Origin of the sequence: Desulfobacula phenolica, from assembly GCF_900105645.1 — a bacterium.
Classification (GTDB): domain Bacteria; phylum Desulfobacterota; class Desulfobacteria; order Desulfobacterales; family Desulfobacteraceae; genus Desulfobacula; species Desulfobacula toluolica.
The window spans coordinates 1-57,102 of sequence record NZ_FNLL01000018.1; the positions used below are offsets into that span (position 1 = coordinate 1).

The 57,102-nt window shown below is 38.7% G+C and carries 52 protein-coding genes and 1 rRNA gene; 20 read left to right on the plus strand and 33 right to left on the minus strand.

The window, feature by feature from the left end; all coding sequences use genetic code 11:
• Positions 1-141: ribosomal RNA gene (locus BLT94_RS19850) — 16S ribosomal RNA — on the minus strand; the annotation flags it as partial.
• Between the two features lie 308 nt (positions 142-449).
• On the opposite strand from BLT94_RS19850, the gene BLT94_RS19855 reads away from it, so the two are divergent.
• Both BLT94_RS19855 and BLT94_RS19860 read left to right on the plus strand, forming a co-directional pair.
• A complete protein-coding gene (locus BLT94_RS19855; protein ID WP_139169086.1) occupies positions 450-1,478 on the plus strand; it encodes a sodium:calcium symporter in 1,029 nt (342 codons plus the stop codon).
• A 60-nt stretch (positions 1,479-1,538) separates the two neighbouring features.
• Entirely contained in the window at positions 1,539-2,198 is a 660-nt protein-coding gene (locus BLT94_RS19860) for a hypothetical protein (RefSeq protein ID WP_092238056.1), read from the plus strand.
• On the opposite strand, the gene BLT94_RS19865 is transcribed toward BLT94_RS19860, so the two are convergent.
• A complete protein-coding gene (locus BLT94_RS19865; protein WP_092238059.1) occupies positions 2,187-3,089 on the minus strand; it encodes a DMT family transporter in 903 nt (300 codons plus the stop codon). The genes BLT94_RS19860 and BLT94_RS19865 overlap by 12 nt on opposite strands.
• Before the next feature lie 21 nt (positions 3,090-3,110).
• On the minus strand, positions 3,111-3,476 hold the full coding sequence (locus BLT94_RS19870) for a PadR family transcriptional regulator (protein ID WP_014955541.1): 366 nt from the start codon (positions 3,474-3,476) through the stop codon (positions 3,111-3,113).
• 117 nt (positions 3,477-3,593) lie between these two features.
• Here BLT94_RS19870 and BLT94_RS19875 point away from each other — a divergent pair, with 117 nt between their 5' ends.
• Positions 3,594-3,806: a hypothetical protein gene (locus BLT94_RS19875; protein WP_014955540.1), complete on the plus strand. Its 213-nt coding sequence runs from the start codon at positions 3,594-3,596 to the stop codon at positions 3,804-3,806.
• A gap of 56 nt (positions 3,807-3,862) precedes the next feature.
• Here BLT94_RS19875 and BLT94_RS19880 read toward each other — a convergent pair whose 3' ends face one another.
• The 4 genes from BLT94_RS19880 to cbiD all read right to left on the minus strand — a co-directional run bounded on the left by BLT94_RS19880 (position 3,863) and on the right by cbiD (position 7,557).
• Positions 3,863-4,711 (minus strand): amino acid kinase family protein, encoded by an 849-nt coding sequence (locus BLT94_RS19880; protein ID WP_014955539.1) that lies wholly within the window; start codon positions 4,709-4,711, stop codon positions 3,863-3,865.
• Between the two features lie 133 nt (positions 4,712-4,844).
• A complete protein-coding gene (tsaA, locus tag BLT94_RS19885; RefSeq protein WP_092238062.1) occupies positions 4,845-5,324 on the minus strand; it encodes a tRNA (N6-threonylcarbamoyladenosine(37)-N6)-methyltransferase TrmO in 480 nt (159 codons plus the stop codon).
• Between the two features lie 3 nt (positions 5,325-5,327).
• Complete coding sequence (locus BLT94_RS19890) at positions 5,328-6,389, minus strand: GGDEF domain-containing protein (RefSeq protein WP_092238065.1); 1,062 nt, start codon at positions 6,387-6,389, stop codon at positions 5,328-5,330.
• 82 nt (positions 6,390-6,471) lie between these two features.
• Positions 6,472-7,557 (minus strand): cobalt-precorrin-5B (C(1))-methyltransferase CbiD, encoded by a 1,086-nt coding sequence (cbiD, locus tag BLT94_RS19895; protein WP_092238068.1) that lies wholly within the window; start codon positions 7,555-7,557, stop codon positions 6,472-6,474.
• Positions 7,558-8,402: 845 nt separating this feature from the next.
• Here cbiD and BLT94_RS19900 point away from each other — a divergent pair.
• Both BLT94_RS19900 and BLT94_RS19905 read left to right on the plus strand, forming a co-directional pair.
• Complete coding sequence (locus BLT94_RS19900) at positions 8,403-9,581, plus strand: response regulator (protein ID WP_092238071.1); 1,179 nt, start codon at positions 8,403-8,405, stop codon at positions 9,579-9,581.
• A 9-nt stretch (positions 9,582-9,590) separates the two neighbouring features.
• Positions 9,591-9,989 (plus strand): roadblock/LC7 domain-containing protein, encoded by a 399-nt coding sequence (locus BLT94_RS19905; protein ID WP_092238074.1) that lies wholly within the window; start codon positions 9,591-9,593, stop codon positions 9,987-9,989.
• Between the two features lie 26 nt (positions 9,990-10,015).
• Here BLT94_RS19905 and BLT94_RS19910 read toward each other — a convergent pair whose 3' ends face one another.
• Together BLT94_RS19910 and BLT94_RS19915 are read right to left on the minus strand one after the other, a co-directional pair.
• The gene (locus tag BLT94_RS19910) at positions 10,016-11,413 is read right to left on the minus strand and encodes a cobyrinate a,c-diamide synthase (RefSeq protein WP_322787308.1); all 1,398 of its coding nucleotides are present in this window, start codon (positions 11,411-11,413) and stop codon (positions 10,016-10,018) included.
• 17 nt (positions 11,414-11,430) lie between these two features.
• Entirely contained in the window at positions 11,431-12,048 is a 618-nt protein-coding gene (locus BLT94_RS19915; RefSeq protein ID WP_092238079.1) for a precorrin-8X methylmutase, read from the minus strand.
• A 457-nt stretch (positions 12,049-12,505) separates the two neighbouring features.
• Between BLT94_RS19915 and BLT94_RS19925 the strand changes: the two genes are divergently transcribed.
• Positions 12,506-14,383, plus strand: a complete 1,878-nt coding sequence (locus BLT94_RS19925) for a methyl-accepting chemotaxis protein (protein ID WP_092238085.1) — start codon at positions 12,506-12,508, stop codon at positions 14,381-14,383.
• A gap of 73 nt (positions 14,384-14,456) precedes the next feature.
• Entirely contained in the window at positions 14,457-17,039 is a 2,583-nt protein-coding gene (locus BLT94_RS19930; protein ID WP_092238092.1) for a hybrid sensor histidine kinase/response regulator, read from the plus strand.
• Positions 17,040-17,190: 151 nt separating this feature from the next.
• Here BLT94_RS19930 and BLT94_RS19935 read toward each other — a convergent pair whose 3' ends face one another.
• The 7 genes from BLT94_RS19935 to BLT94_RS19965 form a co-directional block, all read right to left on the minus strand.
• The gene (locus BLT94_RS19935) at positions 17,191-17,850 is read right to left on the minus strand and encodes a cytidylate kinase-like family protein (RefSeq protein ID WP_092238094.1); all 660 of its coding nucleotides are present in this window, start codon (positions 17,848-17,850) and stop codon (positions 17,191-17,193) included.
• Between the two features lie 179 nt (positions 17,851-18,029).
• The gene (gene gyrB / locus BLT94_RS19940) at positions 18,030-20,453 is read right to left on the minus strand and encodes a DNA topoisomerase (ATP-hydrolyzing) subunit B (RefSeq protein ID WP_092238097.1); all 2,424 of its coding nucleotides are present in this window, start codon (positions 20,451-20,453) and stop codon (positions 18,030-18,032) included.
• Between the two features lie 13 nt (positions 20,454-20,466).
• Positions 20,467-21,588, minus strand: a complete 1,122-nt coding sequence (gene dnaN / locus BLT94_RS19945; protein WP_092238099.1) for a DNA polymerase III subunit beta — start codon at positions 21,586-21,588, stop codon at positions 20,467-20,469.
• Positions 21,589-22,157: 569 nt separating this feature from the next.
• Entirely contained in the window at positions 22,158-24,215 is a 2,058-nt protein-coding gene (locus BLT94_RS19950; protein WP_175530434.1) for a tetrathionate reductase family octaheme c-type cytochrome, read from the minus strand.
• A complete protein-coding gene (nrfD, locus tag BLT94_RS19955) occupies positions 24,212-25,411 on the minus strand; it encodes an NrfD/PsrC family molybdoenzyme membrane anchor subunit (protein WP_092238101.1) in 1,200 nt (399 codons plus the stop codon). The genes BLT94_RS19950 and nrfD overlap by 4 nt, the downstream gene beginning before the upstream one ends.
• Complete coding sequence (hybA, locus tag BLT94_RS19960; RefSeq protein ID WP_092238104.1) at positions 25,386-26,327, minus strand: hydrogenase 2 operon protein HybA; 942 nt, start codon at positions 26,325-26,327, stop codon at positions 25,386-25,388. Before hybA ends, nrfD begins: the two co-directional genes overlap by 26 nt.
• A gap of 193 nt (positions 26,328-26,520) precedes the next feature.
• Positions 26,521-26,766: a sulfurtransferase TusA family protein gene (locus tag BLT94_RS19965; RefSeq protein WP_092238106.1), complete on the minus strand. Its 246-nt coding sequence runs from the start codon at positions 26,764-26,766 to the stop codon at positions 26,521-26,523.
• A gap of 270 nt (positions 26,767-27,036) precedes the next feature.
• Here BLT94_RS19965 and BLT94_RS19970 point away from each other — a divergent pair, with 270 nt between their 5' ends.
• Positions 27,037-28,434: a sigma-54 interaction domain-containing protein gene (locus BLT94_RS19970; protein ID WP_092238109.1), complete on the plus strand. Its 1,398-nt coding sequence runs from the start codon at positions 27,037-27,039 to the stop codon at positions 28,432-28,434.
• A 231-nt stretch (positions 28,435-28,665) separates the two neighbouring features.
• Here BLT94_RS19970 and BLT94_RS19975 read toward each other — a convergent pair whose 3' ends face one another.
• Together BLT94_RS19975 and rdgC are read right to left on the minus strand one after the other, a co-directional pair.
• Positions 28,666-29,199, minus strand: a complete 534-nt coding sequence (locus BLT94_RS19975; RefSeq protein ID WP_092238110.1) for a hypothetical protein — start codon at positions 29,197-29,199, stop codon at positions 28,666-28,668.
• A gap of 5 nt (positions 29,200-29,204) precedes the next feature.
• Positions 29,205-29,819, minus strand: coding sequence for a recombination-associated protein RdgC (rdgC, locus tag BLT94_RS19980; protein WP_014959711.1), 615 nt, complete (start codon positions 29,817-29,819; stop codon positions 29,205-29,207).
• Positions 29,820-30,219: 400 nt separating this feature from the next.
• On the opposite strand from rdgC, the gene panC reads away from it, so the two are divergent.
• Entirely contained in the window at positions 30,220-31,071 is an 852-nt protein-coding gene (gene panC / locus BLT94_RS19985; protein WP_092238117.1) for a pantoate--beta-alanine ligase, read from the plus strand.
• Here the strand turns inward: panC and BLT94_RS19990 are convergent.
• Together BLT94_RS19990 and mobB (BLT94_RS19995) are read right to left on the minus strand one after the other, a co-directional pair.
• Complete coding sequence (locus BLT94_RS19990) at positions 31,052-31,858, minus strand: hypothetical protein (RefSeq protein ID WP_245743197.1); 807 nt, start codon at positions 31,856-31,858, stop codon at positions 31,052-31,054. The two genes, panC and BLT94_RS19990, sit on opposite strands and share 20 nt — an antisense overlap.
• A 79-nt stretch (positions 31,859-31,937) precedes the next feature.
• On the minus strand, positions 31,938-32,432 hold the full coding sequence (gene mobB, locus BLT94_RS19995; RefSeq protein ID WP_092238122.1) for a molybdopterin-guanine dinucleotide biosynthesis protein B: 495 nt from the start codon (positions 32,430-32,432) through the stop codon (positions 31,938-31,940).
• 221 nt (positions 32,433-32,653) lie between these two features.
• Between mobB (BLT94_RS19995) and BLT94_RS20000 the strand changes: the two genes are divergently transcribed.
• Positions 32,654-33,571, plus strand: coding sequence for a helix-turn-helix transcriptional regulator (locus tag BLT94_RS20000; RefSeq protein ID WP_092238125.1), 918 nt, complete (start codon positions 32,654-32,656; stop codon positions 33,569-33,571).
• Here the strand turns inward: BLT94_RS20000 and alr are convergent.
• From alr to BLT94_RS20015, 3 genes are read right to left on the minus strand one after another with little or no spacing between them, the layout of a single operon-like run.
• A complete protein-coding gene (gene alr / locus BLT94_RS20005; protein ID WP_092238128.1) occupies positions 33,541-34,749 on the minus strand; it encodes an alanine racemase in 1,209 nt (402 codons plus the stop codon). The two genes, BLT94_RS20000 and alr, sit on opposite strands and share 31 nt — an antisense overlap.
• 30 nt (positions 34,750-34,779) lie before the next feature.
• Complete coding sequence (locus tag BLT94_RS20010; protein ID WP_092238131.1) at positions 34,780-35,484, minus strand: anaerobic ribonucleoside-triphosphate reductase activating protein; 705 nt, start codon at positions 35,482-35,484, stop codon at positions 34,780-34,782.
• Positions 35,485-35,504: 20 nt separating this feature from the next.
• Complete coding sequence (locus tag BLT94_RS20015) at positions 35,505-37,595, minus strand: ribonucleoside triphosphate reductase (protein WP_092238134.1); 2,091 nt, start codon at positions 37,593-37,595, stop codon at positions 35,505-35,507.
• Between the two features lie 176 nt (positions 37,596-37,771).
• Here BLT94_RS20015 and BLT94_RS20020 point away from each other — a divergent pair, with 176 nt between their 5' ends.
• The gene (locus BLT94_RS20020) at positions 37,772-38,020 is read left to right on the plus strand and encodes a hypothetical protein (protein ID WP_014959703.1); all 249 of its coding nucleotides are present in this window, start codon (positions 37,772-37,774) and stop codon (positions 38,018-38,020) included.
• Here BLT94_RS20020 and BLT94_RS20025 read toward each other — a convergent pair.
• From BLT94_RS20025 to rsmA, 4 genes are all read right to left on the minus strand, one after another.
• Positions 38,017-38,589: an NUDIX hydrolase gene (locus BLT94_RS20025; RefSeq protein WP_092238174.1), complete on the minus strand. Its 573-nt coding sequence runs from the start codon at positions 38,587-38,589 to the stop codon at positions 38,017-38,019. The genes BLT94_RS20020 and BLT94_RS20025 overlap by 4 nt on opposite strands.
• A 260-nt stretch (positions 38,590-38,849) precedes the next feature.
• A complete protein-coding gene (locus BLT94_RS20030) occupies positions 38,850-39,365 on the minus strand; it encodes a chemotaxis protein CheW (protein ID WP_014959701.1) in 516 nt (171 codons plus the stop codon).
• Positions 39,366-39,535: 170 nt separating this feature from the next.
• Positions 39,536-39,868 (minus strand): hypothetical protein, encoded by a 333-nt coding sequence (locus BLT94_RS20035; RefSeq protein WP_014959700.1) that lies wholly within the window; start codon positions 39,866-39,868, stop codon positions 39,536-39,538.
• A 13-nt stretch (positions 39,869-39,881) separates the two neighbouring features.
• The gene (gene rsmA, locus BLT94_RS20040; protein ID WP_092238140.1) at positions 39,882-40,721 is read right to left on the minus strand and encodes a 16S rRNA (adenine(1518)-N(6)/adenine(1519)-N(6))-dimethyltransferase RsmA; all 840 of its coding nucleotides are present in this window, start codon (positions 40,719-40,721) and stop codon (positions 39,882-39,884) included.
• A 507-nt stretch (positions 40,722-41,228) separates the two neighbouring features.
• Here rsmA and BLT94_RS20045 point away from each other — a divergent pair.
• Together BLT94_RS20045 and BLT94_RS20050 are read left to right on the plus strand one after the other, a co-directional pair.
• Positions 41,229-41,591, plus strand: a complete 363-nt coding sequence (locus BLT94_RS20045) for a hypothetical protein (protein ID WP_092238143.1) — start codon at positions 41,229-41,231, stop codon at positions 41,589-41,591.
• 16 nt (positions 41,592-41,607) lie between these two features.
• Positions 41,608-44,589: an insulinase family protein gene (locus tag BLT94_RS20050; protein WP_092238146.1), complete on the plus strand. Its 2,982-nt coding sequence runs from the start codon at positions 41,608-41,610 to the stop codon at positions 44,587-44,589.
• Here BLT94_RS20050 and BLT94_RS20055 read toward each other — a convergent pair.
• Together BLT94_RS20055 and panB are read right to left on the minus strand one after the other, a co-directional pair.
• Positions 44,579-45,469, minus strand: a complete 891-nt coding sequence (locus BLT94_RS20055; RefSeq protein WP_092238149.1) for a Rossmann-like and DUF2520 domain-containing protein — start codon at positions 45,467-45,469, stop codon at positions 44,579-44,581. The two genes, BLT94_RS20050 and BLT94_RS20055, sit on opposite strands and share 11 nt — an antisense overlap.
• Entirely contained in the window at positions 45,456-46,247 is a 792-nt protein-coding gene (gene panB, locus BLT94_RS20060; protein WP_014959695.1) for a 3-methyl-2-oxobutanoate hydroxymethyltransferase, read from the minus strand. Before panB ends, BLT94_RS20055 begins: the two co-directional genes overlap by 14 nt.
• A gap of 454 nt (positions 46,248-46,701) precedes the next feature.
• On the opposite strand from panB, the gene BLT94_RS20065 reads away from it, so the two are divergent.
• Both BLT94_RS20065 and BLT94_RS20070 read left to right on the plus strand, forming a co-directional pair.
• Complete coding sequence (locus BLT94_RS20065; RefSeq protein WP_014959694.1) at positions 46,702-47,136, plus strand: MOSC domain-containing protein; 435 nt, start codon at positions 46,702-46,704, stop codon at positions 47,134-47,136.
• 68 nt (positions 47,137-47,204) lie between these two features.
• The gene (locus BLT94_RS20070; protein WP_092238152.1) at positions 47,205-48,935 is read left to right on the plus strand and encodes a YcaO-like family protein; all 1,731 of its coding nucleotides are present in this window, start codon (positions 47,205-47,207) and stop codon (positions 48,933-48,935) included.
• Between the two features lie 38 nt (positions 48,936-48,973).
• On the opposite strand, the gene mobB (BLT94_RS20075) is transcribed toward BLT94_RS20070, so the two are convergent.
• The 3 genes from mobB (BLT94_RS20075) to BLT94_RS20085 are packed head-to-tail and all read right to left on the minus strand — an operon-like array spanning position 48,974 to position 51,170.
• Positions 48,974-49,489 carry a molybdopterin-guanine dinucleotide biosynthesis protein B gene (gene mobB / locus BLT94_RS20075; protein WP_092238155.1) on the minus strand — a complete coding sequence of 172 codons (516 nt, stop codon included), beginning with the start codon at positions 49,487-49,489 and terminating at the stop codon, positions 48,974-48,976.
• Complete coding sequence (locus BLT94_RS20080; protein ID WP_092238158.1) at positions 49,490-50,545, minus strand: molybdopterin-binding protein; 1,056 nt, start codon at positions 50,543-50,545, stop codon at positions 49,490-49,492.
• 34 nt (positions 50,546-50,579) lie between these two features.
• Complete coding sequence (locus BLT94_RS20085) at positions 50,580-51,170, minus strand: FmdE family protein (RefSeq protein ID WP_092238161.1); 591 nt, start codon at positions 51,168-51,170, stop codon at positions 50,580-50,582.
• 167 nt (positions 51,171-51,337) lie between these two features.
• On the opposite strand from BLT94_RS20085, the gene BLT94_RS20090 reads away from it, so the two are divergent.
• On the plus strand, positions 51,338-51,769 hold the full coding sequence (locus BLT94_RS20090; RefSeq protein WP_092238164.1) for a winged helix-turn-helix domain-containing protein: 432 nt from the start codon (positions 51,338-51,340) through the stop codon (positions 51,767-51,769).
• Between the two features lie 119 nt (positions 51,770-51,888).
• Here BLT94_RS20090 and BLT94_RS20095 read toward each other — a convergent pair whose 3' ends face one another.
• A complete protein-coding gene (locus tag BLT94_RS20095; protein ID WP_245743198.1) occupies positions 51,889-52,341 on the minus strand; it encodes a winged helix-turn-helix domain-containing protein in 453 nt (150 codons plus the stop codon).
• A 511-nt stretch (positions 52,342-52,852) separates the two neighbouring features.
• Between BLT94_RS20095 and BLT94_RS20100 the strand changes: the two genes are divergently transcribed.
• The 4 genes from BLT94_RS20100 to BLT94_RS20115 all read left to right on the plus strand — a co-directional run.
• Positions 52,853-54,823, plus strand: coding sequence for an aldehyde ferredoxin oxidoreductase C-terminal domain-containing protein (locus BLT94_RS20100; protein ID WP_092238167.1), 1,971 nt, complete (start codon positions 52,853-52,855; stop codon positions 54,821-54,823).
• Positions 54,810-55,343 carry a 4Fe-4S dicluster domain-containing protein gene (locus BLT94_RS20105; protein WP_014959686.1) on the plus strand — a complete coding sequence of 178 codons (534 nt, stop codon included), beginning with the start codon at positions 54,810-54,812 and terminating at the stop codon, positions 55,341-55,343. Before BLT94_RS20100 ends, BLT94_RS20105 begins: the two co-directional genes overlap by 14 nt.
• A 44-nt stretch (positions 55,344-55,387) precedes the next feature.
• Positions 55,388-56,608: a molybdopterin molybdotransferase MoeA gene (locus tag BLT94_RS20110; RefSeq protein ID WP_092238170.1), complete on the plus strand. Its 1,221-nt coding sequence runs from the start codon at positions 55,388-55,390 to the stop codon at positions 56,606-56,608.
• A 117-nt stretch (positions 56,609-56,725) separates the two neighbouring features.
• Positions 56,726-57,102 (plus strand): 4Fe-4S dicluster domain-containing protein (locus BLT94_RS20115; protein ID WP_139168982.1); only part of this gene is annotated, 377 nt, incomplete at its 3' end.

Consider the following 57,102-nt stretch of genomic DNA (forward strand, 5'->3'; position numbering starts at 1 on the left):
GCTTGAAGGTAGATTATCTACGTGTTACTCACCCGTGCGCCACTCTACTCAGGATTGCAAGCAATCCCTTTCTCGTTCGACTTGCATGTGTTAAGCACGCCGCCAGCGTTCATTCTGAGCCAGGATCAAACTCTCCAGTTATAATCCTTGATACTTCTAAACTCTTTAAGGTCTTGTTTTAAGACCCGCTTTAAAATTTCTCACTGACCAATTTTCAAAGATCAAAAAAAATCTCCCCGAGAAAACTCAATCCGTCTCTCGTGAAGACCGGCAGATAATGCATTAATTCTTATTCAATGTCAAACACTTTTTTAATAAAAAATTAATAAAAAACCTATCTTACTTAATTAATAGATAATTTATTATTAGATGATGATAAATCCTTGATTTACATCTTGCAATCCTTTATTCATTCAACACCTTTTAATCTTAATTTTGGAAATCAGGGATTGAATGATTTAATATCACACGCAGTATCATTTCTTACCAGCATTAAAAACATTAAAGGTCTTCAGGCTTGCGTGGAGCTGTTGCTAACCCCTGGATGGTGGCAACTGCTGCTATGTTTTATCTCCTGTTCCTTTTTAATGATTTTCAGGCTCAATGCCGTTGAAAAAAATGGCTTTGAAGGCACCCTTATCGGCACCCTTGTCATGCCCTATTTCAGCGGTTTTCCAAACCTGTGCTTTGCTTATCTGATTGCCAGACAAGGATCAAACGGAGCCGTGGTGCTTGAAAACTGCCTGGTGAACAATGTGACTACCCTGACTATTGTCCTTGCTCTTCCTTCCATACTGTGGGGTTTGAATTTATTCCATGGCAACGAGCAGCCCCGTGGCGAAATGAAAATAAACCACCTGTCATTATTATTCAGCATTCTTGCCATGATCTTTTTTTGTGCGGCAGTCTTTCTTGTATCAAGAGATGGAAAAATCAGTTCTGCCGATGGAATAATGCTGATGGGAATCTTTTTTTTCTGGCAATTGTACCATATGTTTGATGTATTAAAAAATAACACTCGAAAAGCAAAAACCATTAAAAAAAGAATTTTCTTGGATTTTATTCTTATTGCCATTTTTGCCTGGGGAATTTTTTCAAGTATTGATAATCTCATTCAATGGATTTTACTTCATGGCACCGGATTTTTCTCCAAAACAAACCTGGGACTTTTAAGCGGCATTCTAATGGTGCTTCCCAATGCTTTTTTAGCTGTATATTATGCTGCGATTCAACGCGCTGACATTGCCTATTCTTCCCAGATCGGTGACTGCCATATCTGCATTCCCCTTTGCATTGGACTTTTTGCCCTGTTTTCACCCATCACAGTGCCTCCATCGTTTGAAATGGCACTTTTCATTATTATGGGAGCTTCGGCTGGACACTTTTTATTTACTGCTGTTTCAGGAAAACTGCCACGGTTTGCCGGAATAATCCTGACCTGCTTGTATCTTTTTTTTATCTATAAAGAGATCATTTAAACAATATGATACCTGTTTTTACAAATGTCTCATCAGCTATCATTTTCAGGGAGAAAAAAAATGTCATATAACCGCTTTTTTAATAGAGCCGTGTGGAAACAAAAAGCCATGGCGTTTGTGGTCCGGTCCCACCGTCATCTTTGGGGAAAAAACAATGAAGACCCCCAGGCATTTTTGTTTACCCGGGGTCTTAACAATCAATTTATAAAAGATGCTCTGATAGGCTGGAACAAATTCGGACAGACCAGATCCATTAAAAACTGGGGTATTGAAACAAATTTAAAAAAAGATGAAAAATTATTTCTTGCCTCGGGGATAGTTATTCCGTTTATTGTTAAAAAAGAACTAAAATCCATTTTTATCCATCCATATGATGAAAGCCAAGATAACAAAACAACCATTATTCCTGGAAGCGTTACCCCAACAATGGTTCTGGGAGAAAAAAAAGAAAAAGTTGCCGTTATTCAAAATATTTTTGACGGCCTGTTTCTTTTCCAGGAACTAAAAGACACCTGCTGTATCATAATTCATCCAGATCCAAAGTTTGTATTGGATTTGCATCTTAACGCCATGCTTAAAAATGCTGATACTGTCTTGATATTATCTTCTGAAAAAAAAGAGTTCACTGAAAAAAAGAGCTTATTTCCAGATGTACAGGATCATTGTTTTTATGCCTATCAATCACAAGATGAAGCAAAAGAACACTGTTTAAAGAACTGATACGACCGTTTTTTTTCTTCTTAAATTAACAATAATCACCCCTGTGACAATAAAAACAATGGATGCGGTGAGATGAGGTGTAACAGCTTCGCCCAAAAGCAGGACACCAAAAACAACCCCGGCCAGGGGCATGATAAAGATAAAGGAATGCAAGGATGTGGCCCCGAATTTTTGCAGCAGGCTGTTCCAGGCAATAAACCCGAAAGCTGCCGTTACAATGGATTGATACAGCAGTGCGGTAATAATTGTAGGGTTCATCATTTGTATCATGTGTTCATCCCATAAAAAACCAAAGAGAAAAAAGAAAGGGTTACTGAAAATCATGGGATATATGGTAATTTGAAACACATTATATTGGGAAATGATACGTTTTACAAAAATGGCATTTGAACTCCACAGCAAGATTGCCATCAAAACGATCAGATCTCCTCTCTTAAAATCACCGGTCAGGTCCTGTTCATCAAAAAACAGAAACAAAACACCGATAAATCCAAAAGTTATACCAATCCCTTTTTTTAAGGTAATAGTATCGCCCGGTATAAAAATATGGGCAAGAACCAATACTACAAAAGGTAAAATATTAGATATCAATGCCCCGTGGGAGGCTGTTGTTTTATCAATACCATTATAAAAGCAGGAGAGCTGTACCACAAAAATGGCAGACAATATAAGCATCTGCCCCACTTGCTTATGATTTATTTTTAAAGGTATCTGGTTAACTCTCGCCCAGATAAAAATCACGACAGCCGCAATAGCAAACCTTATGCCTGCTGCAGTAAACGCACCTAAACCGGTCAGACAAAATTTGATGGCCACGGGATTGGCACCAAAAAGAATGCAGATAAAAATAGTCAGGGCAGCAGCCTTAAGGGTCATGTCATTGTTTTGCAACTCACACTCCAGATTGAAGAGTTATTTTTGTTGGGCATCATGATACATTTGAACAAAATCATTCAGTTGTTGGGCTTTTTTTACCATAAATTTTATCCAATAGGATAACACTTCTTTGCCTTCTTGTGTAATCGTATAAATTCTTTTTGCAGCACCGGCTTGTTTTGTTTCCCATTCAGACTGCAGCAGATTATCTTCTTCCATTTGCCGCAAATGCCGGTATACCATTCCCGGTGGAGCGTCTCCCTGAATAAACCCATAGGACTGAATAGTGCTGATCAATTCATATCCATAAGAAGGCTTTAAACTTAATCCCAATAAAATTGATGCTTGAATATATCTTTCCTGCCGCCCGGAACCAGGCTTAAGACTTTTTTCATCTCGCATATATACTACTCCTTGACATATATCCTTAAAGGATATATTCTATTATTATATGATATTAATTAATATCATATAATATATAGCCATTCAACAATTAGGATTTAACAAAAGGAGGGGGTCATGAGTAAAATATTTGTAAGAGAACGACGAAAAATCGAAAAAGGAGAGAAAAAACCACGGCTGAGGGTTGTCGGCGTAAGTGGAAATGACATTAAACTCTATTCAAAGCATATCAGAAAAGTCGAACTTGAAGCCATTGCCACTGAAACCGGCGCACAGATCGTCTATCTGCCGGGTCATGGCATGGGTAAAAAGGATGGTTCCGGTAAATAATCAAGATCCGGCACGATGTTAAAAAAAGCTGTAATATCGTGCCGGATTTGAATTTATTATTTATAGATAATCGTACCTACTTGTTTTCCATCCAGTGCATCTCGAATAAACTCCGGATGGTTAAGGGCATCAATAATCTGGAGTTCTTTCAAACACTTTGAGTGTTTAAGCATTGTTAAGATAGGACGTTCAATTATCAGATCATCCAGATCCAGTTCTATCAGTTCATCCACAGAAATTTTACCATAAAATTTTAAATCCTTGGCGTTCTTTCCCGCCTTTTTCGGATCATTCTCAAAAAGACCTTTTTCATCTTTCAAATAAATAAGAGACCGGGCACCGATATTCTCTGCCAGCAAAAATGCACCGCAGTCAGTTCGATGTGGAGGAATGGAACCAAATTCAGCCGGATGTTCAAAAAAACCATAGGGCGGTATTCCTGTTGTGATGGGAAGGTATCCCTCCTTGCAGAACATGGTCAATTGTTCCAGATGATCGCCATGACCGATTTTCACACCCCCGTGTTTTGCCAGAAGAACAGAGAGCATTTCCGCATTCTGCCAGGAAACCTTATCACCCAGTTTTGATAAAACCCCTGTAGGCATTCCCAGGTCCACACCGATATTGTACACATGTCTGGCCCGGGTCCCGCCACCGGTCATCAGCAGAAGCTTATATTCTTCCTTTAATTTTATCAATTCGTCAACAATAGGTAACATGGCTCTACCCCTGTCCATGATACTTTGACCACCAATCTTCAGAATATTGATGTCCGGGTGCATCCTGAAATAATCCTTGGATTCGGTTGTTTTTAAAAATTGCTTGCTCACAAGTGATTCTCCCATAAGGGGGGTATCAATATGCAATCTGCCCTTATTGTCATCTTCTTTTATCAATTTTCCCATTATTGACTCCTTTATAAATAATTGATTAACCGTCAACTTGTATACTTTAACAGATTTGTCAACCTGAGGTCTACCGGCATTTTTTACTAACGGCCACGTCAGATCAAGCTGCCACAACAAAAGGCATCAGGTTTTAAACAAACCGGTCATCGGATTTTAAAAAAGTGGCATTTTTCTGAGTTTTTTCAAGCCAGCCAACGGCTGTCACAGCTTTTGAATCAAATTCCGGGACATAGGGTTTGATATCAATTAACGGGGTGCCGTCAAGCACATCAATTCCTTTAATAGTTAATCTATTGCCTTCTATTTTAAGCAAATTGACAATTGACAACCCGATGGGATTAGGCCGCCTAGGAGCCCGTGTGGAAAAAACCCCTCGTTTTTGATCATCCAGAAAAGGGGTTAATATCAAATCATACCCTTTTGACTGATGAAAATTATACAAAAGAATAAGATGGGAAAATCCTTCCAGATCTTTTAACCCCAGTTCATATTCTTTGTTAATAACAATGGTTCCCGTTACTTTATCTGCACCGGACGGCTGTATGGGCATGCCCTTCAGGCTGTCAAAAGGGGTATGAATAATTCCAATGGAGGAAATGTTAATGTTCATTGTTTATATATCCCTATATACGCTTGTTTTGTTTCTTCCGTTTTGCTTGGATTCATACAGGGCAATATCTGCCCGGCTGATCCAGTCGGTTACTATTTTTATACCCGAATCTTTGGAAAGTTGAGATATCCCAAAAGACATTGTAATATTTAAATATTCATTATTCAGAATTTTTCCTGTTCTATCCATTTTTTCAAACTTGGTGTCTGAAATGATTTTCCGAAGCCGTTCTATAATCTGAAACGTTTTTTTTTCATCGGCTTCATCAAAAATCAATAAAAATTCCTCCCCTCCATAACGCCCGGCAACATCAAAAACCCCTCTCATGGAATTTGACAGCAGATCACCGACCTTTTTTAAGACCAGATCACCCTGAATATGCCCATAAGTATCATTGATTTTTTTGAAAAAATCAATGTCCCCCATGGCGATACAGGCAATTGAAGCGGATTTTCTTTCAAACCGTTTTAATATGATTTCAACTTTTTGTTTAATTTTAGCACTATTGAAAAGCCCGGTGAGATTGTCATATTCAGCCTGATATTTAAACTGAATTTTCAACAGAATCGCACTTAAAAGATTACACATGATTTCAACACATGCAACTTCATAATCTTTTACAGAAGACTCGTTTCCACAAAAATCTCCGCCAACAAGATAGGCACCTCCACAACTTTCCGGAAAATGGACATAGCCAATAATATCACACCCCACTCCAGCTACATTGATATGTGAAACCCTTTTGTTTAAAAAGGCTTTCACCTCATTGATATGTATCATATCCGGATCATCCAGAAAAAGTCTCAATTTTCTGCCTTCCTCCAGATCAGGCCGCAGACCGTCAGGATCCAGAATTTTTACAATTTCCAGAATCAGACGATTTTCAATAACATTGGAGACCTTGTACAGTACACTGACATCAAACATCATAGTTTGCCGGATAATTTCCAAAGGGAACTCAAACCCATCGTTTTTGTTGGCATTGGCATCCAGATCGGTTAAAAAACCGGATAATTTACCCAGCCGGTTCAGAACTGTTTTTGCATCGGATTTATATTTTTTCATGGAAGTTTTCCTTAAATTTTTTTCTTATGCACCATTGTATTGGATTATGAGAAACTCCATATAGAGGGTTGCCTGACTTGTTTTATCTTGAATCAAAGGCAATGGTTCCGTCAAAATCAAGGATCATGATCCTGATCTTAAGTTTATGGTCTGAAAACCGGGTTGCCGTCTGTATTATTTTTTTACCCACATAAACCATAAGTTCCGGGTATTCAGGATAGATGTACGAAAACGCATGACGGGCTGTATTAGCTCTGCAAATAAGACTTTTCAGCTTCCGGTTCCCTGTTATATCCAGTGCCCATGTTGACAATTTTTTCAAGGTCAGTTCCGATTTGGCCGCATGTGTATGTTCAAACCCCAGGGCCATTTTAACCGCCTTGCCGAAAAACACTGTGTATATAATGGAATGAATCCCTGAATTGAGCCGTGCCATATCAAGGGATGCCTTAAAAAAATCCCCGGTCTGGATAAAAGCCTCTTCGCCAAATGATTTAAAAATTTCCATGGCAAAGCGTTCGCTTCGTCTGCCCGTGGTAAAAACAAGCGTGTCAATACCCATAGCAGCCGCAACACAAATGCTTGATTTGATCGTTGCAATATAAGCATCATGGGACATGGGGGTGACAAGACCTGTGGTTCCCAGAATAGAAATCCCCCCTAAAATGCCCAGCCGGGCATTAAGGGTTTTTTGGGCAAGAACCTCCCCTTGTGGAACAAAAATTTCTACGTCCACCTTTTTTTGGCGAACATTAAACCGGTCAAACACATCTGCTACTGAATTTTGGATCATGGTCCGGGGTCCGGGATTTATTGCAGATTCTCCTACCGGTAATTCAAGACCTGGTTTGGTTACGGTTCCAACCCCTTTTCCGCCGATGATCTGTATGGCAAATTCATTTGAATCAGAAACGGTTACACGAGCCCCGATTTCAGCCTTGTGGGTGATATCAGGATCATCGCCTGCATCTTTTATAACAAGGGCTTCTACCGTGTTTTCCGATATTTTTTTTATGGATTTAATATCAATTTTTTTTTTTTCACCGGTCAGAAAAAAAATTTCGACGAAATCAGGGTCTTGAAAAAAAAAAGAGAGCAAGGCGGCTTTTACGGCAGCTGCTGCAGCAGCACCGGTTGTAAACCCTTTTTTAAGTGTTTTGGATGACATTTTTATTTTTGTTCTTTTCTGTTTCAGTAAAATAACTAACCTTTTTATTGAGTATTCGCATTATAATTCACTATGCTTAAATTAAAATCACCAATTTAAAAAAATCTAATACTTCTTAATTTTCAATTCTAAATATGACATTATTCAATAATAATTGTATCTGTTATCCATTATAGAGTTCACTCCAGTTGATTAGTTCTACTATATTTCACCAAATAAATTATTTTATCATTTTCAGGATTAAAATCCAAGATTATAGGGTTACAAAACTATTGTAAAGTAAATAGCGTAACTTTTTTAACTCGTCAGTCACAAGTTTTTTAGAGTGCGCATGAGCGCACCTCTCACTGATTTTTATAATTCAGTTGATATTTTATTCTTTTGCCACGGTGTTAAAAGGTTTTGATATCAGCCTTTCCGATTCCATTCGCAGATATGCTTTTTGAAACATCCTTTTTTCTTGTAACGGTGTTTCATAATTTCACGCATTTCCGCGCCAGGAGCGAGATTGAAAAAATCCCTGACAAGTAAATTCCCGACAACTGATTTGACGGTCCGCTCTGATGGCGCAGCGGATCTTTATGCCTGACAGACCATAAAGATTGAAAGTCACTGTTTAAATTTTTGAAAACTTTAATATAAAAAATAATATTTTTTTTTAGACAGTAGTAAAAAGTCATGATATAAGATATCAGCTAAGTAATAAAATTCAAAATTATCAAAAAAAATTTTTAAAAGTCTGATGTTTTAAATATAAAAGATATTGAATTTATAAACACAACTAAATAGTTTGTTTTTAATATCTACAGTAATTCAATTAACAATAAAAAAGTAATAATTATATTATGAAAAATGTATTGATAGTTGATAGTGAAGAAGACTTTGTTAAACATCTTACTGAAGTTCTAAGAGATTATCAGAAAATTTTCTCGGTAGTCAGAACAAAAAATAATAAAAATGCCATAGACATTTTAAATGAGATACCAATTGATCTTATAGTTCTCGATTTTAAAATACCTAAAACAGATGAACTTGAGCTATTGAGCTATATTGATTTAAAATTTCCAGCCATTACCATAATTTTAACGAGTAGATATGGTATATCAAAAGTTAAAAAATCGCTTGATTCAATAGGTGTATATAAAATTTTTAAAAAACCTATAGTCTTTGAAAAAATGGCAAAGTCAATAATTGAGGGCTTGAAAATTATTGAAGATCAGGGGTCTGCAACCGGAATTTCAATAGAAACATTTCTTCAAATCCTATCGTTAGACCAGAAAACATGTCTTCTTGAAGTTATAAGCAACGGTAATAAACCAGGTTATTATTTTATAAAAAATGGAATTTTATACGATGCAATTTTTGGAAATAGAGTAGGCATAAAAGCCGCTATCAAAATGCTTAATTTGGAAAAAGTAACTCTTAATCTAAAAAAATTACCTTCTAAAAAAATAAAGAATAAAATAAATACCAGTATAATGGCTCTACTTTTAGAAAATTCAAAAGATAAAGATGAAAAGAACTCTGATGAAATAGAACAAACCAATGAGATAACCGATTCTATATTAAAACCGGTTAATATAAAAGAAAATCCAATAAATAATAACAACAAGGAGCCCGATATGTCTAAATCAAAATTAGATTTAATTCTATTAAAATTCCGTGATGAGATACCTGAATATATATCAACAAGTATTGTGGAAATTTCAACGGGCATGTCTGTTGCGGGAGATTCCATACTTACTGAATTTGATACCGCTGCAGCTTCTGCGGCTTTTGCAGATGTTATTAAGTCAACTGAAATAGGGCTTAATGCACTTGGTGGTTCTGATAATGCTGGTTCTACCGAGGAAATTTTAATATCTACTGACAAAGTTATCCTATTAGTATCGATATTAGGTAATACAGGTTACTATCATGGCCTTGCAATAACAAAAAAAGGTAATCTGGGATTTGCCCGGGTAATTATGAAAAAATATTTATCCAAAATAGTTGCATTATTAAAAGAGGTGGTTGGAGTCTAATCTATTTTTATGAATAGTTTAAAAAAAATATTACAAGAAATTTCACAAAAATTAGATGGCAGCTTGATTATAAATATTATTGGGATGGATGGAATTAGTATAGCTGAATACAATACTAATGAGACAAACAGTGATGCTTTTTCGGCAAAATTTGCAGTAATTATGAGTATGATAGAAAGATGGACCGGAGAATTAGATGAATGGGGTGAATTTGAAGAAGATTTGATTGTTGTCAAGACAAGCAAGGTTTGGATAATTGCTCTTTTATTAGATTCAAATTATTTTCTTGGTTTTATGATAAATAGACAAAAGGGGGTTCTCCGTAACATACAATTAATAATAAAAAAATATAGAACTTTAATAAAAAAAGAGCTTTATAAAACAACAGAATTTCCAGTTAAGATATAAAATCATATAAACTGAAAAAAAAAGCTTTATGTTTTTTTATTCTTAAACTTTTTGCAGCAGTCCACAAATTGTTTTGCACAACCTTTGCTGCTTCCAAAATGAATATGAAGATAACTGCCCAGGGTGTTTGATACCTGATAACCGTGCAGGGAAATATCCTGCCCTGCACGGGAGGTCACATGATATACATTTGCAGTATCGCTGTCGGGATTTTCCAGGGATGAATAATGAAATTCATGCCCCCGCAAAACATCCCCTTTTTTTCCGATAATTGTATCTTGCTTTAACGTTATTTCCCTGTACCCAAGCGAACGAAGACGCTTTGACATTTGAACGTTCAAATTAAAACAGCCGGACATAAAATATGATTGAGTTTCATCCATGCCTGACACTTTATTGCAAAGAAACATAAATCCACCGCATTCACCGTAAATGGGCATGCCGGATATGCTTTTTTCCTTGATTTCCTTTAACAGCAGGTTTTTTTCAGACAATTTTTCAGCAAACACTTCCGGGTATCCGCCGCCAAAATAAATCCCGTCAATATTCTGTGGCAGCCTGTCATCATTCAAGGGTGAAAATTCAACAATTCTTGCCCCGGCCTTTTTCAAAAGGTCTAAATTATCCGGGTAGTAAAAACAAAAAGCCTTATCCCTGGCAACAGCAATTACCGGACCCTTTTCCACGGACAGATCAGCGATTTTTGGCTGCGTGTCTGCCAATGTTTCAAAAGATTCAAGTGACTGGATCAACCCTTTCATATCAATATGATCCCTGACCATATCGGAGAGCAATGATAAAACCTCTCTGCTGATTTCCATTTCTTCCGCCGTAACCAGTCCCAGATGCCTTTCCGGCATCACTATACGGTCATTTTTCGGCATAAATCCAAGGCATTTTGTTGTACAGCTTTGTTCCACCGCTTTTTTCAAATAGTCATAATGCCGCAGACTTCCGGTCTTGGTGAATATGACACCGGCAATTTTCAAATCAGGATCAAAGGTTTCAAAGCCTTTGACAATGGCAGCCGCACTTCTTGCCTTTCCCCTGGCACTGACGATCAATACTACCGGCAAATCCAGCCATTTGGCTATCTGAGCGGTGGAGCCTGCATCTGAAAGACCGTCAAATCCGTCAAAAAGCCCCATAACACCTTCAATCACAGCCATATCATAACCTGCTGTGTTTTCATTGAAAATCCGGGTATTATATTCTTTGGAAAGCATCCAGGAATCCAGATTAATACTTGTTTTTCCTGCAATTTTGGTATGGTGGCCGGGATCAATAAAATCAGGCCCAACCTTAAACGGGGCCACTTTAATTCCCATGTCAGCAAGATATGACAAAATAGCAAGACTTATTGTGGTTTTCCCGGTTCCGCTGCCGGTGGCACCAATGACAAAACCTTTGATAATATCCTCCAGTTGTTTATTCTAGCAGTTTATCTGGCCTCAACCGCCATTATGGCAAGTGCATTGACAATACTTGCGGCAATATTTGATCCGCCTTTTCTTCCCTTGTTGGTAATGTAGGGAAAATCAAGTGCCATCAATTCATCCTTGGATTCAGCTGCATTCACAAATCCCACAGGAAATCCAATCACCATGGCAGGATTTGCTTTTTTATCTTTTATCAATTCTATCAACCTTAACAGTGCGGTTGGGGCATTACCCACCACATAAATGCCGCCTTCCATCTTTTCACACGCCATATCAACAGCTGCCAAGGCCCTTGTGGAACCAGCCTCTTTTGCTTTTTTTGCAACCGCTTCGTCTGCGATCAGGCAAGAAACATTGCCGCCAAATTCATGAATTTCTTTTTTCCTGATTCCCACACGGGCCATATTGGTGTCTGTAATGATATGACAGCCCCTTTGAATAGCCTGTATTCCTTTTTGGACCGCATCAGGATAAAACCTTATCGTCTGAATATATTCAAAGTCTGCCGATGTATGAATCATTCGCCTGACAATGGGCCACTGATCATCACTGAATGAGTGGTCCCCGACTTCTTTTTCGATTATCTTAAAACTTAAATCTTCAATCTCTTGCGGTTTCATTATATATAACCTGCTGTTACGGGTTGTTGCCATTATTTATACTCTAACTGAATACCATTTTTCCCTTCTTTTTTGCAACTGCTAAAGCCCTGTAAAAATACTTTTAATCGTTGTTATTGCTTTGGAAACTTTCCTGCTTGCTAATAGAATATTTTTTTTAACATCATTCAAACAAAAGTAGAAATCATTTACACTTTGAAAATAATCCTGACATCTGTCAAAGCAATTTAAGCATCCTATTTTAAACCGGATGGTAGCAACAACTTGTTCAATTCCGCACAGATGAAACCTTAATAATTTGATATGATTAAATAAATTCAAAAAGTCCCTTATGTTCAACCCTTAGTATATTAATATTTAAATAAAACATGGTATGCAAATTGTATGGCCATCATATTGGGAAGTGAGCATTCTGATGGAATAAATACAAATTTGGATTAAAATAAAGGAATAATCAATGTTTAAAAATATGAAATTAGGAACAAAGATTATGGGTCTGGCAGGACTGCTGATTATCCTATGCGGCCTTGTGGCGTATGCTGGTTATTATACCAATACCTCTGTTGTTGACAGGGTCCATATTGCCGATGACGTGAACCAAATGGTTAAAATCATGCTGGAAACCCGACGGCACGAAAAAAATTATATTATCAGGGAAAAAACAACATATGTGGAAAAGGTGAACGAAAATATTAAGGACCTTAAACAACAGATCCTGTCAACAAAAGAAGAATTTACTGACCTTGAAAATAAAAATAAGATGGATGATATCCTGTCACAAGTAAACCATTATGAACAAGGTTTTTCCACTTATGTCGGCCTTAACGGAAAAATCCAAAAACTTATAAGTGTTGATGATAAAATGGTTCAAAGTGCCAGGCTTATGGAAAAAAACGCCGCTGAAATTCATCGTATCCAGCGGGAGCAATACTATCAGTTACAAAAAGACGGGGCATCTGCTGAAATCCTTAATTCAAGGCTTAAATGGGCAGATGATACCAATTTGATTATTCAAAATCTTTTACAATGCCGCCGTCAGGAAAAAAATTTTCTTTTAAGAGAGGATACGGTTTCTATTGATAAGGTTTCCAAATTTTCAAAAAAAATTATAGAGCTTGCTGAAAATTTAAAATCAGTTGTTCAGTCTGACGAATCAAAGCAAAAAATTAATAGTATTATCAATTCTTTCGAGATATATAAAACTGCTTTTGATAATGTAGTTCATTGTAAAGAGCAACAAGTATCAGCAACTGATCAAATGGTGGCATCAGCCAGGGCGGTTCAGAAAATATGCAGTGATACCAGGGCAAATCAAAAGGCAAAAATGAATGATCAAATATCTTTTACCGGTATTTTCCTGGGCCTGACAACACTGGCAGCTGCAGGATTGGGAATATTTCTTTCTTTTTTCATTACCCGCGGAATTACAAGGTATTTAAGTCAAATCATTGAAAATCTTGAAACCGGGTCTCAACAGGTTTCCGCCGCATCCAGCCAAATTTCATCAGCCAGCCAATCCCTTGCGGAAGGGTCGACTGAACAGGCCGCATCCATTGAGGAAACATCTGCATCGCTTGAACAAATATCGTCCATGGTCAAACAAAATTCAGAAAATTCCGGATTGACCAACAACATAATGCAGGAAGTAAGCAAAGAGGTAAAACAGGCTTCCGTATCCATGGGACAGCTGACCCAATCCATTGATGAAATTTCAAAAGCAAGCGAAGAAACCTCCAAAATAGTTAAAACCATTGATGAAATTGCATTTCAGACCAATCTTCTGGCCCTTAATGCCGCTGTTGAAGCCGCCCGGGCAGGGGATGCAGGAGCAGGTTTTGCAGTTGTGGCAGATGAGGTAAGAAATCTTGCCATGCGTGCGGCTGATGCAGCAAAAAACACAACCGACCTGATTGAAGATATTACAAACAAGATAAATATAGGTTCTGGTATGGTTGTCAGCAATAATGAATCATTTTCCAGGGTTGCGAAAAGTTCAATCAAGGCCAGTGAACTGGTGAATGAAATTACCGCAGCGTCAAAAGAACAGTCCGAGGGTATTGAACAGCTCAATATTGCCGTAACTGAGGTTGACAAGGTGATACAGCAGAATGCGGCAACTGCGGAAGAGTCTGCCAGTACTTCTGAAGAACTCAATGCTCAGGCCGAACAAATGAAATACCTCGTTCATGAGCTGGTGATTGTGGTCAACGGTTCGAAAAACAGAACAAGAAAACCCGATTATGAAACACAAACAGCACTCATGGAGTCAGGCAAAAGAGAAATTCGGTCCGACCAGTTGATTTCCTATGACGATGATGACTTTAAAAATTTTTAATCTCAAATAATGTATTAACCGGAACAAATGATATGCCTGCTTAGAAAGGCATATCATGAGAAGGTAATAAATCATGAAAATCCGCAAAACTAAAATGAAGCTGTCTTCAAAATTATTTTTGCTCTTTATTACCCTGACCATAATCAGCGTTATTATAATTGCAGTATATATTAATCTGAACAGCCGTCGTGAATTAAGGAGCATGGCTGCCGGCCAGTTTGGTATTCAGCAGCTGATGCAGACAAGATTGGTGGCATCCGCAATTGAAAACTATTTTGATCATTTTATTTCAAATCTGTATTTTATGGCAAATGCAAACCAAATACTATCTTCAATCCCCTCCCAAGATACTTTGTTTTACAAACTGTATGATAAGTTGCAGAACGTTACCTCCATAAGGTTTGTAAGTATTAATGGAATTTTGACATTTATTTATCCCAGTGAAGGATTTCGCCGTGAATTGATTGGAAAAAACTATGGTACGAAAGAATTTTATAAAAAAACTATAGCAACCGGTAAAATTTCCATCTCCAGCCTTCTTTACAATGAAGAAAATAAACCGAGAATTAGAATCGCCATTCCTGTTTTTGACAATGATCAGGCCACACCCCACATCAAAGGTGTTTTGGTGGGATCTTTTGATCCGATGAATGTTTTAAATTCAATTATAAATTCAATTATATCAGACAAGACCGGTTATGCATGGATTCTGGATTCAAAAGGTAACTTTCTCACGCATCCTGTCAAAGAATTTGAAGGGAAAAGCAGTTTTGGTGCCAGAGAGAAAAAAAACCCGGCTTTTTCATATAAAAAAATAGAAACAATTCAGCAAAAAATGATACAGGGCCATGAGGGTACGGATACCTATACCTCGGGCTGGCATCGGGAACAAAAAGGATATATTGAAAAATTTGTGGCATATTCACCTGTAAAAACAGCTGATTCCAATTGGTCTATAGCGATTTGTTCCCCGATGAATGCGCTTGATGAAATCATTGAAGAAACTGAAAGATACGAGCATTATACATTATTTTTTATTGTTTTCATTTTTTTAACAGGGGGCATACTTTTATTCAAAAACAGCTATCAAAGGTATTGTTCTTTTGAACAATCACTGAAATTAAATGAACAAAAATTAAGTGCTATAACTCAGGCATCTCCTATAGGAATCTGTCTGGTTAAACAACGAAAAATTTACTGGGCAAATGAAACCTTGCACACAATGTTTGGATATGAATATGATGATTTGATCGGTAAAAACGTCAGGATGTTTTACCAGAATGATTCCAGTTATCTGAGAATAGGCAAAGCGCTTTATTCTGATTTTTCTGAATTAAAACCATCTCAATTAACAAGCCAATGCATAAAAAAAGATGGAACAATTTTTCATTGCTCACTCAGAAGCTGCCCTTTGAATTCTTCTGATCTATCAGAAGGATTCATTGTCGTTGTTGGAGACATTACCGAAAGAGTAGCAGTGGAACAAGAAAACAACCGGCTGAAAGACCATATTATCAGAACCCAGAGAATGGAGGCCATAGGTATTCTGGCAAGTGGCATTGCTCATGATTTCAACAATATTCTTTTCCCCATTACAGGATATGTTGAAATCCTGCTTTTGGATACCGCTGAAAACAGTGACACCCATGAGTATCTGATGAATATTCTTAAAGCATCAAACAGGGCAAAAGAACTGATCAATCAAATTCTCTCATTCAGCAGGAAAACGGAAAAAGAAACAAACCCGGTGCTGGTTCAGCCTATTATAAAAGAAACTCTTAAGTTTTTAAAAAAAACCATTCCAACAACCATAAATATAGTTCAGCAAATTGATATGAACTGCAGACCCATTATGGCGGATTCAACCCAGATTCATCAGGTCATCATGAATCTGTGTACCAATGCATATCAAGCCATGGAAGATCGAGGTGGAACACTTACAGTAAAACTTTTTGAATCAGAAATCAAAGAAGATGATTTAAATAATCTTTTGGATTTAAAACCGGGCAGATATTTGGAATTGTTAATTTCAGATACAGGAATTGGAATGAAAAAAAACATTGCTCTGAAAATATTTGAACCTTATTTTACAACCAAAAAATCTGGAAAAGGTACTGGGCTGGGGTTGGCAGTTGCTCATGGAATTGTTAAAAAAGCAGGAGGAGACATTAAAGTGATCAGTAAACCAGAGAAAGGAACCTGTTTTCACATATATATGCCCCTTATTGATTCAAACACGGAAAAAGCATCACTCCCGGATATTAAAAACAATTGTATAAAAGGAACGGGGCATATCCTGCTGGTAGATGATGAAGAACAGATTGTAGCCATGGAACAAAAATTTCTTAAGAGACTTGGATATGATACCACAGCCTGTACAAGCAGTATTAAAGCCCTTGAGATATTCAAAACCAACCCAAATAAATTTGACTTGGTGATAACAGATCTGACAATGCCTGAGATAACAGGTGATAAGTTAGTTGAGGAAATAAAAAAAAGAAATCCTGATGTTCCTGTAATTATTTGCACAGGGTTTAAAAGAACCTATACAAAAGAGTGGATGGATTCCATTAATGTCCAGGAACTTTTAATAAAACCCGTGAAGATGAAGGACTTGTCAACATTGATATCCAAAACGATAAACGGCAACAGATAATACAAGCATAAAAAAATATCTATTCCAGTTCTATTCTTATCAAATTAAAAAATAATATTTAACAGCGGCTTGCTCTATTAGAAAACAAACAACTGTTAAGAAAGGCCTTTCTTTAAATGAAAAAGGTCATGAAAAATTTAACTGTTTAATTTTAATTAATTGCACACTTAATGATTTGCACTGCTTTTTCAACGGACAGGGTTCCGGTGTTTAAAATCAAATCATAATTTGAAGGATCGTTTGCATCACAATTAAAATATCTTTTTACAAAAGCTGTTCTATTGGAATCGGTACTGACCATATGCTTCATTGCGTCATCCAGGTTCATACCATGACATTTCTGAGTTTGGTTACGACGCAAATTCATGGGTGCCACGATCTTTACTCTCAGGACGTTTTTACCCTTTAAAACACAATTTGCACCTCTTCCCAGAATAACAGCATTTCCATGCTTGCCAATGGTAGTTAATATCTTCAACAAAAGTTTTGAATATTCGTCTGCCCATAAATGGTGTTCATTTACAAAATTTGATATAATATCATCCACGATGTTCATTGACCGCTCATCCAAGGTTTCCAAAAGGCCCCGGTTGGTCTTTGATATATCAACCATGGCTTCAAGAATCTTTTTGTCAAACAGATCAAGCCCTGTTTCAGAGCAAAGTCTTTCCGCAACCTCACATCCTTGGCTACCGCATTCCCTGGAGATGGTGATAACATTGATGAATTCCTGAATGGGTTTAGCTTCTTTTTTTTCCATTTCCCATTTTTTGATCTGCTCATCAATTCGTTTTTGAATGGACTTGGGCATGATGGCCTCCTTTATTTTTAATAAAAAATGGTGAAAAATTTATTATTGAAGTGTATTTATATAATAATTTAAATTCAAAATGATGTCAATTAAACCTTTTGACAGACTTAGAACTGAAAAACAAAAAAAAGGAGTTAAATAATTAACTCCTTTTTTTTCTTACTAATATTTAAAAAGTATCAATAATCTAGTGACGAGACCTCAAGGGCATGTTTTTGAATAAAATTTCTTCGAGGTTCCACTTCCTCACCCATCAGGAGAGTAAAGATCTCATCTGCTTTTTCAGCATCTTCAATATTCACCTTGAGCATTATCCTTTTTTCAGGATTCATAGTGGTTTCCCAGAGTTGGTCCGGATTCATTTCGCCCAGACCTTTATATCGCTGAATATTAATCCCTTTTTTTGCTTCTGACATTATAAACTCAAATAGACTGTATATATCATCAAACGGGTACTCTTTTTTTATTTCAGCATCTGACTGTTTAGCAGATATGGAAAAAGGAGGTTTATCAAACTGTTTGATTTTTTCATATCCTTTCAGCATCCTTTTATAATCATTGGTAGCCAGAATTTCTCTGCCAACCCTTAAAACAGGCTGTTTTTCTTCTTTTTCATATATATCCATTTCAAAGATATTTCTTTCCGGATCATACTCTATTTCACCTGAGATATATCCGTGTTTCGTAAGATCTTCTGAAAGAGAAATAAAATTTTGCTTTTCCTCAAGAAAAAATTTATCTTTCACACCATTTTTAATCAGAGTAAGCAAGAGATCTGTATCCATATCTCTTTTCTTTAATAAAACGACTGCATTATAATAGTCAGATAAATTGACCAGAAAAAAATAAAAGTCTTCTTCTAAAAGAGGTTCCTTGTTGCCATGTATAAACATATTTTTTTGCCCGGCAATTCTTTTCACCAGGTAATTGGAATACTCTTCTTCATTTTTAAGATATATCCCGCTTTTCCTTGACCCCACTCTGAAAAGCGGCGGCTGGGCAATATATAGATACCCTTTTGAAACCAGATCCGGCATCTGCCTGTAAAAAAAGGTCAACAGCAGAGTTCTGATATGAGATCCGTCAACATCCGCATCCGTCATTATAACAACTTTATGATATCTGACTTTTTCAATGTCATACTCTTCCCTGCCGACACCAGTGCCTAAAACCGTAATAATGTTCTTGATTTCATCACTTCTCAGGATTTTATCAAACCTGGCCTTTTCAACATTAAGTATTTTTCCCTTAAGAGGAAGAATCGCCTGGAACCGTCTGTCTCTTCCCTGTTTGGCACTGCCGCCTGCAGAATCTCCCTCCACAAGAAACAATTCTCTTTCAGCAGGATCTGCAAACTGGCATTCAGCCAGTTTACCCGGCAAAGACGAATCCAGAAGGGTTCCTTTTTTTCTGGCAAGTTCTCTTGCTCTTTTGGCGGCATCCCTTGCCCTTGCGGCATCAACCGCCTTGGCAATAATTTTTTTTGCAACATTTGGATTTTCCTCAAGATACTGACCCAGTTTTTCATTGAGAAGAGATTCAACAATTCCTTTAATTTCATTATTTCCCAGCTTTGTTTTAGTCTGACCTTCAAACTGGGGTTCCATAAGTTTCACGGAAATAATAACAGCAAGACCTTCTCTCATATCATCGCCGCCGATTTTAATATTCTGCATATTTTTGGGCAGATTATTTGATCCAGAAGAGATATAAGAGTTTACAGTACGGGTTAACGCTGCCTTAAAACCGGACACATGGGCACCACCTTCAATGGTCCTGATATTATTGGCATAAGAATAGAGTTTTTCCTTAAAGGTATCATTGTATTGAATGGACACTTCAATCTGTACATCCTTTTTATCACCTTCGATATGGATGGGATCATGCAAAGCAGTACAGGACCGGTTCAAATACTCAACAAAAGAGACAATTCCACCTTCATAGTGAAAATCATCTTTTTCAGCAGACCGTTCATCTTCAATAATGATTCTGATTCCTTTATTTAAAAAGGCAAGTTCTCTCATTCTTCGGGAAATGATTTCGTAAATAAATTCATTCTCGTTCATAATTTCAAAATCAGGAATGAATGTAATTTTTGTTCCCCTTTTAACCGTATCTCCTTTAATGACAAGTTCGGTCTTCTTATCACCTTTGGAGTAGGACTGATGATAAATTTTTCCATCTTTATAGACTTCCATGTCAAGATTCAAGGAAAGTGCATTAACAACGGAAATTCCAACTCCGTGCAACCCTCCTGATACTTTATAGGAATCTTTATCAAATTTACCTCCGGCATGAAGCTTGGTCATGACCACTTCACAGGCAGGTATATTTTCTGTTTCATGTATTGCAACGGGAATTCCGCGACCGTTATCTTCCACACTCACACAATTATCCGGATGAATGGTCACAAAAATCGTATCGCAGTGTCCTGCCATGGCTTCATCAATACTGTTGTCCACCACTTCATAAACCAGGTGGTGAAGCCCTTCAATATCAACATTTCCAATATACATGGAAGGTCTTTTACGAACGGCTTCAAGACCTTCCAGTACTTTTATACTGCCGGCACTATACTCTTTTGTTACTTTATTTTTATCCACATGTGACCTTTAGTTATGATATATGCATTGCCATTATTACACAAATAAGTTTATCATCATCAATACTTTTGATTATACAGGGGCTTTTATTGTCCTTAATATTTACAACAATAATACTGTCTTCAAAAATACTTAAAGCATCAATAAAATATTTCGGATTAAACGCACTTTTAATCTCTTCATTGGAATATGAAACCATCATTCTTTCTTTTGATTCACCTATTTCAGGATTGGTGATAGTAACGACCAGTTCATTATTTTTAAAATTTAAGATCACACTTTTATAATCATCAGATGTTAAAATAGAAACCCGCTTCATAAGTGTTGAAAACATTCTTCTGTCCATTTCAATGGGAGTCATGTCTTCATAATTTAGAACCGGTTTATACTCGGGAAACTCTCCTTCAAGAAGTTTAATCATTATGGATTCATTTTTATTTTGAAAAATAAAATAATTATCTTTAATTCCCACCTTTATGTCATCTTTACCGGTATCTATAAATTTATTTAACTCTGACAAGCCTTTTTTAGGAACAATAACACTTTCGTCCGGCAGATGGAGATTTCCTTTAAAAGTTGTATCACAGCAATGAAGTCGTTTTGAATCCGTTGATACAATTCTTAATTTTTCGTCACTATCTGTGGATATTTTTTCAATCAGTGATCCCATAACATAAATTCGTTTTTCATCACCTGAATAATTCACAATACCTGATACATCAACCATTTTTTTTAAATTTTTAGAATCTATTTCAATAAATTCTATATTTTCTATAACCGGGGTTTCAGGAAAATTTTTATAATCTGAAGATACAATATGATAAATACTGTCTCCTTCTCCAATCTCAACCCACCTGTTTTCAATTTCATTCACAAAAATTTTATTTTCAGGATATTCTTTGATGATTTCAAAAAACTTTTTTGAGTTAATTGATAAAATACCCTCTTTTTCAACTTCAGCCTTATAAGTTCCAAGAAAAACTGTTTCCAAATCATTGGCTGTTATAGTTATCCCGGATTCCATTGCTTTTATAAGAATATCAGATGTTATGGTTAAATTGGTCTTTCTTCCTGTTAATCCTTGAATTTTTGAAAGAACATCCACAATTTCTTTTTTATCAAACGAAAATTTCATTTAAGATCCTTCTCTTAAAATAGTACATCCCTCAATATCTATATCAAATTATTGGAATTATCAATTGTTAATTTTGAATCTCTTGCTTTCAAAATTAACAGCCTGCTGGATATTAACGACAGCAGACATTGTAATTTCCGGTGACCGCAATTTGCTTATTAAATTATTTTAAATTATAATAATTTAAATAAAGGGTGTTCAAATGTTTAAAACTGTTTAACACTTTGAACTTATAATCTTTTTTAAAACCAAGTTGTTTAAAATCAAGTTTAATTTTTTATTAGAATTGACGATTTTTAGATGTTAATTTTAATATGTTCAAAACTTGCGGTTTTTAAACATATTTATTTGAATAAGCATATTTAGACGTTAACATACTGTAATTATTAATTATTCAAATTAAATAAGTCCTTTTATTCAAACATTTTAAAATAGAGTGTTGATAACTTTAATACGATTTTTGTAGAGAGGGGTTCTGCATGATATTCTATTTGGATATTATTGAATCCTGGGTACTTACTTTTTGTTGTGGGCAAACCAAGGTGAAAGACCAGGTCTGCCCGTGTCAGTTATTTATGTTGTTTGTATCCCATGGGCAGTTTTTTGAATCGACCGCCGTAAATAATTGGGTCTCCTTTATAACCAAGGGCTTTAAAATCTATATAATCTGTTTTTTCAATCAAATGCCCGACATCTCTTCCTTTGGATTTCATATATGAAAAATCCGTTCCCTTATGGGCAATTTGTTTGAAATCAACTTTGCGATTGTCCTGATGGCATCGGTTGCAGGTTTGTTCGCCTTTAAGGCTTTCATGACATTGAACACAGGACAATGCCATGTTTGCAGGCATCACCTCGTGTTCCAGACGCCAGTACATCCAGGTTTCTTTCCATTTGTATGATCCACTGTATTCAAGCCCTACTGCATTCATGCCATCTTGAAAAGATTTTTCCCAATCAAGATTTTTCCAATAGGCAGTTGTGTCATCCTTGTTGCGTGGAAAAAGATGGGGGATAATGATATGATCATGGTCTGCATCAACCGGCTGAATTCCCTTCATAATCTTGAATGGAGTGATTTTTGAATTTGGATCATTAATGGAGCCGACAGGTTCTGTTAAATTAATAACATCAGCATTGATATCAACTTTGTCTCCCATTAACACGCGATTCATATATCCCGAGTCCCATGCATAATCAGGTACGGCTGACTCTTCCCATTTAAATTCACCTTTTTTCCAGTTATAATCAGGCTTTCCATATTTGTCCTTTTGTGGTTTTCGTTTTTTATCCCCTGCCTTTGACCAGTCCCACCACGTCTTGGTGGGTTTGCATTTTGCAAAAACCGGTGAATGGCATACATTGCAATCAAGGGTTTTTGAATGGTTGTTTAAATGGTGATCCAAAAGACCGCCGCTGTAATGGGGAGATCCTGAATGACATTGCTCGCAGGATACTTTTCCTTCGGCAACAGGAACAGAAGAGCTTCTGCCTGCAATTTTATGATTCCGGGTTTTATGACATTGGGTACAGGAAAAATCATATCCACCCATGTGGACATCACAGCTTCGACTTGGTTCCAGAAGTTGCCTTGACATATCCGCATGCTTAATGGCATCCCCTCCGCCACCGTTAAAATGACATGAACCGCAGCTTGCCCGGCTGCTATGACCTACATTTTCAGCTACAAAATTCAAATCAACATCTTTTGTCGGCATGCCTGCTCCGGGCGGGTCTTTTTTATATTTGCCCGTTGTATCGTGGCATATCAAACAATCTAACTTGGTTTTATCAGTAAAATCAAAAGAATCATCTTTCCATCCATATCCTACATGACAACTTGTGCAACGAGCCTCGTTGCTGATGGGACTGATTCAGTAATTGTTCAGGGCTGTTGAGCCCTTTCCATGCATGATATCCTTTCGATGACCCGTTGTATATGGAGACGGGCCTTTCCACAGCCAGTGGGCCGTGGTCAGCATATCTTCAGCCTGAGTGTCATGGCATCTCAAACATTCTGCTGTCACCTGGAAGGGATCTGCATTCTTTGGCAGTTTCACCAGTTCCTTGTGATCCGGCACATTCTGCAGATGGCACCCTTTGCAATCCACAGGGCCTTTGGCTTCTGTCTTATGACATTCCATGCACTGCTGATGGTAAGCCGCCTTAAGGCCTATACGCTCAGGATGATCCGAATTAAAAGAGTCCTGATGACAGGCTGAACACCTTGTTGTTTCCAGGGCTGTTTCATCTTTGGGCCTGTAATGATGGCATTTGCTGCAGTCTTTGGTAAGGGCGGCATGCCTTTTATGGGCAAATCTGACAGGCTCGTAATGATTTTCTTTTTTTTTTATGATGGGACTGTCCAATAAAAAATATACATCTGTAACATCTTTTAATGAAATTCCCGCATCCATCAAACGAATTTTACGAACAATCTGATGGTCATCCTTGTACTCTTTGATAAACGGGACAACCTCTTTTGCTTTTTCTTTTGCTTTTTCCTGATCCGGAGCTGTCCAGGTCTTTGCCTCACACAATTGCGCTGTTAAAATCACAAGACCTGTCAAAAATAAAAAACCTTTCAAAATAACAGAAACAGTCGTGAAAATATTTTTTCTTATCATGGGGATACCTCCCTGGATTCTTGTAAAACCGGCAAATAGGTCACAACAATTCTATAAACAAACATCAAAGTTGCGATAAGACCCAGGGTGACAAATATTTCTCCGGGTGCCGGAAAATAGACATTTTCGCTCAATGGCGGTTTGTATCCTACGATGAACACATTTATCCTGTTCAGTACTACGCCGCCCACAATCAAGGATGCGGCTGTAAAAATTCCTGTTTTTGAATTTCTAATCTTTGTAAAAAGCAGCATTATCCACGGCACTATTACTCCAAAAAGCATCTCCACAACAAATGAATTGGTTTGATATGTTCCGTCTAAAAGATAAATCCAGGTTCCCCTGACTGCCAGGTCTCCGAGTTTGAGAAACATATAGATGCCCAAAAGAACAATGGTAATACGGGTTAAAGGAGACAATATATTCATCTCTGAATCCAGCTTAAAAGAAGCGGTTGCAATGGTTGTTTCAAATACGACCATTGGGTAGCCCACAGCAAATGCTGATGTTAAAAACAACAGCGGTAAAATCGGCGTATACCATAACGGGTGAAGCTTGGTCGGTGCAACCAGCATCAGTGAACCTAAACTTGACTGATGCATGCAGGACAACACAACGCCTAAAATTATAAAGATCCACATGATTTTATCCAAAATTGCATCCCCGATGGTGAGTATCCAGTCTGTCAGGCCATTGAATGCGGACAATAAACCCGGAAGATTTACCTTGCCTTTGAATTGTTCTGCAATGATTGGAAAAAATTCAATATACAAAACATTCAGATAAACCATTACACACATGGCTACTTCAAACAGAACTGAATTTGTGTTCCAGTTGAAAATGGGTTTCCAGATGGCCCATGAACGGCCGATATCAACCAGCAGTCCCAGGACAACAAAGGTGTACCCCAGAGCGGCTGTTAACAATGCGGGACGGGTAATGGGTTCATAATAATGTTTTCCCAGAATATGAGCAAGGGCAGCAGTTGTAAATCCGCCTGCAGCAAGGGCGACTCCCGTTGCAACATCAACCCCCACCCATAGCCCCCAGGGTCTTGCATTACTCAGGTTGGTTACATAGCCTATGCCGCCGGTAAATCTGGCAATAACAGCAATTGCGCCCGCTGCCATGAAAACCAGCAGCACAAGAACACCCGGAGTTAAAATTTTTTTATTTAAAGGACTTGCTTTCATCATGCCCCTCCTTGACTTTATTTTGCGATTTTCCCTGGGTATTGTTTGATTTGTACATGATGGCACCCAGAATGCCAAAAAGTGCCAGAGGCGACCATAAAAAACTGAACAATGAATGCTGTATTGTCTCAGAAAGCTTGGGGGACGGAGTGTCCGGCAATACCGGCAGGTTTACCAGCTCAAATGGGACAGAAGAGATATATAGCCATGATGTTCCACCGATCTCTTTTTCCCCATACACATGATTGATATATTTGCCGGGATTCTCTTTCAGCCTTTTTTTGGCAAGTGTTAAAAGCGTTTCTCTTTTTCCAAATGTCAGGGCTTCTGTTGGACAAATGGTTGCACATCCAGGCAGGCCGTCTTTTTTAGAAATCTTATCATAGCAAAATGTGCATTTCATAACTTTGGGTGTTATTGGGTCATGGTATTCATAAGCGGGAATTTCAAAGGGACACGCCACCATGCAGTACCGGCAGCCAATACATTTTGCTGCATCATACCTGACAGCACCTGTCTCATCTTTGGATAGGGCACCAACAATACAGGCTGACACACATGCCGGGTCCTGACAATGCATGCACTGAACCTTGGCATAGGTTGGAAGCGGCTTGTCAAAAGGGTCCAGTTTTCCTGTAAAATAGCGGTTTACAACTGTATATGCTTGTTCATCAGGCCGTCTTGCCATATCAAAAACAGTGCATTGACAATTGGGTCTTTCCGGGGCAGGCAAATTGTTCACCTTACTACAGGCCTCTTCACATTTGCGACAGCCAACGCACCTGGTAAGATCCACCAGACATCCATAGGGATCAGGGGGCGCCTTGGACTTCCATGCGCCTGCAGATGAAGGCATCGCAGTAACAGAAGCACCGGCTGCTCCTATAAATTTAAAAAAATTGCGTCTACTGAATTGCATTTATCCTCCTTTATAAATAATTGTTTCACACACAAAATTTTCTAACCTGCTGAAATCAATTCTCTTTTATTTTTTGTTGTGGCATAGTGATCTGCCATTGCCGTTTATATGAAAGCCTTTAAAACTCCAAACAGCGACTTTCAATTTTTGTTGTGGGCAAACCAAGGTGAAAGACCAAGTCTGCCCGTGGCAATTATTTTGTATAAGTTCTCGAGCCTTTTTTAATTCCAAGGCAGATACAATCCATACTCTTTTTTTTGTAGAGTATTTCATCACCGGAGCGTTTAATAATCACTATCAAATCCTTTACTACTTCTAAATCCGCCAGCATAACCTCTATAAGATCTCCTTGTTCCATGGATTTGAGACGACTTTTGCATTTAAGCAGATCAATAGGAGAAATTACCCCCCTGAGATCCAAAATTGTTTTTGATGACATAGAAACTCCAATCATTAATATATAAAATGATAAAATATTATAGCTGCAACAGGTATGCCGAAAGTGGTAATAGGGGCGTTTAAAATCATAACCATTTGTTTTTATATGATCATATTTGACATCTGGGTTGACTGCCTGCCTATTAAATAGTATTTTAACAACTGTTTAAATATTAATAATATTTTAACATGTGTTTAAACACTTAAACACATGTTAAAGAGAGTCATCAAACAGTCACAAAATAAATATTAGGACTAAAGGAGATGGTCAATGGATGAACATGAAATGAACACCTTCTGGAAAAAAATTGTTAACACAATAAATGACGGGCTTATGTTTATCGGCCCTGAAGGGTCTATTTTGATGGTCAACAAAGCTTTTGAAACCCTTACCGGGTACACTTCAAAAGAGGCTATCGGCATGTCCTGCAGTATGTTGGGCTGTGATGCCTGTGAGCAGACCCTGCAAACAAGTAAGCAATCTGTATGGTGCAAATTATTTGAAGAAGATCAACAGGATATGAAAAAATGCCGATGTCTTATCAAATGCAAAGACGGAAGTTTTTTGCCGGTTTTAAAAAACGCCTCCGTACTTTGGGATGAAAACCGTTTGGTGATGGGTGTTGTGGAAACACTAACAGACATATCCGAACTGACAAAACTGGATGAAAAAATCCATATCTTTTCCAGGCAATATGACAGTGAAAGCGATTTTTTAGGGCTTGTGGGCAAATCGCCTCAAATGCAGTTCATATTTGACATGATTAGAAAAACTGCCGAAAGCACCGCACCCGTAATTATTCTGGGTGAGAGCGGAACCGGAAAAGAACTGGTGGCAAATGCCATTCATTTGTCCGGCACAAGAAAAAGTGGACCTTTTATTCAACTCAATTGTGCAGCATTAAATGAAGCCGTTCTTGAAAGCGAGTTGTTCGGTCATGCCAAAGGTTCGTTCACAGGTGCTTATAATAACCGAATCGGCCGATTTGAAGCTGCCAACCATGGCGATTTTTTCTTGGATGAAATAGGTGATATTCCCCTGCCCATACAGACCAAATTATTAAGGGTTCTTGAGTCAGGCAAGTTTGAAAGAGTAGGAGACATTTTACCCATTAAGGCTGATGTGCGAATTATTACTGCTACAAACAAAAATCTTGAAGAATTGATCGAACAAAAGAAATTCAGACAAGATTTGTTTTTCAGAATAAATGTGATTCCGATACATCTGCCGCCTTTAAGAGAACGAAAAGAAGACATTCCTGTCCTGCTCAATTGCTTTATTCGCAATTTAAACATAAAAACCGGAAAAACAATTCACGGCTTGAGCCATGAAGCCATGGAAAATATTATGGATTACCACTGGCCGGGTAATATCAGAGAACTTAAAAATTTAATGGAGTATGCGTTTGTTATCACGGAAGGGTCCAGTATCCAATTAGAGCATTTGCCTAAAAAAATCAGTGCATCACAAAACACACCTTCCTCTCCGGTTAAGGAATTGATAAAAAATCAGGCCCTGCCCAATGAAAAAAAACAATTAATCGAAGCACTCAAACAGACAAAAGGGAATCAGACAAAAGCGGCAAAACTTCTTAAGATCAACAGGGTAACGGTCTGGAATCGCATGAGAAAATATGGACTTGATCTTAAAAAAGTTTTGTCAGTATAAATATTTTTATCAGAAGTTATTTAATCCGTGTTCTTTATTATATATTCTTTTAATAAAGATTAATAATACTAATAAAGAGTGTTTAAATGTTTAAAACTGTTTAAATATTTAAATTTATTAATAATTTTAGTTATTATCTAAATATTATTGTTTTGATTTGTTTTGATAAAACAATTCGATTTTATCATCTTTTTTAAAGGTGTCCAAAACTTGCAAGTTTTAAACATTTTATTAAAATGAATCAATCCAGGCTTTAATATCTTGTAATCCTTTATTATTCCAGTCATCTGATGCTCTTTGCTCAATATATTTTAAAAACAGAGTGTCAATAATTTCAAAAATTTTAAAACAAAAAGATGCTTTTTCCAGCACCAGCCCTTCTATTTCATCTTCATTACCGGACAGATCTGTTTTGGGGGTCTTCAGACCTGTAATATTAAAGCTGTCTCCCTTGATGGTAAATTTATATTCATCTTCATTTATTTTACAGATCAGGTTTATCTGGGTAACAAAAGCACCTTTTTTTAAGGCCGTGGTCCCTTCTTCAAGACCGGCCTGATCTCCTTTTATGGTAATTTTTTCCTTTGATTTATCCCCTAATTTATTTTCAAGGACAATGGAATTGCCCACTTTAAGGGTTACAGCATCTTTTGAATCTAAAATAGATGATATATTGTGATCATTTTCAATTAAAAACCAGGTCCAGGTTAAAAAGTCATTTCCAAGAAATTCATATTTATTATAAGCGGTTGCAATATCAAGCATAAAAATCACCTCGAATATGTTACGGGAACAAGTGAAAGTACCCTGTCTTTTTGCGGGTCTGAAAAATTTGATTTTGTTTCAACAATTGTATATGGAAACAGACGAATGGGTTTTAAATTAAAGGATTTTAAAAACAGGGTTTCAAAAAATTCATTGGCGGCTTTCTGTGTGGTATACAAATAAAGGTTATTTTCTTCATAATTCCAGAGTACATCATACACATTGGGAATGGACGGTATCTTATGCATTAAAATATCTGTGACCATCTCCTTTATTTCTGATTTTTCATTTTTAGAAATAAAATCTCTTCCTGATTCTTCCTTTTTTTTTTCAATTTCAATGGCCATATGTTTTTGGATCACTTTGGCTGGAATTGATTTTTTATCAATTCTCAAAGAAAAAAGAAAATAGGTTCCAAACTGAAAAGAAAATTTTTCAAAATCAGGATTATACGGGCTTTCAACCGGTGTCCATCCGGCTGAAATTTCATCATACTCACTTTCTATTTTTGGAATTGAATATTTTATCAAGTTATTTCGCACTTCTTCTGTTATTGAACCCTCAATTTTTCCGTCAATATGATACCGGCTGACAGAGTGTGTTGAAGAAATTAATCCCATGCATTCATCCTTGTTAAAAGTGTTTATAAATATCTATTATTATTAATAAATAATATGTCATTTTGTCGAATCTTTTTATCATAGTTTAATAAAAATGAACAGAACTCTTCTGTTGTCTATGAGTTGTATGAATATTTCTAATTTTTGATTATCCATTTTTTAGCACATGGCTTTTAAACATACCCAAATCACGAGTATATTTGCAGGTTTCATGATTCAATGGATCAAGTTTTGCAAATGCCAAAAATATTTATAAAAGATAAAAAACAATCATTGCCAGTGGATTTTCCGAATCAGAAGATGTATGAATTATCAATGATTCAGGTCCCGGATATTTTACAAAGAAACCTTGTATTATATTGAAAATTGAAATTGACGTTATAGAGGAGTTGAAAAAATAGTGGATATTTTAAAAACAAAATCTGAAATGCAGGAATGGTCAAAAAACAAAAAAAAAGAATCAAAAACCATATGCTTTGTCCCTACCATGGGATATTTGCACCAGGGACACATCTCCCTGATGGAAAAAGGTGCTCCATTGTGTGATGAGCTGGTACTCAGCATCTTTGTAAATCCGACTCAATTCGGACCCAATGAAGACTTGGATTCTTATCCTTCCAATATTGAAAATGATTTGTCACTTGCAAAAAAAGCGGGTGCAACAGCGGTTTTTCTGCCCAACAAAGAAAATATCTATCCTGAAAATTATCAGACTGAAATACGGCTCAAATATCTTCCCGATCATTTATGCGGAAAATTCAGGCCGGTCCATTTTGCAGGAGTTGCAACCGTGGTCACTAAATTGTTTAACATTGTTATGCCGGATATGGCTGTATTCGGACAAAAAGATTATCAGCAGCTTCAGATTATTCGACAATTAACGCTTGATCTGGATTTTGACATCAAGATCATAGCAGGCGATATCATACGTGAAAAAGATGGTCTTGCAATGAGTTCGCGCAATGCATATCTTTCCAAATCTCAAAGGGCATCAGCCTTAAGCCTCTGGCAATCATTGAACCTGGCAAAAGAATTGATTGCCAAGGGAGAAAAAGATTCCGGGAAAATCAAACATAAGATGGAAACTTTTTTTAAAACATTTTCACAAACAACTCCGGAGTATATCTGCTTTTGTGATCCCCAAACCCTTGATCATGTTGACAGTATTGAAAATCAGATTTTATTGGCGTTGGCCGTGAAAATCGGAAAAACAAGGTTAATTGATAATGCACTTATTGATCCTTCACGATAATAACCCGGCATTCTTTTAAAAAGGTATGACGTTCTGTTGCTTTTTCCAACAGGCGATAATCTGACATGCTGATAACAATGGTGGCATTGGGTTTTTCTTGTTTGCGAAGTCCGGTCAAAACCAGGGGGTGCAGGCCGGTTCTTTTGTCCTTTAATGCCTGGTCCATACTGCAAAGATACTTGCACACCCCGTTTTGAACGGCAAATTCCCTGCTGATAAAAACAAAAGAATATATTTCATGGCCCTGTTCACTGACAACCACAGGATTAAGAACCGGCTCAACCCCCAACCCTCTTGCATCAATGATCAGACCCGTATAAAAATTATACCCTCTTACTTTAATGTTTTCCTGTTGTATTATAGGATTAATTATAGGTATCTGTAAAATATCTTCCGGCAATACCAATTGTAAAAAACCCCCAAACATAGAAGTTTCAATCATTATTTCCACGGCAAGGGCAGAAGTATAATACTGATTCATAATAATGGCATCCCTTGCTGTTTTTTCCATACCCGCTAAAATAAAATCATTTTTAGAGGCATACTCGCCCACAGTCAATGCAGCATTAATTTTTATTTGTTTTAAAATCTCTATGATCTGCCTGTTTGCATCAGCCCTTGCCGATCCAGGCACTGATTTATGCGAGCCTTTTCTATTATCTTCAGGTGACGCCTTGCCAATGGCTGTTATTTTTCCGGTACTCCAATTGATGGCCCCGTTCTCAAATCGGGTAACACAATTATAAATTCCGGATTGATCCTGATCTGCCATACACGAGGCAGCCATAAAAAAAACAAACCAGACAACAGCCCAGGCAGATGACGGGTATTTTTTGTTTTGTCTAATAATTTTGTTTTGCACTTGGTTAATTTTTTAGAAAATTTGATTCAATAAAATCGGCTATCTTCGTTATATCTTCCAGTCCGAATATAGGCACATCCGGCTTGTGGTCCGAATCCGTAACAAAGGCGATCATATTTTTATCATTCATACACAATGGTTTTTTATGTACACTTTGTGTCCTGAAAATTTCTATTTTAGGAAGTGTTTGCTTTTTGAAGCCTTCGGCCAGAATTATGTCCATATCAGAAAGATAATATTTCATCTTTTCAATATAACTTGTCGTGTCATCTTTAATTATGGCAGCTTTATTGTGAGTAATCACAAGGGTCGATTTGGCACCTGCTTTTCTGTGACGCCAGCTGTCTTTGCCTTCTTTGTCCATCTCAAATCCATCATGAGCATGTTTTACAGATCCTATTTTATACCCTCGTTGTGTAAGGCAGGCGATCAGTTTTTCAAGAAGAGTGGTTTTGCCGGAGTTTGATTTTCCTACAATGGTAATTATTTTTGGTTTCATAGACTTTATCTTTGCTGCTGTTGATTAAATTTTTTATAAAAATAGTGTTCAAAACAAGGAAAGTCAAGCAGGATAACAGACCATTGAAGATCTTTACAAAAAAAGAACTCACTTGTATGATAAATTTTATGGTATAAAAACTGATTGTGCTTTAATGAAAGCATAACGAGTCACTGAAAAAATGATAATGGTTTTATATTAAAATAAAATGGAGATCGGCTATGGGTGAACTTTTTTCAACAAAAGAAATTGCAAAATTTTTAAATGTAAATGAGAAAATGGTATATTCCCTCATTGCGGAAAAAGGCCTGCCTGCTTCTAAAGTAACTGGAAAATGGATTTTTCCTATAAACCTTGTTCGTCAATGGGTGGAACTGGGAACGGAAAATTACCCGCAACTTGCCAAACTTCCCCCTTATCACGGGCTTGTTCTTATTGCCGGCAGCAATGACTTATTGCTGGACAAGATTATTTCAACTTTTAATATAAAGCACGAAGACCATATGGCCATGTTCGGCATTGCAGGCTCAATGGGAGGGTTAAAAGCCTTAAAGCAGAATCTTTGCCATATTGCCTCAAGCCATCTTGTCGCAGACAATGAAGATTATAATTTTCCATTTTTAAAAGATGAAATGGATCAGATGCCGGCTGTTGTAAATTTTTGTTTAAGAGAGCAGGGTATTATTGTCCAAAAATCAAATCCCAAAAATATCCGGTCTGCAAAAGACCTTTGCAACAAAGATATCAAAATCATCAATCGTCAGTTGGGGACTGGAACCCGGCAGCTTTTTGACAGGGAACTGAAAAAATCAGGGATAAACATTGAATCCATAAACGGGTATGATAACACCGTGGCAAGGCACATGGATGTAGGTTTGGAAATTCTCATGAACAAAGCAGATGCAGGTCCGGGCATCAGACCGGTTGCCAGTATTCTGGGGCTTGATTTCATTCCTGTCTGCAAGGAACGATTTGATTTGCTAATCACCAAGGAACGGTTCTTTGACAAAGGAGTTCAACTTTTTTTATCTCTTTTAAAAGGAAAGGTGATTCAGAGTACTGCCAAACAATACGGTGGATATGATTTGTCAATGACCGGTAAAATGATCTATCCTGAGACAGACCCTGAATCTGAATAAATCCTTTCTACTCTGGATGTTAAAGCAGACACAATTTCATAATTGATTGTATTTATCTTTTTTGCCAACTCATCCGCACTAATGGTTTTATTGCCCTGTGATCCTATCAATACAACTTCATCGCCTGTTTTTACATCAGGTATGTCTCCCACATCAATCATGGTCTGATCCATGCAGACCCTTCCTACAATTGGTGCCTTGTATCCTTTCACAAGCATGGTGCCATTGGATGAAAACAGTCTTGAAAAACCGTCTGCATAGCCTACAGGTATTGATGCAAGGCGTGTAGGCTTTTGGGTTTTATGGGTTCTTCCGTAACTGACATAAAAGCCTTTGGGAACATTTCTGACCGCCGTCACAATGGAGGTTAATGACATGGCAGGTACAAGTGCCACCTTTGATTGGTCAACCTCAAAAGACGGATAGAGTCCGTAAAGAGAAATTCCAGCTCTCACCATATCAAAATGAGACCGGGCAAATCTAATAATACCGGCACTGTTGGCCGCATGGCACACTTCAAGATCCACTGCCTCTTTTCTTAAATCCTCCAGTAAAGATGTAAACAGATCTATCTGCATTTGTGTATAAGTTTTATCCTTGCTGTCGGCAGCGGCAAAATGAGTATAAATCCCGTTGAGATCAATACCCGGCAATCTTAAAATTTTTTTAATTTCTTTTACCGCTTTTTTTCTTGCAGATTGCTTTATTTCTCTTTGCTTTTCTGCTGTTTGACACGAAGGATTCTTATCCGGTTTATCAATAATCATGCCGACCCGACCCATACCGGTATCCACTTTCAAATGGGCTTTAACATATTTGTTTGACCGCCTGGCCTCCCTGGACAACTGTTGGGCCATCTCAAATTCATAAACCGTTATCACCAGATCAAGGTCGACAGCCACTCTAACCTGTGACGGATGGATATATCCGAACATCAGTATGGGGGCCTGGATACCGGCCTTTCTTAGTTCAACAGCCTCATTGAGCCTGGCAATACCCAGCCAGTCGGCACCACTTTTCAAGGCTTTTTGTGCAACCCTTATTGCGCCGTGTCCATAAGCATTAGCTTTGACAACTGCCATGAATTTAGACTGCCCGGGTATCATCTGTTTTAGATGTTGAACATTGTGTTGAATTGCATCAAGGTCAATACAGGCTTTTACAAGAGGATATTCCATGGCTGCTTCCTTTTTAAAAAATTTTCATTTTTAACGCACCACGGATGTTGTAACATATTTATCGATTATTGCTTTGAGTTCAAGCATCTGTTTGTCGGAAAAAAAATTATGATCGGCTTTTAAAAATTTGGGGTCCAGTACGGTTACATTCCTGGAACATTTCTGAAGATTATATGTTGAGGCACCCGTTATCATTTTACCGATATCGGTCATGATTTTTTTGTTGATAAAGGGTCTGACGCAAGTAGTTCTGAACTCATAGGCGGGCGCTTTGTCCATCAAAAGGCAGATACTTTCATAAATTTTTTTTGCATCAAATTTTCCCGGCACCACAAGATGATATTTTTCAAGACAGGTTTTGATGTCCATTGAGACAAAATCAACCAGTTCTTGTTCAAAAAGCTTTGCCAGTATTTCAGGACGGGTTCCGTTCGTGTCCAGCTTCAACCGGTATCCCATATCCTTGATGATCCTGCTGAATGCAATCAGATCTTCTTGCAGCGTGGGCTCTCCGCCTGAAATAACAACCCCTTCCAACAATCCTTTCCTTTTTTCAAGAAAGTTAAAAATCTTGTTTTCATCAAACAGATCTGTGGCCACCTTTTTTGGGGTGGCCACAAGATCAGGGTTATGGCAATACGGGCAGATAAAATTACAACCTTTTGTAAAAACAATGCATGCAATGGTTCCAGGAAAATCAATCAGGGTGTTTTTTTGAAATCCGCCAATCTTCATATTTTATTCAGACCTTTCTGTCAGGACACCTTAAATGTTTTGCGCATGGCAAATTCCGTTTGTTTTCCGTTATTCCATTGTCCAACCGGCCTTAAGTATCCAACAACCCTTGAGTACACCTCTGTTTTTGCACCACAGGTGTCACAGGTTTCATGCTTGCCTGAAAGGTATCCATGGGAAGGACAGACGCTGAATGTCGGAGTCAATGTAAAATATGGAAGTCTAAATGCACCGGAAACCTTTTTTACCAAATTTTTCACCACCTCAATATCCTCAACTTCTTCACCCAGGAAAAGGTGTTGAACCGTTCCACCGGTATATTTGGTCTGGAGCTGATCCTGAAGTTCCAGAGCTTCAAAAATATCATCAGTATAGTTTACAGGCAGGTGAGTGGAATTGGTATAAAACGGATCTTTACCCTGGGTATATTCTTCTTCATTGGCACAGATGATATTGTCAAATCTGGCCTTGTCCATACTGGCAAACCGATAGGTCGTACCTTCGGCGGGCGTTGCTTCAAGATTGAAAATTTCACCTGTTGTTTCCTGCAATTGTTCCAACCTGCGTCTGATATGATCCATGACACTTACGGCAAACTCATGGCCTTTTTGTGTGGCAATAGCTTCACCCAGAAAATTGATACAGGCTTCATTCATACCCAGGATGCCGATGGTTGAAAAATGGTTTCGCCAGTAGACACCGGTGTTTTCTTTGATTTTTCGCAAATAAAATTTTGAATAGGGATAAAGATCACCCCCTGTAAATTTTTCAAGTATCTTTCGTTTGATGCTCAATGAGTCTGCCGAACAATCAACAAGAGCATCCAGCCGTTCAAAAAAATCATTTCTATCTTTTGCCAGATAACCGACTCTCGGCAGATTCAAAGTGACAACACCAATGGAACCGGTCAATGGATTGGCACCGAACAGGCCGCCCCCTCTTTTTTTCAGTACCCGGTTGTCCAGCCTCAAGCGGCAGCACATGGAACGGGCGTCTTCCGGGTCCATATCGGAATTTACAAAATTTGAAAAATAGGGAATCCCGTATTTTCCGGTCATCTTCCAGATATTTTCAAGGTTTGGATTACTCCAGTCAAAATCCTCGGTAATATTATAAGTCGGGATCGGGAACGTAAACACCCTGCCTTTTGCATCCCCTTCCATCATGACTTCTGCAAATGCAGAATTCAGCATATCCATTTCTTCCTGATACCAGGCATAGGTTTGCTCGCCATATTCTCCACCAAGGATAACAGGTGAATCCTTTAAAGTGGACGGCACAATCAAATCCATGGTGATGTTTGTAAAAGGAGTCTGAAAACCGACTCTTGTAGGAATATTGATGTTAAATATGAATTCTTGAAGAGCCTGTTTCACCTCTTTGTATGACAAGCCGTCTTTTCTGATAAAAGGCGCCAGGAGGGTGTCAAAATTTGACATGGCCTGGGCACCGGCTGCTTCGCCCTGAAGAGTATAGAAAAAATTGACGATTTGGCCCAGCGCACTTCTGAAATGCTTGGGCGGAGAAGATTCAACTTTTCCGGCAACCCCTTTAAACCCTTCAAGCAGTAAATCCTGCAAATCCCAACCCACGCAATAGACAGACAAAAGGCTTAAGTCATGGATATGGAGGTCTCCTCTGTAGTGTGCATCCCGGACTTGCGGCGGATAAATTTTATTGAGCCAGTATTCTGCTGTAATGTCGGAAGATATGTAATTGTTCAATCCCTGCAGGGAATAACTCATATTACTGTTTTCTTTGACTTTCCAGTCCATTCTTCGAATATAGGACTCCATGAGCCCCACATTCTCTTTAATGGCAATTTTTCTGATCTGGTTGTGCTGCTCCCGGTAAATAATGTATGCCTTGGCTGTTTTATAAAACGGGGAATCCAGGAGAACTCTTTCAACAATGTCCTGAATTTCTTCCACTTCCGGAACAGGCCCGAGACGCAGATCTCTGATGAGGGTGACAACTTTCATTGTCATCTTTCTAGCTTCTCTTTCATTGAATTCACCGGTTGCCTCACCTGCTTTGCGAAGGGCATAGGTGATTTTTGATGAATCAAAATCAGCTATTCTTCCATCCCGTTTTTTAATTTGGTCAAACATGTATCCACCTCTTGAAATCTGATTGAAATTAACATATCTTTTATAAATCTTTTTAACAGCTCTAAAATGATTTGTTTGGAAAGTTGAGTAACCTACTCAATATATTGTGGTTTATCAATAACAGCTAATCTATATATTGTGGTTTTAGCACAACCTTAACAGGAATGCAAATACTAATGCAACTAGATCAAAATCCTTTTTTCAGAAAACCCATAACGCCCTGGCATGATTCAAATTTTGCCTGCAAGGCACTTATCACTGTTATGATTTTTGTCTTTGCTTTTGCTGTTACAGGTGTTTTTGTCGCTTTAGGCAACCCTGATTTTCAGGAACATATATGGTTCCCCGGTGTCCTGACATTTTTAAGCTTATTTCTGGTGGTTAAAATATTTTCAAGACTTAAAAACCGGTCTAAAAACAATTAACGGTTCTTTAACAAAATTTCTATAAGATGATATACAATTTTGGCAGTCACACCCCAGATCAGGACATCTTCATAGGGGTAGGTAAGAAGCATGACATTGGGTGAGTGCAGATGAAATTGTTTTTCTTTGTGCAGATCAATCAAATACTTTAACGGAATCTGAAACACCCGGGATATTTCAGAGGCATCATGCCGGATGCGGTCTTTATGATTCCATATACCGGTCCATGCTTCAATATCCTTGCTGTTTATAGTTTGAAAATGCCCAAGAGAACCGATAACGTCTACATTCTCCCGGCTGATCCCCATTTCTTCGGTCAGTTCCCTTAATGCCGTATCCTTTGTTGAAAGATCATTCTTGTCTTTATGACCGCCTGGAAACGCCATCTGGTTACGCCAGGGATATCCTTTTATATCTGCTTTCTGAATAAACAGCAGTTCAATTTCTTTATTAAAAACAAACAGCGCAATCACACTGGTTGGCTGAAACAGGTCAGCCTCCGGAGGCCCGGGATGGGAACCGTTTTGAACCGCTGATCGAATAATATCAATACACTCGTTTTTATTCATAAAAACCTTTATATATAATATATTGAATCCAACTTCCAAAAAAATACAATGAAAGATTGCCATTGTCAAATCGGGAAAAGCTCATATGAAAATTTAAAGTACAGTTATCAGAATTAATTTTGCACAAGTACTGTCAAAAAGGAAACAAGATTGAATCTAAAGTTTTTCATGGCTTGATCACTACATCTGCAGCCTGGACAGTTGGAGACGTAGTGATCAAGGCTGTATCAATTTCTATTATTTTAAATTTTATTGTTGAATTAGTCCGCTGTTTTCTCAAGTGCAGAGATTTCATCTGCGTTAAGAACTTTGTCAATATCAAGAAGAATCTTTACACCACCTTCCATTTTTGCCATGCCTAGAATATATTCCGTGTTCAGGCTGGTTCCAAACGCCGGAGTTTCTTCAATGTCGCTTTCCTTAATATTTAGCACTTCAGACACTGCATCAACCACAATACCGATCAGTATGGTTTCAGAATTTGTCTCAATCTCCACAACAATGACGCAGGTTCGTTCTGAATAGGAAATTGATTCCATTTCAAATTTTAGTCTGAGGTCAATAACCGGAATGACCTTGCCTCGTAAATTAATAACTCCTTTTACAAACGCCGGTGTTCTGGGAACGGAAGTGATTGGCATCATGCCGATAATTTCTTTGACTTTCAGGATGCCAATACCATATTCTTCCTTATTAAGGAAAAATGTCAGGTATTTGCCTGTTTTAACCGTTATAGCCTTAAGCGCCTGGTCCATAGTTTCTGTCATCTTCGCCATGTTGTTTTCCTTTTTTTAAAATCAGTTATTATTAATTGATTTTTTACATAAAAGAACTCCTAACCTTTTGGAATCAGAACTCTTTCACCTTTTTGTGTGGTAATCTTATCTGTCATGACCGTTCTTTAGTGTTTCCGTATTCAATTTCAATTCAGTTGTTTCTTTAATTTTCAAAAGCTGCATCTCGATTTCATTGGTAGTAATCTCCGGACAGACGGCAGGATTTTTTGAGTATCAGGATCTTTACTATCAGTTAATCTGTATGCAGTTAAATTAATCTGATTGCCGTTAATATCCCAAAGGCCTTCATCAAATTTCGTATTGACCGGAACCAAATTAATACTGTTATCTTTTACGATTTCTATGACCTTTACTCTTTCTAAAAGGACACTCTTATCAAGAAGTAAAACACCCTTTGAGTTATAAACATCGACACCTTTTTTTATTTTTCCACCGGCCTTGACGATTTCAATCAAATTATTAATGGAAATTTTTGTAGTCATCTTGTTTTGTCCCTCATCTTTTTTTCCATACCGCCAGGGCAAGCGCTTTAAATTCATCAACTGTAAGCGTTTCCGCCCTTCTTTGAGAATCTATGCCGGCCGATTCCAATACCTGAAGAATAAAAGCTTTTTCAAATTTAAATTCGCCGCCTGTCATTGAATTCTTTAAAGATTTTCTTCGTTTTGAAAAAGCAGCCTTGATTACATTAAATAATGTTTTTTCCTGTTCCAGATTAAATTCTTTGGTTTCAAAAAAATTGAATCTTAAAATAGTTGAATCAACTTCAGGTTTTGGGAAAAAAGACGACGGGCCAATTTTCGCGACACGACTTACTTGTGCAGCATATTGAACAACTGCTGACAGCCTTGAATAATCTCTTCCGCCAGGTGGTGCAATAATCCTGTTTGCCAGTTCTTTTTGAAACATTAAAAAAGCCTTTTCAATACAGGTTCTTTTTTCAATCAGTCGAAATAAAATTTGTGACGAAATATTATAGGGAAGATTTCCTATGACCACAAGCTTATTGTCTTTGGCAATCTCAGCTATATCGAGTTTTAAGACATCTTTATTGATAATTTCTACATTTTTAAAACCTTCCGTATCCAGTTCCTGTTGCAGAAGAGGGATCAGGCGGGAATCTTTTTCAACAGCTGTCACATGGTATGCAATCCGTGCAATGGGAATTGTGAGCGCTCCTAAACCGGAACCGATTTCTATAACCCGGGTTTCTTTTGATATGCCTGTTTTTTCAACAATTATTCTTGCCGTGTCTGGATTTGAAAGAAAATTTTGTCCCAGTTCTTTTCCTGCATACAATTTTCTTTGTTTTAACAATTGCCCGGGATGTGTCATGCCATAACCTTTTATTTGTACTTTTATTTTTTCTGCATATTCTTATCAGAAGTATTCTAATATTAGTTTAGATCAATTCAATATCATTTTAAAGAGGATCTATCAACTTATCAATGGATTCTAAATATAAAATCAATACCTGAAAGTTGTTTAAAAAAATAACCGGCTAAAAATAAAAATGAGATAATGTGCATAAAAAATTAAGAACTCATTATTAAAGAATTACTTGTCAGAATTTCAGGGAAACCTTCTGTTTTGCTTGCTTTCAGTAATATTGCCAACAGGCTGATAAAATTGTACGAAAAATTACTACTTGACTTTCTTATCGCATGCAAGTACTTATTATATATACTATTAATAATTAAAAGACAGGGTACATAACCAAGAAAAGCTGATTTCAGTTTTTAGATAGTTATTTTTTCTTGATTCTAATATCCTGAGTATTGGGTTAATATTTTTTAACCTGCTATTATTTAAGAATAAATATTTTATTTTGGGAGGTGTATTATGATAGAAAAACAAGATCAAGAAACTAATTGGGAAAATTTTGTAAAATTATTATTAAGCAGACTTGATATCCCAACAAAACAAGACATTAACTTTTTACATGTCCGGCTTGACAAACTCGAGCAATTACTTTATCAGAAACAACCGGTGGCTAAAAGGGAAAAAACACAACCAACGATCAGGCGGAAAAGTGCTTCTTCCATTGTTTTGGACGTGATTGCCAATCACCCGGAAGGTACGGATTTTAAGACCATTAAAGCAGCCACTGGATTTGATGATAAAAAATTGAGAAATATTATATTCAGACTGGACAAGATAGAGAGAATTAAACGGGTAACGCGAGGTATCTACAAAAAAGTTTGAGAGGAAAAGCAAACACATGGAAAGCATTGCATTTAAAAAGGGGCAGAATTTGTGCGGATATACCATCACACAGGTCACACCTCTTGAAACTATTGATTCCCTTATGGTTCAACTTGAACATATCAAAACAAAAGCCAGGCATATCCATATTTTAAATAAGGATAAGGAAAACACCTTTGGTGTGTTTTTTAGAACAGTTCCACAGGATTCCTCTGGTGTGGCACATATCCTTGAGCATACGGTATTATGCGGTTCAAAAGAATTTAATGTCCGTGATCCTTTTTTTTCCATGATCAAAAGAAGCCTGTCCACATTTATGAATGCATTTACCGCATCGGACTGGACCATGTATCCGTTCTCCACCCAGAATCCCAAAGATTATTATAATCTGATGAATGTTTACCTTGATGCCGCCTTTTTCCCACGGATTGATGAATTGAGCTTTAAACAGGAAGGTCATCGCCTGGAGACTATTGAAACCGAGGATAAGGATATTGAGCTTGAATACAAAGGCGTTGTCTATAATGAGATGAAAGGTGCCATGTCCTCGCCTGCCCAGGTTTTGGGCAGATCTTTGCTTGCATCTCTTTACCCGGATACGACCTATCGATATAATTCAGGCGGCGAACCATCTGAAATCCCGACCCTTACCTGGGAAAACCTTAAGGATTTCCATGCCGAGTATTATCATCCTTCCAATTCCTATTTTTATACCTATGGCAATTTACCATTGGAAGAAACTCTTCTCTTTATCGGTAAAAAAGTACTTGATAAATTTGAACGGCTTGACATTGATTCAAAAGTCCCGTCCCAACCCAGGTGGGATACTCCCAGAAAAGCAACACAAGCCTATGCTTACTCAGACCCGGAAGACCTGTCAAAGAAATACCAGGCGTGTGTAGCCTGGCTGACCTGTGATATCAAAGACTCTTTTGAAATTCTTGTCCTCACTGTTCTGGAACAGATTCTTCTGGGCAATTCTGCCTCTCCACTTAGAAAAGCCCTGATCGATTCCAATCTGGGAACTGCCTTGTCAGATTCAACCGGTTTTGACTCGGACAATCGGGACACCCTGTTCACATGCGGCCTGAAGGATATTACCAAGGATTCTGTTAAACAAGTGGAAGATATTATTTTTTCAACCATTGAGAAGCTGGCAGACAAGGGCATTGATCAGAATCTGATTGATTCGGCTATTCACCAGATAGAATTTCACAGAAAAGAAATTACCAATACACCTTACCCCTTTGGTATAAAATTACTGCTCTCCTTTGCAGGTACGCTTATCCATGATGGAGATCCTGTCTCTTGTGTTAATATTGATGACGATCTGGATAAACTGAAAAAACAGATAAAAAAAGGTTTGTTTCTTGAAAAAAAGTTAAGACAATATTTTCTTGAAAATTCTCACAGAGTCCTTTTCACACTTGAACCGGATACAACTCTTGAACAAAAAAATATCCAAGAAACTAAAAAAGAGCTTAAAGCTCTTTTAAAACAAATGACCCAAAAAGATCTTGAACAGATCAAAAAAGATGCCAAAATCCTTGAAGAGCTCCAGGAAAAAGAGGAAGATGTTTCTGTACTGCCCACCCTTGATCTTGTTGATGTACCGCCTGAAATAGAGATTATCAAGCCTGACACAGTCAAAAATGTTACTTTTTCCACCTGCTATGATAAGGCCACGTCTGGTATCTTGTATTTTACCTGCCCCATGGGTGCCGGCAATATTCCCACCGATCTTTTTGCCCTTGTTCCATTTTTTTGTCAATCTTTTATAAACAGCGGCACAAAGAAACATTCCTATGAAAAAATAGCAGAACTTATGGATATGTATACCGGGGGAATATCGGCAACTCCGTTTTCAGGATCTTATTTTTCAAAAGAGGCACAATCGCATTCATTTCTTGCTCTTCAGGGCAAGGTTCTGGACAGGAATGTTGAACGTCTGTTTGATCTGATAAAAGAGTTTGTTGAAGCCTATAGTTTCAAGGATTTTGACCGGCTGAAAAGTCTTTTGCTGCAATACCAGGCAGGTATGGAAGCCTCCATTGTGTCAAACGGTCACAGGTATGCCATCTCACTTGCCTCCAGGCATCTTTCACAAGCCTCGTATATTAATGAACTCTGGCACGGTATTGCTCAATATAAATTCATCAAAGGGATAACCGAGCAATTTAAAACAGATGACAAGAAAAATAAAATTCTTGAAACCCTGTCAAAAAATCTGGGGAAAATTGCCAAATCTGTTTTAACAAGGGGAAATATCAAGCCTGCCATAATTGGTGATAAATCTTCTATTACCGTTGCTGAAAAAAGGATTAAGGCCATTCATAAAAAGCTTTCCAATGATTCTGAATCCTCTTTTTTTACACCGGATATATCCTTTAAACAGGATTTGCCTTATGACGGCTGGTATACAAACACTTCCGTCTCTTTTGTGGGGCAGTCATTTAAAACCGTTCGAATGACCCATGAGGACTCACCCGGACTTGCAGTGATCAGCAAGATACTCAGGTCATTGTATCTTCATCGTGAAATCAGGGAAAAAGGCGGTGCATACGGAGGTTTTGCCATATATAACCCTGAAGAGGGATTGTTCTCATTCGGGTCCTACCGTGATCCCCATATTAAAAGAACTTTGGATGTTTATAAAAAAGCTTGCGATTTTATTTCCAATGGCGACTATTCTCAAACCGATATCAAAGAGGCTATTTTACAGGTCTGTTCGGAAATTGACAAGCCTGAGACCCCGGGGCCTGCAGCCATGAAAGCATTTTACAGGGATATCACAAAACTGGATGACGATATTCGCCGGCAATTCAAGGATTCTTTGTTGAAACTGGACAAAAAAAGAATCCAAGATATTGCCGAATCGTATTTTACCATTAATGAAACTTTGAAAGGGACTGCCGTTATATCCAGCAAGGCAAGCCTTGAACAAGCCAACATTCAACTTTCCTTGGAAGAAAAACAGTTAAACTTGTTTAAAATTTAAACAGGTCTGTAAGTTTTTGCCGGGCATCATCACTGATCTCGCCTTTGCCGGCTGCAATATCAAGGGTATGTTTTCCCAGCAGCCGGTAGAGATCTGAAAATTGCGGCAGTTTTTTATCAATGTCTGAAAGATGCCTGGAAACAATCACATCATCTCCCCTGGCAACAGGGCCTGTAAGGGCGTTAATACTGCCCCTTGCCTTGATATTGTTTAAAGTCCCCATGATCAGCGGCTCTAAAATTTCATAGGCATTGTCTTCTGACAAATCAGCTTGCTTGAGCAGCTCCAGGGCAAAATGCTCCAGGGTAACCAAATAGTTGGAGGCCACTACAGCAGATGCATGATACACGGTTTTAGCATGGGTCGGGATGGTAAAGGAGTTGGCCTTTAATGCATTAACAATTTCCTTTCCAAACTCAACCGCTTTATCATCTCCTTCGATGGACATGTTAATGCCCTTGAACGGTGATTTTTGACCATCTTCGTAGGGAGCAAAAGCCTGTAGCGGATGGATGGACCCAGTACTTGCACCTGCTTTTTTTGCCGACAAAAGTATGCTTGAACTTAAAGCCCCTGACAGGTGATAAACAACTGAATTGCTGTTAAACCCATCAGCCATTGCTATTTTTTCACATACCGGTTCAATAATAGTATCAGGAGTTGTTATAAAGACAAGATCACAGGCTTTTGCAGCTTCCACAGCCGTTTTAAACACTTGTCCGCTGCCTGCAAATTCCATGGCTTTTTGAGCTGACTTGTGACTTTTGCTTGAAAAAGCCTTTGGAATAAACCCCTGCTTTGAAAGAAATACAGCAAGGGATATTCCCAGTCTGCCACAACCGATAACACAGAATTCCAGGCTTTTTTTATTTGTATTCATATTCTTTTGAGGGAAATTCCCCGCCCTTTACTTCTTTGATATATTGTTCCAGGCCCTTTTTTGCCACGCCTGCAAGGTCAGCATATTTTTTGACAAATTTGGGCAAAAACCGGTTATTAATTCCCAGCATGTCATGAAGAACAAGGATCTGGCCGTCGCATTCAGCACCGGCACCAATACCGATGGTGGGGATTTGAAGCTCTTTTGTGATTTTTGCGGAAATAGGTGATGGAATGCCTTCGAGTACAACGGAAAAAGCACCTGCAGCCTGGACATCCCGGGCATCTTTTAAAAGTCTTTCCTCATCCCTTTGAACCTTGAACCCGCCCATTTGATGTACGGATTGGGGGGTCAGGCCAATATGGGCCTGTACCGGGATACCAGCCTTTGCCAAGGCACTTATGACAGGACAGACTGCTGCACCACCTTCAAGTTTGACGGCTGATGCACCCGCTTCTTTTAAGAATCTCCCTCCATTTTCAATGGCTGTGTCAAGGGAACCCTGGTAAGACATAAACGGCATATCACCAACAACCATTGAAAAGTCGCAGGCTCTGGAGACCATTGCGGTATGGTAAATCATCTCATCCATGGTAACCGGAAGTGTATTCTCCTTTCCCTGTACCACCATGCCAAGGGAATCACCCACCAGAATCATCTCGATTCCTGCCTGATCCAGCATACCTGCAAAGGGATAATCATACGCTGTCAAGGCTGTAATCTTTTGCCCTTCCTGTTTCATTTTAATCAGTGTTGATGTTGTTACCCTGGGTTGCATTTTTTTCTCCTCAAATTAATGATTAAAGTTCATCAAGCGAAAATTATGATACCATTTATTCATCAATATTAAAATAAAACCGGTCAAGTTACAATACCCTTCTAATTTGAGATGTGTAGCCTGAATTATTTGTATTGTCTATGATAGATTTCATGTGACCATGGAATTTTGAAGTTTTGCAATGACAGATCACTTGTTAAAAAAACTTGTTTTTATCCTGATACTCTGCTGGTTTGCAGTTTGTTTTGACATCAAGCAATTACAGACCCGGAAAGTCTGTAATGCCGGTCAGTTGAAAAAATAACGATTTACATATATTGCCACGTTGTGGTATTGTTTTGTTGAATTGATTATATTTTCAATAAATTGAAATCAATCGAAAGGGTTGTTATTTCAGGAATCTATCCCTATATGATATGCGCTTATATCACAATCGATTACAGGAGGTTTAAAAATGAAAATTGTTTCCATTGCTGTCAGCAAAAAAAAAGGAACAACAAAAAAATGTATCCAGCAAGCAGAGCTTATAGAAAATCACGGGATAAAAGATGATGCCCACGCAGGTGACTGGCACAGGCAATTGAGCTTTCTGGCTTCGGAAAGCATTGAAAAAGCCGGCAGCGAAGATTTTAAATTAAACTTTGGGGATTTTGCTGAAAATATTGCAACAACCGGGATTGACTGGAAACACCAGCCCATTGGCAGGCGTTTCAAACTTGGGGAAGACGCGATTGTGCAAATTACCCAGATCGGAAAAGAGTGCCATAAAAAATGTGTTATTTTTTACCGGACCGGGGATTGCATTATGCCCAAAGAAGGTGTATTTGCTAAGATTCTAAAAGGTGGAACAATTAAGGTTGGAGATCAAATAGAACAGATCATTGAATAGAACGGGTCGCCAAACATAATAAAGCAACGGGTATGGATAACAGATAGGAATTTTTGCAAGGACAATTCATGAGCTACAAAATTGAGTTAACAGATGCCTTTAAAGGGTATACTTATGACCAGGACAAAATCATGTCTCCGGAAGAGACTGTGGCCGGATTCAAAGAAAAAACAGCCAAACTGAATCTTGATATTTTAAGTCAAACCCGAAGGATTGATAATGGGCGATTGAACATTCCGGTTTTTTTCAGTGAATGCGGAGCAGATGCCATAAAAGTGACAGGCACAAAAAAACAAATGGGCAAAGGCGGGACACCTGAACAGTCGGAAGCCAGCGCCGTAATGGAACTTGCAGAACGGTTCAGTTTTTTTTCTTTTGTAAAAAAAGAAGAACACTTTTTTTATTCAACCCCAAAAGAGTTGGGAGAAAAAGCCCTTGCTTATGAAGAAATAATAAAATCCGTCCACGACAACCAAGAAGATGCATTTAAAGTAAAAAAGATCTTTGATGAACTGCCTTTAAAATGGACCATGGGATATAATCTGACAAAAAAAGAAGAAGTTATGATCCCCTTTAACTGGTTCTACATGATCAATGAATTTAACGGTCCCAGCGCGGGAAATTGTACGGAAGAAGCCTTAACCCAGGGTATTTGCGAACTGGTCGAACGGCACACCTCGTCAATTGTCAGCCATGAAAAACGAAACATTCCCGGAATAAATCTTGAGTCTTTTACTGATCCTCTGGTCATTGAAATGCTGGAGAACTATAAAAAAGAAGGGATTAAAGTGTATGCGTCTGATTTTTCAATGGATACGGGTATCTCCACCATTGGTGTCCTTGCCTGGGACCCTGCCACATTTCCCGATATGAGTGAAATTGTATGGACCGCCGGAACATCGCCCGACCCCCAGAAAGCCATGAGCCGTGCCCTTACGGAAACAGCCCAACTGGCAGGTGACTTTAATTCAGGCTCCAATTATGTGGCAAGTGGTCTGCCGAAATTTACCAACATTAAAGATGCTGAATTTATCACCCATCCTGAAAAAATGATTGATATGGATGCATTGCCCGACCTTTCAAGCAATAACATCAAAACCGAAGTTGAAAACCTGATCCATGCTCTGGACAAACGGGGATATCAGGTTCTTGCCATCAGTACCATGCATGATGAACTTGAGATTCCCGCGTTTTATGCGATCATTCCCGGGGCACATTTCAGAGAAAGAGCGGTTGCAGCCAGTGTGGGCATGTTTTCCGCCAGACTGATTACGGAAAGCCTTGATCCTGTCCAGGCCCTGTCTCGGCTGGATGATCTGGAAAAAGCATTGCCCGGCCAGTACTACACAAGCTTTTACAAGGGCCTGATGCTCTCTGCAATTTATGACATGGAAGCTGCTTTAACCCAATTTGAAACCGCACTGAACCGTGATCCTGCAGAGCTGAATCTGCCGGATATCTGTTCCCACATGGGTACCTGCTTAAAAGATCTTGAACAATATGACCGGGCCATTGAAATCTGCAAACAAGGCCTGAAGATTGATGAACAGAGACCGGATATGTTAAATACCATGGGATTCTGCCATTTTATGATGAAAAATCATGAGGTTGCCATTACCTGTTTTGAAACCGCCCTTGAAGTAGATCCTTCCCTTGCCATCAACTATGCCAATATCGGTTCAAATTACCGGGAGCTGGGCGAAAAGGCACTGGCTGTCAAATACTATGAAATGGCCCTGAAAATTGATCCATCCATTACATTTGCCAGAGAGAATATTGAGAGATTGAATGCAGATTAACCGCCACCTTTGACCATTAAACATACTGCAGGTAAAACTCAGGCATTTATCATTCCTGACAAAAAAGCGGAAATATCTGTAACACAGCTTCTTTTAAAGCAGTTTATGTTACGGTCATCTGCCTGTTTCTTTATTTTGGAATCCAACGGATCATCGGTGACAATAGCCATTACCTTGGAAATATCAGGAAAAAGCGGGGGTTTTTTCAAATCTTTTCTCCAGACTTCAATTTTGTCATATGGCCCGCTTATCCAGCCTTCTATTAGTACAATGTCCAGGTGGGTATAAAACTTTTTTATGATGCTGTCCGGTGTCATATCATGAGTTCTGGGCATATAAACGGCTGTAAGATCCCGGGTCATCATCGTCACAGGTGATGCACCGGCCTTTCTGTGCAAAAATGAATCTTTTCCGGGTTTATCCAGTTCATGGGTATGGGAACTGTGCTTGATAGAGCCAACTGCAATGCCTGTTTTAACCATTTTTGTTATGATATCCACTATCAAGGTTGTTTTCCCGGAACCTGGTTGCCCGATAACATGAAAAGGAATCATTTATCCCGCCTTTCCAAAAGAACAGGCTGGAAATCTACAGGGCTTGCAGTTCAGGCACAGACCGCCGTGGCTTAACCTGGCAAGATCTCTTAACCCCGGTCTTTCACCGGCCATCAACCGTGGCAGGATCAGATCGAAAATGGTAATTTTATGGTACAGACCGCAGGCAGGAAGTCCCATAATGGCTGTATTTTTATGGTAACCCAGAAGAAACATGGCACCAGGAAGCACGGCTGCCGAATAATGAATTTTTTCAAATCCCGAGTCCTCGATCCCGGCTTTTGTCACATCGTCCGGGTCAACCGACATGCCGCCGGTAGTAATGATCAGATCAGTATCTTTTTCAAGATAATGTTTGATCTGATTGCTGATCATTTCCCGGTTATCCGGTAGAATGACGGCTTCTTCCAGAGTTGCGCCAAGAACTGTTGTCTTTTGTTCAACAATGGCCTTGAATTTGTCTTTGACCAGCCCTTTATAGACTTCATCTCCTGTGATAATCAATCTGATTTTCAAAGGATTAAAGAGTTTAACACTGAAAATCGGATAATTGTCTCTGGCAAAATTCACAGCTTTGTCAAGATTGTTTTTATCAATTACAAGAGGTATAGCACGGGTTGCAGCAAGACTCTGGTTTGTTTTGACACTGGTATTGGTGTGGATGGAGGCGCACATCACATCCTGAAACATATTAAATTCCTCCAGGGCCTGAATATTGACTTTAAGAAGCCCGGGATAACCTGCCCGAAGTTCCAGTTTTCCCTCTGCAGGTGATCCCGAAAAGGTGACGCCCGGACCTGAGAGTGCAGATGCAAGCTCCAATGCGGCATCATCTTCATGTACCTGATCATCTGCTAAATCCAGAACATAAAGATTGTTTTTACCCATCCGCATTAACCGGCATACATCACCTGATGTTATTTGATGTCCTTTTTTGAATGCCGGGCCTTTATATCTTCCCGGTATGATCTGGGTCATGTCATGTTCAAGGGTGGTCCCCACTGCCTGCTCAACAGGTATGGTCATAAACGGTAAAAGCTTGGCATTTTCTCTCATTTTTTCTTCCTTATTTCTCTCTTATATTTTTTTCTTATTTCATGATGGCTTGATAATAGGTTCCCAATGCACATGGCCGGCAGAGAATTTGATTGTTTTTCATAACTTCTCTTTTGTCCCGGACAACCTGTCCGCATTTTTGACAAACAGCTTTGAATCGTGTAGGGCCAGGCATATCACAGGCGTTTATGGCAACCTGTACCTCTTCAATTGAAAACAGATCTTGAAGGGACATCCTCTTATAAGCAACAAGCTGCTGTTCCCTCTTATCAGTTATTTCAGGGGCATATTTTTCAGCAAGATGTCTGGCGTTTTCCGTAGACACAATCCTAAAAGCCCTTTTGGTTTCTATATTTAAAAAGGTGGCTGCCATAATGCCGTTATCCACAAACTTTAAAGAACGTCTGCCCAATCTTACACCTGTAACAAAAGAGATGGCATCTGTGGCACACCTGTCCATTTCCACATAAACAATGAGTTTTTTGATCTGGGGCAATTCTCTGGGATTGTCCAGGCCGATAAGACGGCATCCTTCAATTGCCATGCGAACGCCCACAACCTGACCTGGACAAAGATGACCGTGAGCTATTGCAGATCCCTTTAACAGGGTTTCAAAATCTTCCATCTATTCTTTCCAAATTTTATATGTCAATTTTCAAACCTTATGGATTCGACCTTATGTTAAAGCAAACATAAGGTCAAGAAAAATTGTAAAATTAAGAAGTTTTATATGACGATCTTCAAAAATTTACTCACAAACTTTCATGCTTTGTTGTGGCAAAGTGATTTGCCATGACCGTTATTTGCGCTAAAAATTTTAAAATATGTACACGAAATCAAAAAAACGATATAAATCATGAAGAAAAAACAGATAAAGTTAAAAAAGGGATTCAGATGAAGCTTAAATCTATCCAGTTGATTGTTAATGATAACGGCGGTATCGTTATGGGAACGGGAAGAATGATCATTCTTGAATCCATAGAACGCACTAATTCAATCAATCAGACCGCCAAAGAACTGAAAATGTCCTATAAGACAGCCTGGAGCAAGATCAAATCCACTCAAAAAAATTTTGGGAAACCCATTGTCATAGCTGATAAAAAAAAAGGCACAAAATTGACCCAAGACGGCAAAGCCCTTCTTGAACAGTATCGGCAATTAAAAAAAAGGTGCATTAAAGCAGACGATGTCATATTTGAAGATATTTTTTCAAACCAGGAATAAACAGGCTAAAATTTCATTTAAACTGCCTTGACCTGATCAGGACAAACGAATATGACCCGTTACCGATACACAGATATCAGGGTATTGATTACTGTAAAAAACATTTTTGTTTTTTCATTTCAAAGCAAGGCTCGATTCGGAGAATCAATATCTTCCTCTTGATTCCCCTTCCCGCAAAGTTTTCCCGTTTTTGAATCTTTTTTAGGGTTGATGACCATGTGTGATCCCAGATCCTCTTCAAAAAGCAAGTCTGTTTTTTGTTCAATATTTATTCTGATTTTATCAAACCGCTTGAGCAGATCTTCAGCCAGAGGTGTAAGCTGTGACCCCCCACCGCTTGTTCCTCCAACTTTTTTCACCAGCAGGCTCTGTCCGAGACGCTCTTCTGTGGCATGAATCCTTGCCCAGATGGCCCGGTATCCCATTTTAAGCTTTTTGGCAGCAGCATTCAGAGAACCTTGATGTTTAATCTCATTTAATATCCGATATCTGCCCAATCCGAATACTACATTCCCCTGGGAATCCTCCAGCCATATTTTTGAACGTGTATAAAACTTGCTATTCTCCATCATTTATTTTTGACCCTAATTTAGATGGTTTTTATTACTTTCTATATGAAAGCCTTAAAAAAATCACATAAAGACTTTCAATCTTTGTTGTGGACAAATCTGAACGAAAGACCAGGTCTGCCCGTGGCACTTTATATATAACTGATATTGAAATTTTGATCAATATTCTGATTTGATCAATGTCTATTATAAACAGGCAAGTGGTGAAACATGAATTGACTGCCAATAATAGAAACAAAATGACTATAGACCAGGATTAATCAAATTCATTTTATAAATCTTAAAAGTAAAATAATTTTTTGTTGTCGTTATGTTTTTCTTGACACATCGCTATATTGTAGTTATTTAATTGCTACATTATAGTTATGTCTTTTTTGACACAACGAACAACACTGTCAGTCCACTAATAGGTCAAAATATTTGCCATTAAAATGCAGTGTTATTTGATTTTTATGAAAAAAAGGTTTGTTTAAATTTTAATTATGGACAAACCAATACATGGAGGTGGATAATAATGAGATACGCTGAAACAGGGTATAATTTGGAAATTGATTTAACGAGAGGAAACATCGAACGGGTGGAAACAGACCCGAAATTGATGGAGCTTCATCTGGGAGGTCTCGGCACCAGTGTCAAAATACATTATGACAGGGTTCCTCCTGAAACGAAAGCCTTTGACCCTGAGAATCTACTGATATTCAGTACCGGTCTTTTATGCGGTACGCCTACTTTCAGCGCTAACCGTACCCTTGTCAGCTTTATTTCTCCTCAAACAAATTTACTGGCATACCCAATGATGGGAGGATTCTGGTCGGCGGAATTAAAGTATGCAGGGTATGACAAAGTAATCATGCGCGGCAAGTCCCCAAAACTTATTTATATATGGATACACAATGACAAAGTTGAACTGCGGGATGCCTCTCATTTAAAAGGTAAAGGCGCGATTGAAACCCAGGAACTCATAAGAAAGGAACTCAAAGATCCTAATGTTCAAGTCGCAGCTATTGGGCTTGCCGGTGAAAACAGATGTTTTACGGCTTCCATTGAGCAATCCAGATCAAGTTCCAGCAGGGGTGGCGGCGGTGCTGTTCTGGGAGATAAAAACATAAAAGCGATAGCTGTCCGAGGAACAAAACCTGTCAATCTTGCCCGGGGGGCAGAATTTATGGAGCATCTAAAGGAGGTAAGAGAATACATCGACTTTAGAAATGAAAATCCCATTCCAGAGGTAATGCCAATCCTGTCAGGAATAGGCTCACCTCAAATGATGAAACATGTTGATGAAAAATGGCATACTGAAAGCTTTGCCTGGGGAAATGCCCGTACCAGAAGAAAAGATTTCTGGACAAAGGAAATTGAAGAAAGTTGGGAGAAGAGTCAAAGAGGTGCTATCCAGCGCTTCATCAGCTGTTTTAATTGTCCCCAGCAATGCGGGGCATTGATTTCCCATGATGATGTACCCAAATACATGATCAAGTGCTTCTCAAAGCTGACTTACGCCATGGCGGCTCATGTGGATGATCTTGATTTCAGCTGGAAAATCTGCCAGCGTGCTTTCCAATACGGACTGGACTCCTTTTCAACCCCGCAGATTCTGGCCTTTGGTGTTGAACTTTATGAAGCCGGTATATTTACGGATGAGGATTTTGCAGGATGTCCGTCCGATAATGAAGGAAGATTTTTCTGGCTGCTTGACAAAGTTGCCCGGCGGGAAGGTATCGGTGATTATTTGGCTGACGGAACCTATTGGGCTGCAAAGCGTATCGGTAAAGGTGCTGAAAAATATGATCATAATACCACTAAAAAACATGAACAGATGAATATCAAGCTGGGAATGCTTGATCCGCTCTATTACCTGATGTATGCGACCAACGAAAAAATCAGTATTACCCAGATGGAGGGCAACTGGCCCCAGGCGCCTTTTCCTTCAAAGGAAAACAGAGAGTCTTTTGTAAAAGACTGGCCACAGTTGCCTGATGAAAAATTCAAAACATATTTCACAGAGTGGGAACCCCGAGGAGACAAAGCAAACCCAGCCTATCCTGATCCCCAAACAGCTTCGGAAATTGTGGACTGGATGGAGATGCTGCACAACATTGATGATGCACTCGGGATATGCTGCGGCATGGGATCATTTTGCCTGAAACCACCCTACCATGTCCATAATTATCCCAAATTAATTTCAGCTGCAACCGGGATGGATGTGGACAGATATGACTTAAAGAAAATTGTCAACAGAAGCCGGAATCTCCATAGAGCGGTTAATCTTATAAGAGGTATGGTCAGGGCAGATGAAAAGCCGCCTGAAGATCACTGGAAACACAGATTTCCCGAGCTTGAAGAAGATCTTTTGACCAAATATTATACATTCAAGGGATGGAATTACGATGGTGTTCCCACAAGAGAGAGACTGGAAGAATTAGACCTGGCATATGTCGCGGATGACTTAGAAAAGAGGGGGATTTTAAAAGATGGCCAAAATTAAAAGAACAATCAAGACAATAAAAGTTGATGCGGACAAATGCAATGGCTGTCGGACCTGTGAGGTTGTTTGCTCTTCTGTTCACGCTAAACCAAAATACAGCAGTGTTAACCCGGCAGCCTCCCGTATTCGCGTTATTACACATCGTTTAAGAGATATCTGGCTGCCTGTTTTTGCAGGTGAATACACACCTGCTGAATGCAACGGCAGGGATAAATATGTGATTGATGGAAAAGAATACGATGAGTGCGGTTTCTGCAGGGCGGCCTGTCCGTCAAGGGACCTGTTCAAAGAACCTGATTCCGGGCTTCCTTTAAAATGCGATATGTGTGAAGAAGAAGAAGGTGGTCCTTTGTGTGTTGAGTGGTGTCTTAATGATGTCCTGACCTTGGAAGAAAGAGAAGAGGAAGTGGATGAAGAAGTTGAGATAGATGAAATGGAAGCCGGACTGGATGCTTTGATAGACCAATATGGATTTGAGAAGATAAAGACAGCCTGTGCCCGAATTTCGCAAAAAGGCTGAAGAAATAACGATATCCTCTGCAATAGGAATTTGGGAGATTTATTATGCGTAAAGAACCGCTTATGGGATACGAACAGGCATTAAAAGTAACCCTTGAAACGATTTCACCGCTGAATAGCCATCGTGTGATTGATATTTCCGAATGCCTGGGCAGAATCATTTCCGAGGATCTTTATTCCCAGGTAAATTCACCATCCATTGATGCATCCATGAAGGATGGTTATGCGGTTCAATCAGAGGAAATCCAGTCTGCAACCCTGCAAAACAGTGTGCGATTAAAGATTATCGGAATGGCGGCAGCAGGGTGTACAAACAATCAGGCGGTAACCTGCGGGACCACCGTTCGAATTCTGACAGGGGCCAAAATCCCGGACGGAGCCAATGCGGTTCTGGCTGAAGAGTTCGCCACCCGCCGGGAAGATATTCTTACGGTTTTCAACACGGCGGAACCTGGCCGGAATATTTTGCCGAAAGGCGCTGATATCGGTACAGGTGAATTGATTGCTGCTAAAGGAAGTCGCCTTTCCCCTGGTATGATGGGCACACTTGCCGCAGCCGGGTATGGCAGGTTGCCGGTTTATCACCGGCCAAGGGTCGCCATTTTGGCGACAGGCGATGAGTTGGTGGCCCCTGGACAACCGCTTACTGACGGAAAGCTTTACGCCAGCAATATGGAGATGTTAAAGGCATGGTGTCTGCGATACGGCATGCACACATATTGCTCGATTGTCAGCGACAAGAAGGATATCGTCATTGAAAAAATAGCAGCGGCTGTTGCGACCCACGATGCAGTGATAACAAGTGGCGGTGCATGGACCGGGGACCGGGATTTTGTTGCCCACACGCTGAATACCCTTGGATGGAAGAAGCTGTTTCATCGGATTCGAATGGGTCCTGGAAAAGCCGTAGGGTTTGGAATACTAAACCAGAAGCCTGTTTTTCTGCTCCCCGGAGGTCCGCCGTCCAACCTCATGGCTTTTCTCCAGATTGCACTGCCGGGTCTTTTAAGACTGGCCGGGCATAGCCGTCCATTGCTTCCCAGGATAATGGTTAAGCTACAGAGCGGGGTCAGCAGCCGTAACACCAACTGGACCGAATTCGTATACGGATATTTGAGGACTGGAAACGAACATACCATTTTCAGGCCTCTCAAACTGACCAGCCGGTTAAAAACCATGGCCGGTGCCCAAGGAGTAATGGCGATTCCAGAAGGTGTAAAATCCTTGCCGGCGAGCGCTGTTGTTTCTGCGCAGCTGCTCATATGATAAAAGGCTCAGATCAGGAGATGAAATTTTAAAACTGCACACAGAACTAAATAAGCGATATAAAATTAAAACAACAGGACTAAATCAATAAGGCAAAGAAAAGGATTAATAAAGACAGTGGAAACTATAGCCCCCTTCATAGAAGTAATAGATGAGATAAAAGAGGCCGGTGGAGACGTCTTCAAGTTATGCTTTCAGTGCGGATTGTGTGATTCGGTTTGCCCGTGGAATAAGGTTCGACCCTTTAGCATGCGCAAGCTCATTCGAGAGGCGGCTTTTGGTTTAACTGAAATAGAAGGCGAAGATATATGGCGTTGTACAACCTGCGGAATGTGCCCGTCACAGTGCCCCAGAGGCGTCAAACAGATAGATGTCAGCGTGGCCCTGAGAAGAGTGGCAACCGAATATGAAGTTTTTCCAACTTCTGTCCGGTCTGCCCGTACTGCCCGAGCCAGTCTGATTTCCGAAGGCAACCCCTTGCAGGGAGACCGTAA

Bases quoted from the DNA above. Each gene is read 5' to 3' on its own strand.
- BLT94_RS20000 (WP_092238125.1), top strand. From the start codon at position 32,654: ATGGGTGAACTTTTTTCAACAAAAGAAATTGCAAAATTTTTAAATGTA.
- BLT94_RS20095 (WP_245743198.1), bottom strand. From the start codon at position 52,341: ATGATGGAGAATAGCAAGTTTTATACACGTTCAAAAATATGGCTGGAG.
- BLT94_RS20015 (WP_092238134.1), bottom strand. From the start codon at position 37,595: ATGTTTGACCAAATTAAAAAACGGGATGGAAGAATAGCTGATTTTGAT.
- hybA (WP_092238104.1), bottom strand. From the start codon at position 26,327: ATGCAATTCAGTAGACGCAATTTTTTTAAATTTATAGGAGCAGCCGGT.
- BLT94_RS19860 (WP_092238056.1), top strand. From the start codon at position 1,539: ATGTCATATAACCGCTTTTTTAATAGAGCCGTGTGGAAACAAAAAGCC.
- BLT94_RS19915 (WP_092238079.1), bottom strand. From the start codon at position 12,048: ATGAAACCGCAAGAGATTGAAGATTTAAGTTTTAAGATAATCGAAAAA.
- BLT94_RS20050 (WP_092238146.1), top strand. From the start codon at position 41,608: ATGGAAAGCATTGCATTTAAAAAGGGGCAGAATTTGTGCGGATATACC.
- BLT94_RS20085 (WP_092238161.1), bottom strand. From the start codon at position 51,170: ATGGAAGATTTTGAAACCCTGTTAAAGGGATCTGCAATAGCTCACGGT.
- rdgC (WP_014959711.1), bottom strand. From the start codon at position 29,819: ATGGGATTAATTTCTTCAACACACTCTGTCAGCCGGTATCATATTGAC.
- dnaN (WP_092238099.1), bottom strand. From the start codon at position 21,588: ATGAAATTTTCGTTTGATAAAAAAGAAATTGTGGATGTTCTTTCAAAA.
- mobB (WP_092238155.1), bottom strand. From the start codon at position 49,489: ATGATTCCTTTTCATGTTATCGGGCAACCAGGTTCCGGGAAAACAACC.
- rsmA (WP_092238140.1), bottom strand. From the start codon at position 40,721: ATGACACATCCCGGGCAATTGTTAAAACAAAGAAAATTGTATGCAGGA.
- BLT94_RS19900 (WP_092238071.1), top strand. From the start codon at position 8,403: ATGAAAAATGTATTGATAGTTGATAGTGAAGAAGACTTTGTTAAACAT.
- cbiD (WP_092238068.1), bottom strand. From the start codon at position 7,557: ATGTCATCCAAAACACTTAAAAAAGGGTTTACAACCGGTGCTGCTGCA.
- BLT94_RS20100 (WP_092238167.1), top strand. From the start codon at position 52,853: ATGAGATACGCTGAAACAGGGTATAATTTGGAAATTGATTTAACGAGA.
- BLT94_RS20070 (WP_092238152.1), top strand. From the start codon at position 47,205: ATGAGCTACAAAATTGAGTTAACAGATGCCTTTAAAGGGTATACTTAT.
- BLT94_RS19965 (WP_092238106.1), bottom strand. From the start codon at position 26,766: ATGTCATCAAAAACAATTTTGGATCTCAGGGGGGTAATTTCTCCTATT.
- mobB (WP_092238122.1), bottom strand. From the start codon at position 32,432: ATGAAACCAAAAATAATTACCATTGTAGGAAAATCAAACTCCGGCAAA.
- BLT94_RS19930 (WP_092238092.1), top strand. From the start codon at position 14,457: ATGAAAATCCGCAAAACTAAAATGAAGCTGTCTTCAAAATTATTTTTG.
- BLT94_RS20020 (WP_014959703.1), top strand. From the start codon at position 37,772: ATGCAACTAGATCAAAATCCTTTTTTCAGAAAACCCATAACGCCCTGG.
- BLT94_RS20065 (WP_014959694.1), top strand. From the start codon at position 46,702: ATGAAAATTGTTTCCATTGCTGTCAGCAAAAAAAAAGGAACAACAAAA.
- BLT94_RS19905 (WP_092238074.1), top strand. From the start codon at position 9,591: ATGAATAGTTTAAAAAAAATATTACAAGAAATTTCACAAAAATTAGAT.
- BLT94_RS20080 (WP_092238158.1), bottom strand. From the start codon at position 50,545: ATGAGAGAAAATGCCAAGCTTTTACCGTTTATGACCATACCTGTTGAG.
- BLT94_RS20055 (WP_092238149.1), bottom strand. From the start codon at position 45,469: ATGAATACAAATAAAAAAAGCCTGGAATTCTGTGTTATCGGTTGTGGC.
- BLT94_RS20025 (WP_092238174.1), bottom strand. From the start codon at position 38,589: ATGAATAAAAACGAGTGTATTGATATTATTCGATCAGCGGTTCAAAAC.
- BLT94_RS19880 (WP_014955539.1), bottom strand. From the start codon at position 4,711: ATGGGAAAATTGATAAAAGAAGATGACAATAAGGGCAGATTGCATATT.
- BLT94_RS20010 (WP_092238131.1), bottom strand. From the start codon at position 35,484: ATGAAGATTGGCGGATTTCAAAAAAACACCCTGATTGATTTTCCTGGA.
- BLT94_RS20090 (WP_092238164.1), top strand. From the start codon at position 51,338: ATGACCGTTATTTGCGCTAAAAATTTTAAAATATGTACACGAAATCAA.
- BLT94_RS19925 (WP_092238085.1), top strand. From the start codon at position 12,506: ATGTTTAAAAATATGAAATTAGGAACAAAGATTATGGGTCTGGCAGGA.
- panB (WP_014959695.1), bottom strand. From the start codon at position 46,247: ATGCAACCCAGGGTAACAACATCAACACTGATTAAAATGAAACAGGAA.
- nrfD (WP_092238101.1), bottom strand. From the start codon at position 25,411: ATGATGAAAGCAAGTCCTTTAAATAAAAAAATTTTAACTCCGGGTGTT.
- BLT94_RS20045 (WP_092238143.1), top strand. From the start codon at position 41,229: ATGATAGAAAAACAAGATCAAGAAACTAATTGGGAAAATTTTGTAAAA.
- BLT94_RS20110 (WP_092238170.1), top strand. From the start codon at position 55,388: ATGCGTAAAGAACCGCTTATGGGATACGAACAGGCATTAAAAGTAACC.
- BLT94_RS19975 (WP_092238110.1), bottom strand. From the start codon at position 29,199: ATGCTTGATATTGCAACCGCTTATAATAAATATGAATTTCTTGGAAAT.
- tsaA (WP_092238062.1), bottom strand. From the start codon at position 5,324: ATGAACATTAACATTTCCTCCATTGGAATTATTCATACCCCTTTTGAC.
- BLT94_RS20035 (WP_014959700.1), bottom strand. From the start codon at position 39,868: ATGACTACAAAAATTTCCATTAATAATTTGATTGAAATCGTCAAGGCC.
- BLT94_RS19875 (WP_014955540.1), top strand. From the start codon at position 3,594: ATGAGTAAAATATTTGTAAGAGAACGACGAAAAATCGAAAAAGGAGAG.
- BLT94_RS19970 (WP_092238109.1), top strand. From the start codon at position 27,037: ATGGATGAACATGAAATGAACACCTTCTGGAAAAAAATTGTTAACACA.
- BLT94_RS20030 (WP_014959701.1), bottom strand. From the start codon at position 39,365: ATGGCGAAGATGACAGAAACTATGGACCAGGCGCTTAAGGCTATAACG.
- BLT94_RS20105 (WP_014959686.1), top strand. From the start codon at position 54,810: ATGGCCAAAATTAAAAGAACAATCAAGACAATAAAAGTTGATGCGGAC.
- BLT94_RS19990 (WP_245743197.1), bottom strand. From the start codon at position 31,858: ATGGCTGCCTCGTGTATGGCAGATCAGGATCAATCCGGAATTTATAAT.
- BLT94_RS19935 (WP_092238094.1), bottom strand. From the start codon at position 17,850: ATGCCCAAGTCCATTCAAAAACGAATTGATGAGCAGATCAAAAAATGG.
- alr (WP_092238128.1), bottom strand. From the start codon at position 34,749: ATGGAATATCCTCTTGTAAAAGCCTGTATTGACCTTGATGCAATTCAA.
- BLT94_RS19870 (WP_014955541.1), bottom strand. From the start codon at position 3,476: ATGCGAGATGAAAAAAGTCTTAAGCCTGGTTCCGGGCGGCAGGAAAGA.
- BLT94_RS19890 (WP_092238065.1), bottom strand. From the start codon at position 6,389: ATGAAAAAATATAAATCCGATGCAAAAACAGTTCTGAACCGGCTGGGT.